Raw genomic sequence first — 57,671 nt, 5'->3', positions numbered from 1 at the left:
CGATCACCGACATGGCGCGCAACAACATCTTTCCCGGCGACATGCTGCCGAAGAACTTCGGCGTGTCGCGGCATGGGCGTGCCGTGTTCTACGACTACGATGAGCTGTGCCTGATCACCGAGTGTGCCTTCCGCGCCTGGCCGGCGCCGCGCAACGAAGAGGAAGCGCTGGCCGACGAGCCATGGTTCCAGATCGGCCCCCAGGACGTGTTTCCCGAGCGCTTCTGGATGTTCATGGGGCTGCCGGCGCCCGAGCTGGCCGCGGTGCGCGAGCACTTCGGGCATCTGTTTGATCCGGCCTGGTGGCAGCGGCTGCAGGCCGGTTTCGCGGCCGGTGATTTTCCGGATACCCCGCCGTACGCCGGGGCGCTGCGGCTGGCCTGATTGTCCACCCGATTCCCACTGCGCTACGCTGTCAGGCATCCACAAGGAGAGAGTGCGATGCGTTGTTCCCCTATTCTTGCCCTGGCATTGGCCTTCAGCGGCGTGGGCATGGTCGTGGTCCCTGATGCGGACGCACAGACCAAGCGCGAGGTGCGCGAGCAGGCCGAAGCCAGCATGGTGCTTACCGGCGAGATCGATATCGGCACCGAAGGGCAGGTCGAGGCGTTCCGTCTGGACAAGCGCGCGCAGGTCGACGAGACCATCGTCACCTTCGTCGAAAATGCAGTCAAGACGTGGCGTTTCGCCCCGGTGCTTGTGAATGGCCAGGCCGTCAAGGCACGTACCCCGGCCACCATCCGCCTGGGTGCGAAGAACAACCCCGATGGCACCGGCCTGATCACGCTGCTGGCAGCGAATTTCGAAACGTACGACGAAACCTCGACCGACAACGTCACCAAGGTGAAGATGACGCCGCCGGTGTATCCCGAGGATGTCTTCAATGCGCGCGGGCGTGGCGATGTATTGCTGCTGATACAGGTCGGGCGCGACGGGAAGGTGCTGGATGTGGCCACCGAGCAGGTCAATCTTCGTGTGATCGCCAACGAGGCGAACATGCGGAAAATGCGCGACAAGCTGGCCCGCGTGTCGATGGGCGCCGCACGTAAGTGGACCTTCAAGGCGCCCTCTACCGGAGATCAGAAGGACGAGGCGAGCTGGACCATCCGGGTGCCGGTGCGATTTTCGTTCAGCGATGAGGTGGAGCGCTACGGCCGCTGGGATGCCTACATTCCCGGCCCGCACCAGCAGGCCCCGTGGCGCAGCGACAAGGCACTGAGCGCCGATGCCAATGCCGACCTGCTGCCCGCCGGCGGCGTGTTCATGGCCGACGCCGCCAGCAAGGCGCCGAAGCTGCTGACGCCGCTCGGCGGCTGAGACTAACAGGAGCGCGGGCGTCGCGCCCGCGGTCCCTCATCCTACGCCCGGACTGCCGGGCTGCGGGTACACCACCGTGCGGTTGCGGCCCTGTTCCTTGGCCATGTACAGGGCCTTGTCGGCCAGCCGCAGCGCCTGCTGCGGATCATCGTGATAGGTCGGGTAGTGGGCCACGCCCAGCGACACGGTGACCGTGCCGACCTGCTCGAACACTTCGGCGGCCACCTGGATACGCAGGCGCTCGGCCACCTGCGCGGCATGGAGGGCATCGATGCCCGGCAACAGGATCAGGAACTCCTCGCCGCCGTTGCGGCAGAGCAGATCGGTGTCGCGTGAGCCATCGCGCATCAATTGCGCGATGCGCAGGATCACGGCGTCGCCGACCGCATGACCGAAGCGGTCGTTGATGCTTTTGAAGCGGTCGATGTCCAGCGCGATGATCCCGAACGGCTGGCCGCGTGCCTGCCAGTCTTCCAGCCCCTGCTGCAGGCCGCGCCGGTTCTGCAGGCCGGTAAGGGGATCGGTCATGCTGGCGCGGTTGAGCTTGCCGATGCGGTCCTGCAGCAGGTTGAAGCTGTACAGCAGGGCGGCTTTGAGCTGGGCGACTTCGTAGTACCAGGCCCGGATACCGGTGACGTGGCGGATCGCGATGCCGGTGTCGCGGTTCTGCACGTTGCGCGCCAGCTGCCATAGCGGCAGCGAGATGCGCCGCGCAAACCACCAGGTGATCAGCAGCGACAGGATGCCCAGCGGAATCGCATTCCAGATCACCGCCGACATCAGCTTGGACAGTGAGGCCAGCGTGGCGGTGGTCGGCCGCTGGGCCACCACCCCCCAGCCAACGCTCGGCACCGGCGCGTACCCGGCCAGCATCTGCACGCCATGGGTATTGCGCACCTGCTGGGCGCCCGAGTGGCCCTGGGTGACTGCCTGCACGGCCGGGTTCTGCAGCGCGAACTGGCCGACCCGGTCCTGCTCGATGTGGTACAGGATGCGGCCATTGCGGTCGACCACGTACAGGTAGGAACCATCGCGGTAGTAGTGCTTGCCCAGCAACGACTGCAGGATGCTGCGCTGGCGCAGGTAGATGGTGCCGCTGACGTAGCCCTGGTACTGGCCCTGCGCGGAGAAGATCGGGTGCGAGATCGCCACCAGCAGCCGGCCGGTGGCCGACTGGTACGGGTCGCTGATGAACGGCGCACGCCGGGCGAGGGCGTCGCGGTTGCCAGCACTGTTGAGCAGCACGCCCTGCAGGGCAAGACTCTGCGGTGAGGTGGCCAGCACGGTGCCCCCGGCATCGACGATCAACACCGAGTTGAAGCTGTTGGTCTGCAGTTGCAGGCGGGCGGCCTCGGCCTCCAGCGCCTGGCGATCATGCTGGCGCTGGCCGAGCACGGTGGCGCTGTAGGCCACCTGCTGCTGAGCGGAGAGCACGAAGTTCTGGGTCGATTCGGCGAGCTTGCTGGCGTACACGCGGTTGGCTTCCAGCGTGTTGCCGATCAACTGTTCGCGCTGCACGCGGTAGCTGGCATGCAGGGTGTTGGCCAGGGCGATGATCGCGCTGAGCAGGGCCAGGGCAAGGATCAACGTGCCGAGGTTGAGGCGGGCGGACAACGGGCGCATGCGGTTCACGGGCAGCAGGGTGCAGCACCAACCGGAACACGCGGATGGAACGGCAGCAGCGAAGCAGTCAGGAGCGCACGACACAGTGCCGAACCGGTGCGCGTGCCGCGCCCGCCTTTCGACGACCCCGCCCCCGGGCGGTCAACAACTCTTTGGGCGGCGATTATTGCGGATTACACCCCCACGTGGGTGAAGTGGGCACCGCGGTGGCGGCCTTCAGCGTTCCAGGCGCCTGCGCAGTACGCCGCGCAGGTGATCGGCGCCGGCCTGGTCCAGTGGTCCGAGCACACCGCGTACGGCCTCGGGGATGTGCGCGGTGGTGTGTTCATCGGCCTGGAAGACGTAATGCTGGAACATCGCCTGCCAATGCGCGCGCTGCGCCGGCGGCAGATCGCGGAGCGCCAGCAGCGAGAGCATCAATGCGTTCATCGGCGCATCCATCCACGCCGGCACCGGCCGCCACCAGTAATTGACCAGCACGTTGAACGCCTCCAGCCCTTCCATGTGGTGCCACCACAGCGATGGAATGAACACGGCATCGCCCGGCCCCAGCTCGGCCACCTGTGCGTGCGCCAGTGCCGCGCTGAAGCGTGGAAACCGCACCAGGTCCGGTGCGGCGAAATCGACCAGGCTGACCGCCTGCCCGGCCGGCGTGAAATCCAGTGGCCCGATATACAGATTGCCCACCTGCGATGGGGGGAACAGGGTGACGCGGCGGCGGCCGGCGGCTACGCAGGCCAGGTTGTCCGGCACGTCCTGGTGGGCGGCGATGCGCGAGCGGTTGCCGATCCAGATGCTGGCCAGCGGATCGTCCACCCCCAGTTCCAGCGCATTGGTCTGGCGGAAGCCAGGCAGGAAGCTGTCCAGCGTGGTCGATGCCACATAGATCGACGGCGGTGCCGGTGCCGGCGCGTACTTGAGCAGGGTATCGAGCACGACCTTCAACGGGATCTGCTCGCGGCGGAAATTGAAGCCGCTCATGTCCGCGTTGTAGAACACCCGTCCCCGGGCCTCCGGTGGCGCCGTGGTGGCAGTGACCGGCAGCGCGCCGTGATCGAACTGCTTGAGATGGTCAACCGCCGCCTGCGCGGACCGGGTCGCTGCGGCGACCAGCGGCCACCCGGCCACCAGCCCGCGGATCACCTTCGGCGTGGTCCAGCCGGGCAACTGCGCGTGCAGCTGCGCCGGATCCAGATCATGCAGTTCCTCGATCGGGCCGGGCATGGCGGACATCGGCATCCTGATGGCAGGGGCGGGTGGCGCCCACGGTAGCGCGCAGGTGAGGGAAGCGGAAGGCCGCGGGATGAGCGCGGCCTTCCGGTGCTGCAGCTCGGCAGTGCCGACTCAGAACTTGTAGCGGACGCCGAACATGTACCGCGGGCCGGTCTGGGTGGCGTAGCGCAGCATGTTGGTGTGGCGCGAGTAGGTGCGCATGGTCTCGTCGGTCAGGTTGATCGCTTCCAGGCTCAGGGTCAGCTGCTCGCTGACCGCGTAGCTGATGTTGAGATCAAGCTGGCCGTAGGCTTCGGTGTAGTTCGGGTTGGGGCCCTGGCCGCCGATGCCGTTGAGGAACTTGTCGCGCCAGTTGTAGGCCGCACGCACCTGCCAGGCGTTCTTGTCGTAGAACAGCACCGCGTTGGCGGAATCGCTGAGGCCGATCATCGGATACTGGTCGCCCAGGCTGAGGTTGTCGAAGGTCAGGCCGGACTTCACCTTGGTGTAGTTCGCCGCGACGCCAAAGCCGGACTGGCCGAACAGATGCTGCACGGCCACTTCCCAACCCTGGAGGTGGTCCGAACGCTGGTTGGCCGGCAGGGTGACGTCAAACCCGGCAATCGGATCACCCGGCTGGCCGACGATGCTGCCGGTCTGCTGCCCTGCGGAATTGACGCCGGTGGAGGTCACGCCCGGGTCGCCGGCATGGTTGGTGAAGATGTAGTTGCGGATGCACACCGTATCGGTGGCCACGCAGCCCGATGCCAGTGCCTCGTTCCAGTAGGCGCCGCCCACGGGGGTGTGCAGGCTGCCTGCATCCTCACGCGCGATCGTATTGCTGATGAAGTTCTTGATGTTCTTGCGGAAGAAGCCGACCGAGGCGTAGCTGGCCTCTCCGTAGTACCACTCCAGCGAGAGATCGAAGTTGTCCGAGAGCAACGGCTCCAGTGCCGGGTTGCCACGCGAGCCGGTGCCGCCCTGGGTGCGCACGATGTTGTCCAGACGCTGCCCGCTTTCGATCTGCGTCCAGCCTGGACGGCCGAGACTGCGGCTGTAGCTGCCGCGCAGCGCCAACGATTCGCTCAGGTCCAGCTTCAGGTCGAGATTGGGCAGGATGTAGTCGTACTTGCCCTTGCCACCCACGAAGGCGCCTTCGTCGGCGTAGGTGATGTTGAACTCGTTGAGCGAATTCCAGCTGATGGAGGTCGGGACGCGCACCAGCGCCTGCGATTCCACCTCGGTTTCTTCGTAGCGCACACCCGCGGCAATATGCAGCGGCATGTTCCAGTCAAAGGTAGTGCGGTATTGCAGGTAGGCGCTCTTGGACGTTTCCGTGGTGCGGATGTCCTCGGAGTATTCCGTCGGGGCGACATAGCAGGTGGGGCAGGCCGGTTCCACGCCATTGGCCACCTGGGCGGCACGATCGCGCAGGCGGTCGAAATCGAACACCAGGAACTGGCCCGTCAGGCGCGGATCGTTGTGGCCGGAGAACGCCTTGAAGTACTTGGCCATGTCATCGGCGTACCAGATGCTGTCATCGTAGTCCGCAGGCGTACCGACGCCGCCCCAGCTGTCTCGCTGCATGATGGCCGCCGCCGAGCGGTTGTCCACCTTGGTGTGGCCCACGCCGAAATCCAGCGCGGAGTAGTCGGCAAAGCGGAACACGCCCTTGGCCTGCAGCTGCTCCACTTCAGACTTGTTGTAGCTGTTCTGGAAGACCGAGCCGGTCACCAGGGCATCCGATGCCTGGATGCCGCCAGGAGGCAGTGCGATGTTGATGATGGGGAGGTCGCCGCTGTAATCGACCGTGGTCTTGCCACGCACGTAAGCGGCGACGCCAAGCACGCCCGCCGAGCCGTAGGGGCCATCGGGCTGCGATTCGGCACTGGCGCGGTTGTAGTCGAAGGTCATGTCCAGCGCGTCGTTGACCTCCCACTCGACGTTGAAGCCTACCGCTTCCATGTTGTTCTTGGTCGCCAGCTTCATGCCGCCCATGGCCACGTCGCCGTTGACCACGTCTTCGCTGTAGACGATCGGCGCGGCAACCGGGCCGTTGGTCCAGGTGCTGTCGCCGGGGCCGTAGTTGAACCACACCGACAGTTCGCTGCGCTGCTGCTGGACCTTGTTCTCGACATAGGTGTAGTCCAGCGTGGTGGTCACGTTGTCCAGCGGCTTCCACTGGAACGTGGCCTGCCCGTTGGTGCGCTGGCGCTGTACCGCATTGACGTTGTAGGCCGAGTTCTGCGGGCGGCCATAGATATCATCGGGGCCCGGGCGGTTGGTGATCCGGTCGGCATAGCCCGTGCCGGGTTGTGGCAATGCCCGCCAGTCGGTGGTGTCGCTGCCACGAAGCGTCGCCCAGCCTTCGGCAACGGTCGCCTGGTTGAAGCCGGAATCGCGTTCCTGGTGGCTGGCACTGAGTGCAACGCCGAAGCGTCCGTCGGCGTAGGTCTGGCTGAAGATGCCCGACAGCTCACCGGTGATGTTGGACCCTTGCAGCGTGCGCGGCACGTTGTCGTTGGAGGTGTCGTGCACCGCCTTCAGGCCCAGGCTGACGACCGGCGCCGCCTCCAGTGGACGCAGCGTCTTGATGTTGATGGTGGCACCGATGCCGCCGGTCGGATTGTCGGCGCGGGTGGTCTTGTAGACCTCCACGGCCGAAATCGATTCGGAGGCGATGTTCGCAAAGTCGAACGATCGCGAGCCGTTCAGGCCGGCACCGCCGTTGCCGAGGTTGGACGCCGGCATCTGCCGGCCGTTCAGGAGCACCAGGTTGTAGTCCGGGCCGATGCCGCGGACGGTCACCTTGGAGCCCTCGCCGCTGGAGGTACGGTCGATCGACACGCCGCTGATGCGCTGCAGCGATTCGGCCAGGTTGGTATCCGGGAACTTGCCGATGTCCTCGGCAACGATGCCGTCGACCACGCCCTGGCTGTCGCGCTTGAGGTTCATCGACGAGGTGAGGCTGCCACGGATGCCGGTGACCTGCACCGCATCCAGCGTGGTGGGGTCGACGCCATTCGGGGCTGTCGTGGAGGTTTCCCGGGCCGCGGGATCCTGCGCCCAGGCCGGGCCGGCCAGGACAGCGAGAAGTGCGGAGGTGAGCATCGCCTTGCGGGGTACGGCCTTGTACGTCTTCATGATGATCCCTCCCCAGGGAATTCGATCGTGGCGGTTCTGCGTTGTGTCGGCGCGGGTTCCAGTGCGCACGGCCCGGATTGGAGCCATGGTTGACAGCGTTGTCAACAAACGACGTCCCCGCTGCGCTTTGCCTGGCCATCGTCACGCGTTCCACGTTGCCTGCACATCCGGCACCTGCGCGGCGGAAGCACTGCAACGCAGGCGTTGTGGCCCGATTCCACCGGGACGTCGGCCGCCGGAAGGAGGATGCACACGCGTTGTGCAGTGCAGAACGAAACTGCGCGAAGTGAATCGCGTGCACGCATCGCAGCATCGCGGGCCACGGACAGCGGATGGCTGACAGCGCTGGACAATCGCGGTCCAAGCAGGTTCCATGTCTGGCCGCCGACTGGCCGGCTCTCCCAATCTGGAAGGACATGCAATGGACACTCCTGCTGCCGTCCGCGGACAACATGTGCAAAGCAATGGCGTTGCACTGGCCGTGGTCACCGCCATCTTTTTCATGTGGGGTTTCCTCACCTGCCTCAACGACATCCTGATTCCGCACCTGAAGGCGGCGTTCGCGCTCACCTGGGTGCAGGCGATGCTGGTCCAGTTCACCTTCTTCGGCGCGTACTTCCTGATGTCGCTGCCCGCCGGGCGCCTGGTCGCGGCGGTGGGCTACAAGCGCGGCATCGTTGCCGGCCTGGCCATCGCCGGTGTGGGCGCGCTGTTGTTCTGGCCGGCGGCACAGGCGCATGTGTATGGCCTGTTCCTCGGCGCGCTGTTCGTGCTGGCCACCGGCATCACCGTGCTGCAGGTCGCTGCCAACCCCTATGTTGCGCTGCTCGGTCCGGAGCAGACCAGTTCCAGCCGGCTGACCCTGGCGCAGTCGATGAACGCGCTGGGCACCACGATCGCGCCGTTGTTCGGCGGCCTGCTGATTCTCTCGGCCGCGCCGCGCACCGCCGATGAACTGGCCCTGCTGCCGCAGGCCGAGGCACTGGCTTACCGCGCCGCCGAAGCGCAATCGGTGCAGCTGCCGTACTTCGGCCTGGCCGTCGCGCTGTTCGTGCTGGCGGTGGCGATCTGGATGTTCCGCCTGCCGGCCATTCCCGGCGTGGAAGGCGCGGCCGCCACCGGCAGTGGCCGCCTGCGCGATGCGCTGCGCCATCGCCACCTGCGCTATGGCGTGCTGGCCATCTTCTTCTACGTGGGCGCGGAGGTCTCGATCGGCAGCGTGCTGGTCAATTTCCTTTCGATGCCCGGTATCGGTGAGGGGCTGACCGAGCAGGAAGCCACGCGCTACGTGTCGCTGTATTGGGGGGGGGCGCTGGTCGGCCGTCTGCTGGGTGCGGCATTGCTGACCCGGCTGGACCCGCGCCGCATGCTGGGGGTCTTCGCGTTGATCGTGATCGCCCTGCTGACGCTGACGATGCTCGGCAGCGGCAACCTGGCCAAGTGGAGCGTGGTCAGCATCGGCCTGTTCAACTCGATCATGTTCCCGACCATCTTCGCGCTGGCCATCGCCCGCCTGGGCACGTTGACCGGGCAGGCCTCCAGCCTGCTGGTGATGGCGATCGTGGGCGGCGCGGTGATCCCGCTGGCGATGGGATGGCTGGCCGACCATCACGGGCTGCAGGTGTCCTTCCTGCTGCCGATGCTGTGCTACCTGTTCATTGCCTTCTACGCCTGGCGCGGTTCACGCCACAGCCACTGAGGCAGGCGCTCAGCGGCGACGCGGGGGGTGCGTGGATTCACGCACCAGCACCGCATGGTCGACGGTGACCATGACCCCGGCCTCCGGGGAGCGGATGCGGTCGATCAACTGCTCGGTGGCCAGCCTGCCCATGGAGGCGGTCGGCTGGCGCACGGTGGTCAGCGCCGGGTAGATGTGCCCGGCGATCGGCGTGTCATCGAAGCCGCAGACCGACAGGTCGCGGGGAATGCGCAGGCCGCGCTGCCCGGCGACGCGGAACACCGCGGCGGCCATGTCATCGTTGGCGGCGAAGATCGCGCTCGGCGGCTCCGGCAGGTCCAGCAGTGCATTGGCCGCCTCGATGCCGGATTCGAACGAGAACTGCCCGTTGACCACCAGCGCCGGATCGTAGGCGATGCCGTACTGGCGCAACGCCTGGCGGTAGCCGGCCAGGCGCCACTGGCAGGCCCCGTGCGCGCGCGGGCCCTTGATATGGCCGATGCGGCGATGCCCCTGCGCGACCAGATGACCGATCAGTTCAACCACTGCGGTGGTCTCATCCATGCGCACGCCGATGCAGCCGTCCGGATGCCGCGGTGCGATGGACGCATACGGAATCTCATGCTCTTCCAGGTAGGCCAGCACCACCGCGTCATCGGTCAGCGGCGGGATCAGCACCACCCCGTCCGGGCGCGAATTCTCGAACAGCGCAGCCAGGTCGGGCAGGGTGCGGCGCGCCGTGCCGACCGGGCCCAGGATCAGGTTGTAGTGGTGGGCATGGCACGCCTCCAGCATCCCGTTCTGGATTTCCATGAGGTAGTTGCGCGAGGGATTGTTGTAGACCAGCGCCAGTGCATACGAGCGCTGCCCGGCCAGGCTGCGCGCGGAGAGGTTGGGCTTGTAGCCCAGCCGCGTCACGGCGGCCAGCACCCGCTCGCGGGTTTCCGCGCGCACGTTGGGCTCGTTGTTGAGCACGCGGGAGACCGTCTTGATCGATACACCCGCAACGGCGGCGACATCCTCGATACGACTACGCATGGTGCGGGGGTTCCTCTCGGAGGGGCGGGCGGCCAGGTGCCGATGGTAGTGCGCGTGTGTCACATCGATGTTGCCGATGCAGGCGGATGTTGCCATGCCGGCGACGTGCGTGGCGGGTTCGGGTTTTCCATGCCGCGATGCAGCAGTTCAAGCACGGCCTGGACATCATCTCCGGTGGTGATCCCCGCTGCAGCGGGACGCCGTTCGCAAGCGGGGCCGCGGGCGGTTGACAGCGTTGCCATGGGCTTATATGACAGCGCTGTCAGAGAGGGGCGCTGACCGCTGCCCGGCTGCGGTCCCGCCCGTTCCGTTCGCGCGTATTTCATCAGAGGAAGATGTCCAGTGACCAGCTCCAACAAGACGATTCTCGCTACCTGCCTGCTGGCTGCGCTGGCCTCGACGGCCGGTGCCGCACCGGCCACCGGTGAACGCCTCAAGGACTGGCCCCATGTGACCAGCGCGATCGGGCCGGATGCTGCGCTGGAGGCGCGGGTGCAGGAGATCGTGGCGCAGATGACGCTGGCGCAGAAGGTGGGCCAGATGACCCAGCCCGAGATCAAGATGATCACGCCCGACCAGGTCCGCCAGTACTACATCGGCTCGGTCCTCAATGGCGGCGGCTCCTGGCCGGGCATGGACAAGCACGCCACGGTCGCGCAGTGGCTGCAGTTGGCCGATGCGTATCGGGCGGCCTCGCTGGCCACCGATGCGCGCACACCGATCCCGGTGATCTGGGGTACCGATGCAGTGCACGGCCACAACAACGTCTACCGTGCCACGCTGTTCCCGCACAACATCGGGCTGGGCGCGGCCGGCGACGCCGCGCTGATCGAGCGGATCGGCCGGGCCACCGCACACGCGGTGCGTGCCACCGGCATCGACTGGGTGTTCGCGCCGACGCTGGCAGTAGCGCACGATCCACGTTGGGGGCGCACCTACGAAAGCTATTCCTCCGACCCGCACGTGGTACGGGAATTCGCCCAGGCCTACGTCAAGGGTGCGCAGGGGCGCTTCGGCGACGACGGCAATGTCGTTGCCACCGCCAAGCACTACATCGGCGATGGCGCGACCGACAGCGGCCGCGACCAGGGCGAAGCGCTGGTCGACAAGGCCACCATGATCAACGTGCACGGGCAGGGCTACTACGGTGCGCTTGGCGAAGGCGTGCAGACGGTGATGGCCTCGTTCAACAGCTGGAACGACCGCAGCGGTGGCGTCGACTACGGCAAGATGCACGGCAACAAAGCGCTGCTGACCGGCGCGCTGAAGGAGAAGATGGGCTTCGACGGTTTCGTCGTCTCCGACTGGAACGGCATCGCCCAGGTGCCGGGCTGCCGCAACGACAGCTGTGCGCAGGCGATCAACGCCGGCATCGACATGGTGATGGTGCCCGACGACTGGAAGGCCTTCATCGCCAACACCATCGCCCAGGTGGAGAGCGGGGAGATCCCGATGGCGCGCATCGATGATGCGGTCACCCGCATCCTGCGCGTGAAGCTGCGCGCGGGCCTGTTCGATCACAAGCCGTCCGACAGCCGCCATGCCGGTGACGTCGCCGCCGTGCAGCACCGTGAGCTGGCGCGCCAGGCCGTGCGTGAGTCGCTGGTGCTGCTCAAGAACGAGGCCAAGGTGTTGCCACTGCGCCGCGATGCGCGGGTGATGGTGGTCGGCAAGAGTGCCGACAACCTGTCCGATCAGTCCGGTGGCTGGTCGCTGACCTGGCAGGGCACCGAGAACCGCAATGCCGATTTCCCCACTGCCGATTCGGTGCTGGGTGCGCTGCGTGCCGAACTTGGCGCACAGAAGGTTGCCTACAGCGCCGATGCGACGGCGCTGGATCCCGCGCAGTTCGACGTCGTGGTGGCCGTGATCGGCGAGACGCCATATGCCGAAACCAACGGCGACATCCTCGCGTCCGATCCGGTCAGCCACAGCCGTGCCTATCCGCAGGATCTGGCCGTGCTGCGCGCGGCCCAGGCCAGTGGCAAACCGGTGGTGACCGTGTACTTCTCCGGGCGCCCGATGTACACCAACGATCTGCTCAACCACTCCCAGGCCTTCGTGGCGGCGTGGTTGCCGGGTACCGAAGGCAAGGGCATCACCGACGTGCTGGTGGCTGGCAAGGACGGCAAGCCCGCGCATGATTTCCGCGGGCGGCTGAGCTTCCCGTGGCCGGGCGTGCCGTGCCCGGCGCCGATCGACCGCCCGGATCCGAAGCAGCCGCCGCTGTTCGCGCTTGGCCACGGCCTGAGTTACCGCACCCCGGGCAAGGTCGACCGCCTGCCCGAAGCCAACCCGGACAACTGCGGCGAGGTCACCACGGTGCCGATCTTCAACCGGGCCGACACGCCGCCGTTCGCGCTGCATGTGGCGGCCGCTGGTGCCACCCAGCCGCTGGGCAACGACCTCAACGCCACGTTGCGCTGGCCGGCCGCCGCGCCGGTAGTGCAGGTACGCACCGTGCAGATCAATACCCAGCAGGATGCCAAGGAAGTGACCTGGCTGGCGCCGGCGCAGTTGATCGCACGCAGTTCCTCGCGGCGCAACCTGGGTGCGCTGGCCCGTAATCACGGCGCGCTGCAGTTTGACGTGCAGCTGGTGCAGCGCCCGGTGTCGCCGGTGAAGGTGACCATGCAGTGCGGTACCGGCTGCGAGGGCGGCGTGGATATCGCGCCGGTCCTGGCCACCCTTTCGCCGGGGCAGAAGCAGACCGTGACCGTACCGCTGGCGTGCTTTGCCAAGCAGGGCGTGGACCTGGGTGCGGTGGAAGCACCGTTCGTGGTGAGCGCCGACAAGCCGTTCGCGGCGGCGTTCACCCAGGTGCGCGTATCGGTGGATGCAGACAATGCGGCGGGCGGGGTGCGCTGCCCGTAGCGCCGGGCTCTGTCCGGCCGGCGTTCGGCGGAGGATGTGTGGAGCCGGCCAGCGGCCGGCACTACCTGCGTGGTGTGGGGATGCGTGGAGCCGGCCAACGGCCGGCACTACCCGGGCACCCCTCAACGAAAAAGGCCCCGCGATGCGGGGCCTTTCTCTGTCCGGAAGATGCGCCTATCAGCGCTTCATCGAACCGAAGAACTCGTCGTTGGACTTGGTGTTCTTCATCTTGTCGAGCAGGAATTCCATCGCGGCCATTTCATCCATCGGATGCAGCAGCTTGCGCAGGATCCAGATCTTCTGCAGCAGTTCCGGTTCGATCAGCAGGTCTTCGCGACGGGTGCCCGAGCGGTTGATGTCGATCGCCGGGAACACGCGCTTTTCAGAGATGCGGCGGCTCAGGTGCACTTCGCTGTTGCCGGTGCCCTTGAACTCTTCGTAGATCACCTCGTCCATCTTGCTGCCGGTATCGACCAGCGCGGTGGCGATGATGGTCAGGCTGCCGCCTTCCTCCACGTTGCGCGCGGCGCCGAAGAAGCGCTTCGGACGGTGCAGGGCGTTGGCGTCCACACCACCGGTGAGCACCTTGCCGGAGCTGGGCACCACGTTGTTGTAGGCACGCGCCAGGCGGGTGATCGAGTCGAGCAGGATCACCACGTCCTTCTTGTGCTCGACCAGGCGCTTGGCCCGCTCGATTACCATTTCGGCGACCTGCACGTGGCGCGCAGCCGGTTCGTCGAAGGTGGAGCTGATGACTTCGCCGCGCACGGTGCGCTGCATTTCCGTCACTTCTTCCGGGCGCTCATCGATCAGCAGCACGATCAGGTGCACGTCCGGATGATTGGTGGTGATCGCCGTGGCCACCTGCTGCATCATCATCGTCTTGCCGGCCTTGGGCTGGGAGACGATCAGCGAACGCTGACCCTTGCCCTGCGGTGCCATCAGATCGAGGATGCGGCCGGTGATGTCTTCGGACGAACCGTTGCCGCGTTCCAGGGTGAAGCGCTTGCGCGGGAACAGCGGGGTCAGGTTCTCGAACAGCACCTTGTTCTTGGATGCTTCCAGCGGCTCACCGTTGATGGTGTCCACGATCGACAGCGCGAAGTAGCGCTCGCCGTCCTTCGGGAAGCGGATGCGGCCGGACAGGTGGTCGCCGGTGCGCAGGTTGAAGCGGCGGATCTGGCTGGGCGAAATGTAGGTATCGTCCGGGCCGGCCAGGTAGCTGGCTTCGGCCGCGCGCAGGAAGCCGAAGCCGTCCGGCAGGATTTCCAGCACGCCGTCGGCGGCGACGCCGTCGCCATGACGGGTCAGCACCTTGAGCAGGGCGAAGATCACGTCCTGCTTGCGGGCACGGGCCACGCCTTCGGAGATCTGCAGCTGTTCGGCGATTTCCAGCAGCTTCTGTGCCGGCATGCGCTTGAGGTCACTCAGCGAATAGACCGGGAAGCCTTCGGGCACGTTGGCCTGCTGGCTGCGCACGAACGGCTGCTGTTCGCCGTTGTCCTGCGGCATGCCGTCGTCGTTGTAGCGATCGCCACCGCGGTTGCGGTCACGGCGATTGCGGAAACGGTCGCGGCGGTTGCCTTGGCCCTGACCCTGGCCTTGGCCCTGGTTCTGGCCCTGACCCTGACCCTGCTGGTACGGGTTCTGCCCGCCCTGCTGGTTCTGGTTTTGGTTTTGGTTTTGGTTCTGGTGCCGGCCATTCTGGTTGCGCTGGCCACCGTCGCCGGTGTCCTGCTGACCACCGCCCTGCGAGGGCGATGCGTCTCCACCGGCAGGAGCTGCCGGCGCCGATGCCTGCGGGGCTGCCGAAGGAGCAGCAGCCGGCGCCGGCGCGTCAGACGCGGCAGCCAGAGGCAGAGCGGGTTGTGAGGGGGGGGAACCTGCCTCGGCAGCGGTGTTGGCGGCGGCCTTGGCGACGCGCGGCTTGCGCACGCGCTTCTCGGCGGGCGCGTCGGCGCTCCCGGGTTCGGAAGTAGTGATATCGGACAAGTGCTGGATTCCTCGCTAGAAGGTGCGAGCGCCCGGCAGGGCGGCGAACGTTGGGAAAGGATCTGGAAGGAAACTGCGTCCAGAAGATGCGGCGCGCGAATGCGGCCGGATATGCCGACACTAACACCGGCTCGCGGCAGCGCGCAAGCCGGGTGGGGCAGGGTCATTCATGCGGGCGATGGGCCCGCGTGGCAGCCGGACGGGGCCGGCTGCCTGCAGCGATCAGGCCAGGGCCTTGTCGAGCATGCCGGCCAGCTGGGCCTTGCCGACGGCACCGATCTGCTGGGCCTGGACTTCGCCGTCCTTGAACACCAGCAGCATCGGGATCGAGCGCACGTGGTACTTGGCGGCCAGGGCACGGTTCTGGTCCACGTTGACCTTGGCGATCTTGGCGCGGCCGTTGTAGGCGTCGGCCAGTTCGTCCAGGGCCGGGGCGATCATCTTGCAGGGACCACACCATTCGGCCCAGAAATCGACCAGTACCGGTTCCTTGGAATTCAGCACTGCGCTATCAAAGTCGGCGTCGCCGACATGTACAACCTTGTCGCTCATCTTGGTTTCTCGTCTGGTAATGCACCCGGCAGGGCCGGAGGAAGTTGAATTTGGGCAACGCCAACCGGGCGTCACCCTCGTCTGGTGCCTCGTGGCCGCGGGCGGCCAGCGGTGCGTTCGGCGGATGCCTGGACGCTCACGGGGCGCAGTGTACCGCTATCGCCGTGACCGGACAGACGCTGGTTGGAAAGAAGCGTCCCGTGATCGCCCACCTGCGTTATCGCGACGATCCTGGTTGATATGCGGGGGCCGGGAGGCCGGTTCCAGCCCCGCCCGCCGCGCCGTTCAACCGGCGGCAGGGCGGGTGAATAGGAGGTGCAGAGCGCGCGCCAGCCCTGCCAACGCGCTGTAATGGCACGCCGGGCGGGCATTCTCATGGCGCTGCGCGACGGGTGATCCCGGTTTGACGCCGACATTGCGCTAAACTGGGGCATTGTGCGGCGCCCTGGACCTGGAGTCCGGCCCTGCCAATCCCGGCGCAGGGGCCGTTTGCGACGGTGCCCCCCAAGATTGCAAGCCACCCCGCACCTCTGCCGGGATGGCCTTACCAAGACGGACTCATGAGCGACAAACCGCTGACCGATTTGACCTTCTCCTCCTTCGAGCTGCATCCGGCCCTGCAGGCCGGCCTTGAAGGAGCCGGATTCACCCGTTGCACGCCCATCCAGGCGCTGACCCTGCCGGTCGCGCTGCCCGGCGGCGACGTCGCCGGCCAGGCCCAGACCGGCACCGGCAAGACCCTGGCCTTCCTGGTCGCCGTGGTGAACCGCCTGCTGACCCGCCCGGCGCTGGCCGACCGCAAGCCGGAAGACCCGCGCGCGCTGATCCTGGCGCCGACCCGCGAGCTGGCCATCCAGATCCACAAGGACGCCGTGAAGTTCGGCTCCGACCTCGGCCTGCGCTTCGCGCTGGTCTACGGTGGCGTGGATTACGACAAGCAGCGCGAGATCCTGCAGCAGGGCGTGGACGTGATCATCGCCACCCCGGGCCGCCTGATCGACTACGTCAAGCAGCACAAGGTGGTCTCGCTGCATGCCTGCGAGATCTGCGTGCTCGACGAAGCCGACCGCATGTTCGACCTGGGCTTCATCAAGGACATCCGCTTCCTGCTGCGCCGCATGCCCGAGCGCACCACGCGCCAGACGCTGCTGTTCAGCGCCACGCTCAGCCACCGCGTGCTGGAGCTGGCCTATGAGCACATGAACGAGCCGCAGAAGCTGGTGGTGGAGAGCGAATCGATCACCGCCGCCCGCGTGCGCCAGCGCATCTACTTCCCGGCCGACGAAGAGAAGATCCCGCTGCTGCTGGGCCTGCTCTCGCGCAGCGAAGGCGCCCGCACCATGGTGTTCGTCAATACCAAGGTGTTCGTCGAGCGCGTCGCGCGTTCGCTGGAGAAGGCCGGCTACCGCGTCGGCGTGCTGTCCGGCGATGTGCCGCAGAAGAAGCGCGAAAGCCTGCTCAACCGCTTCCAGAAGGGCCAGCTGGAAATCCTGGTGGCCACCGATGTGGCCGCCCGCGGCCTGCACATCGACGGCATCAAGTACGTCTACAACTACGACCTGCCGTTCGATGCGGAAGACTACGTGCACCGCATCGGCCGCACCGCGCGGCTGGGCGAAGAGGGTGATGCGATCAGCTTCGCCTGCGAGCGCTACGCGATGGGCCTGCCGGATATCGAGGCCTACATCGACCAGAAGATTCCGGTCGAGCCGGTCACCAGCGAAATCCTGACCCCGATCCCGCGCGCGCCGCGTGCACCGTCGCCCGAAGGCGAGGGTGATGCCGAGGGCGACGAGAACGAGAGCGTCGGCCAGATCTTCCGTGAAGCGCGCGAAGCGCGTGCGGCGGAAGAGCAGCGTCGTGGCGGTGGCAGCAGCCGCGGCGGCAAGCCGTCCGGTGGCCGCGGCGAGCGCCGCGCCCCGGGTGAGCGCAGTGCCGATGGCAAGCCGCGCCGTGAGCGCAAGCCGCGCGTGGAAGGCGAGCAGCCGGTGGCTGCCGCCGCCGATGCCGTGGCCAAGCCGCAGCTCACACCGACCGCCGCCCCGTCCGCCGAGGGCAGCCCCGCCGTGGAAGGCGAGCGCGCCCCGCGCAAGCGTCGTCGTCGCCGCCACGGCCGTCCGGTCGAAGGTGCCGAAGGCGCGGCAGCCACCGGCCCGGTGACCCCGGTGCAGGTGACCGCCAAGCCGATGCGCGGCACGCCGGCCGCCGATCCGGGCGCCTCGTTCCTGACCCGCCTGGGCCGCAAGATCCGCCGGATGCTCTCCGGTTCGTAAGACCTGACGGCTGAGGTAGTGCCGGCCGCTGGCCGGCGCTACCGATCAGCCCCCCCATCAGGTTGCCGTTACCTACGCGCCACGCTCGTCCTGCATAATCAGGGGATGAGCGTCCTGCGTTTTGACAATGTCAGCAAACAATATGCCGGCGGCCACCAGGCACTGGTGGACGTCAGCTTCGATGTCGCCCCCGGGGAGATGCTGTTCGTTACCGGTCATTCCGGTGCGGGCAAGAGCACCCTGCTCAAGTTGATCCATCTCGACGAGCGGCCCAGCCGCGGCGCGGTGATCTTCGATGAGCGCAACCTGCTGAAGGTGCGCGGCGGCAGTATTCCACGGCATCGGCGCGAGGTCGGTGCGGTCTACCAGGACCACCGCCTGCTGATGGACCGCAGCATCGCCGAGAATGTCGCCCTGCCGCTGATCCTGCGTGGCACCCGTCGCAACGAGATCGGCAAGCGCGTGCGCTCGGTGCTCGAACGGATGGGCCTGGGCCATCGCGAAAAAGCGCTGCCCTCGCAGTTGTCGGCCGGCGAGCAGCAGCGCGTCGGCATCGCCCGTGCGATTGTCGGCGAGCCCAAGCTGCTGGTCGCCGATGAACCAACCGGCAATCTCGATCCGACCCTGGCGGCAGAAATCATGGCGTTGTTCGCCGAACTGCCCGACCGCGGCACCAGCGTGCTGGTGGTCAGCCACGATCTGGCCCTGCTGCGGCGCATGCGCAAGCGCGTGCTGATCCTGGACCACGGCCGCCTGGTCGATGACATCTCGCCGCAGGACCTGGCCGAATGAATACTCCGGTGACCAAGGAAACCGCCGCGCCTTCGCGCCTGGGCGTGTGGCTGCACCATCATGGCCACAGCGTGGTCTTCAGCCTCGGCCGCGCCTGGCGCAAGCCGTGGGCGACCCTGCTCACGGTGATGGTCATGGCGCTGGCGCTGGCCCTGCCGCTGGGCCTGTCGATCGCGCTGGACAACCTCAAGCACTTCGCCGGCAGCGTGCAGCAGTCGCGCGACATCAATCTGTTCCTCAAGACCGATGCCGGGGCCGATGCGGCCGGCCAGGTCGCCGAGACTTTGCGCGCCCGCGCCGACGTGGCCAAGGTGACCGTGCAGACGCCGGAGCAGGGGCTGCAGGAGCTGCGCGAAAGTGCCGGGCTCGGCGAAGCGATCGATGCGCTGCACGACAACCCGCTGCCGACGCTGCTGATCGTGACCCCGGGCGAGGGCGCCGATGACGCGCGCCTGGCGCAGTCGCTGGAAGCCCTGCCGCAGGCCGACCTGGTGCAGCACGATGCACTGTGGCGCAAGCGGCTGGATGGCTGGCTGGGTTTCGGCACGCGCCTGGTGCAGGTGTTGTCGGTGCTGCTCGGGCTCGGTGCCGCGCTGGTGGTCGGCAACACGGTGCGCCTGGATATCCAGGCCCGCCGCGATGAGATCGGCGTGCTGCAGCTGCTCGGTGCCAGCGATGGCTTCATCCGTCGCCCGTTCCTGTACCTGGGCGCGTGGTACGGCCTGGGCGCCGGCGCGGTGGCGCTGGCCCTGATCGGTGCCGCCGGGCTGGCGCTGCGCCCGCCGCTGGCCGCGCTCTCGCAGAGTTATGGCAGCCCGTTCGTGCTGCATGGTCTGGACCTGCTGCATTCCTCGTTCGTGCTGCTCGGCACCGTGGTGCTGGGCTGGCTGGGCGCCTGGCTGGTGACGGGACATTTCCTGCGCCAGACCCGTCCCACCGAAACCTGAGCCCCGCATGCGTCCGCAAGCCCTCAAGCACCTCGTCGACGACGCACCGCGCGTGATGGTCGTCGATGGCTCCCGGCTGGTCCGCAAGTTGATCGCCGATGTGCTGCAACGCGAACTGCCGGCGGTGGAGGTGGTGGGCTGTGCGAGCATCGCCGAGGCGCGGGCGGCGCTGGATGCCGGCCCGGTCAGCCTGGTCACCACCTCGCTCACGCTGAGCGATGGCGACGGGCTCGACCTGGCGCGCATCGTGCGCGACGCCGCGGGGCAGGCCTACGTACCGGTGATCGTGGTCTCCGGCGATGCGCAGCAGCATCTGGAGCAGCGTCGCTTCACTGAGTACGTCACCGACTATTTCGACAAGGCGCTCGGTCACGAAGCGCTGGCCACCTTCATCCGCGGCTATGTGCAGCCGGAGACGATTCCCGGCGCGACGATCCTGTACGTTGAAGACAGCCGCGTCGTCGCCGAGGCGACCAAGCGCATGCTCGAACGGCAGGGCCTGAACGTGCTGCACGTGCTGACCGCCGAAGATGCGTTCGCGCTGCTCACCGCCGAGTCGCTTGGCCGCAGCAGCCATCGCATCGACCTGGTGCTGACCGATGTCACGCTCAAGGGCGAGCTCAGTGGTCGCGACGTGGTGCAGCGCGTGCGCGTGGATTTCGGCTACGGCAAACGCCGCCTGCCGGTGCTGGTGATGACCGGCGACGGCAACCCGCACAATCAATCCGGTCTGCTCCAGGCCGGTGCCAACGATCTGGTGCAGAAGCCGATCGAAGAGCGGCTGCTCATCACCAAGGTGCTGTTCCAGCTGCGTCTGTCCCGCCTCAACGACAAGCCTGCAGTGCGATGAATGACGATGTAGTACCCAGCATCCAGCTCGAACCGAGCTGGAAGACGCGTATCGGTGATTACCTGCTGCGGCCGGACATGCGGGAGTTGTCCGCTTTTCTGCGCCAGCGCAAAGCGGCCGGAGCCCAGGTGTTCCCACCGGGCCCGCAGATCTTTGCCGCCTTCGATGCCACGCCCTTCGACCAGGTCAAGGTGGTCATCCTCGGCCAGGATCCGTATCACGGGTACGGCCAGGCGCACGGCCTGAGCTTCTCGGTGATGCCGGGCGTGCCGGTACCGCCGTCGCTGCTCAACATCTACAAAGAGATCGAGGCCGATCTGGGCATTCCGCGCCCCGACCACGGGTGCCTGCTGCCGTGGGCGCATCGCGGCGTGCTGCTGCTCAACGCGGTGCTGACCGTGGAAGCGGGCAGCGCCGGTGCGCACCAGCGGCGCGGCTGGGAGGGCTTCACCGACCACGTGGTCGATACCCTCAACCGCGAGCGTGAGGGCGTGGTGTTCCTGCTGTGGGGCAGCTACGCCCAGCAGAAGGGCAAGGTCATCGATACCGGCCGGCACCGCGTGCTCAAGGCACCGCATCCGTCACCGTTGTCGGCGCATCGCGGCTTCCTGGGGTGCCGGCATTTCTCGATGACCAACGAGTACCTGCAGCGCCGCGGCCACGGCCGCATCGACTGGTCGCTGCCGCCGCGCGCTGCGCTGGAGCCGGCGGCGTAATCACTGGCGGTCGTCATCTGGACGGCCAGCATCTCGATGATGGATTGCCCCACCTGCCGCTTGCGGGTTGAACATGGCGGGGTATTGCCAGGCGTCGGTGAGTTCGGGCTGCCACGCATGGCGTGGATTACGGCTTCGGTGGGTTCGGGCTGCCACGCATGGCGTGGCACTACCGGGGATGGCGGTGTTGGCGGTCGGCTTCGTGGGGGGCATGGGGGTAGAGCCAAGCCATGCCTGGCTGAACTGCCGGCAACCTTTCCGGGATGAATGGGCGCTTCTGGCGGGCTGTTCAGCCAGAAAACACGTGATATCACCCAATTCATCACCCTATCCTATTGATTTCATGGGGGTTGATGCCTCGTTTCCAGGCTCTCGCCACTGTCATCATTTCGCGGTACGTTAGACGTGCAATCTGTACCAGCATCCCATCAACAGAACGCTGGAACTTCTTTCCCCTTTAGCAGTCCAATTCCGGGACTGCTAAGATGAGTGCTATGAGCCAGAACACCTCTACTGCCCTTGTGGCAAACAATCTCCCGATTCCCAGTGCGCTCGGTTCGCTGGACGCCTACATCGGTGCCGTGCACCAGATCCCGGTGCTGTCGGTCGATGACGAGCAGGATCTGGCCCGCCGCTTCCGCGACGAGCTGGATCTGGACGCCGCGCGCGAGCTGGTCCATTCCCACCTGCGCTTCGTGGTGCACGTCGCCCGTGGCTACAACGGCTACGGCCTGGCGCTGGGCGACCTGATCCAGGAAGGCAACATCGGCCTGATGAAGGCGGTGAAGCGCTTCGACCCGGACATGGGCGTTCGCCTGGTGTCGTTCGCGGTGCACTGGATCCGTGCGGAAATGCACGAGTTCATCCTCAAGAACTGGCGCATCGTCAAGGTCGCCACGACCAAGGCGCAGCGCAAGCTGTTCTTCAACCTGCGCAAGTCCAAGACCCGCCTGGGCTGGATGAACGCGGCCGAAGTCAGCGCGGTGGCCAAGGACCTGAACGTGTCCGAGCGTGAAGTGCTCGAGATGGAGTCGCGCCTGTCGGGTCGCGATATCGGTTTCGATCTCTCCAGCGATGACGATGACGATCATGCGCCGCCGTCGCCGGCTGCCTACCTGCGCGCCAACGAAGAAGATCCTTCGATGGCGTATGAGCGGATGGACAGCGAAGACAATCAGCTGCAGCTGCTGCGCGAAGGCATGGCCGAACTGGATGCGCGTTCGCGCGACATCATCCGCCGTCGCTGGTTGGACGCGGACAGCAAGGTGACGCTGCAGGAGCTGGCCGATGAGTACGGCGTGTCGGCCGAACGCATCCGCCAGGTCGAGGCGAATGCCCTGAAGAAGATGAAGGCGCTGTTTACTGCGTGATGCAGTGACTGGCGTGGTCACGCGAAAAGGCCCGGCGTGATGCCGGGCCTTTTCTGTTCTGGCAGCGCTGTACCTGTGTTTGCCCACTGATCTTTCCGACAGCCGGGCACGCCACGTGCTGATGTTCACGCCGTACCACTCAGTGGCACGGTATGATCATGCAACGTGTCTTCCGCACCCGGAGCTTCAACCGCAGCCTGCGCAGGTCTGCGCTCACCGCCGAGGCCCTGTGCCGCGCGGTCGATGAGATGCGTCGAGGCCTGGTGGATGCTGACCTGGGCGGTGGCATCTTCAAGAAGCGGGTGCGGTTGCCTGGTCGTGGTAAGCGCGGGAGTGTCCGGACCATCATCGCGGCCCCGGTGGGCACCAGTTGGTTCTTCCTGTTTGGCTATGAGAAGAACGAGCGCGCGACAATCAGTGCTACGGAACGGGATGCGCTCCAATTGTATGCCTCGGAATTTCTTGGAATGAGCTCGACACAGTTGGATCACGCCGTGAAATGCGGCGACCTGCAGGAGATCTGTCATGACAAAGACCTCTGAACGCGGGCGCGCGAAGAGCCGACTTCTGGAGGCCGTGCACGATGCTGCGGTCCACCTGCATGCGCATGGCGTCATCGATAAGCGTCGATTGATCTGCTACGACGCCCTGTGCCTGGAGCCGGTGCCCACGTACAGCAGCGCCCAGATCCGTGCACTTCGCACGTCGCTTGCGCTCAGCCAGCCGGTATTCGCAGGCGTTCTCAACACCAGCGTTTCAACGGTGCGCAGTTGGGAGCAGGGCGACAAGAAGCCCAGTGGGCCATCGCTGAAACTGTTGAACCTGATCGACCGGAAAGGCCTCGACGCCGTCCTCTAGAACAACGGCCCGGCAATGCCGGGCCGTTGCGCTGTACGGCAGCCGTCGCTGCCCTTGACCCGCCTCAGCCCTGCTCGCGCGCGATCGCCCGCCAGCCGATATCACCGCGGTGGAACTCATGCGCCCAGTGGATCGCACCGACGCCGGCGTAGGCGTTGCGCTGTGCTTCGCCCACCGTGCCGCCCAGTGCAGCCACGCACAGCACACGGCCGCCGGCGCTGAGCAGCTGGCCCTGCGCGTCCAGCGTGGTGCCGGCATGGAACACCTTGGCCGTCGCGGCGACAGCGTCCAGGCCGTGGATCACGTCACCGGTGATCGGGGTCTCCGGATACGGCGAGGCCGCCATCACCACGCCCAGCGACGGGCGCGGGTCCCACTGCGCCTCCACGGTATCCAGGCGCTCGTCGATCGCCGCTTCGACCAGATCCACCAGGTCCGACTGCAGGCGCAGCATCACCGGCTGGGTTTCCGGATCGCCAAAGCGCACGTTGAATTCGATCACCTTCGGCGCGCCGCTGGCATCGATCATCAGGCCGGCATAGAGGAAGCCGGTGAACGGAATGCCGTCGGCGATCATGCCCTGCACGGTCGGGTTGACCACCTCGCGCATCACGCGCGCATGCACTTCATCGGTCACCACCGGGGCCGGCGAGTACGCGCCCATGCCGCCGGTGTTCGGGCCGGTGTCGCCGTCGCCGACGCGCTTGTGGTCCTGCGAGGTCGCCATCGGCAGCGCGGTCCTGCCGTCCACCATCGAGATGAAGCTGGCTTCTTCGCCGTCCAGGAATTCTTCGATCACCACGCGTGCGCCAGCATCGCCGAAGGCATTGCCGGAGAGCATGTCGCGCACCGCGTCCTCGGCCTCGGCCAGGGTCATCGCCACGATCACGCCCTTGCCGGCGGCCAGACCATCGGCCTTGACCACGATCGGTGCGCCCTTCTCACGCAGGTAGGCCAGCGCCGGCTCGACCTCGGTGTGCACGGCGTAGAACGCGGTCGGGATCTTGTGGCGGGCCAGGAAGTCCTTCGCATACGCCTTGCTGCCTTCCAGCTGCGCGGCGGCGGCGGTGGGCCCGAAGATGCGGTGCCCGGCGGCGCGGAAGCGATCGACCACACCAGCCACCAGCGGCACTTCCGGGCCGACCACGGTCAGGCCGATGCCTTCGGTGCCGACCAGTGCCAGCAGGCCGTCCAGGTCGGTGACCTTGACGGCCACGTTGCGGCACTTGGGTTCGGTCGCGGTGCCTGCATTGCCGGGGGCGACGATGACCTCGCGGACCTTCGCGGACTGGGCCAGCTTCCAGGCCAGGGCGTGTTCACGGCCGCCAGCGCCGATGACCAGGATCTTCAATGCAGTTCTCGCGTAAGAGGGCAGGAACGTGATTTTACGCGGTGCGGGCGGCGGGCGCATTCGGGCGGTCGGCTGCCGTGGCAACCCACGGCCTCAGCTGTCGGCGCAGCCGTCGCGCTGCAGGTCGTCCGGTACCGGATACGCGCGCTGCCGCGCATCGAAGATGAGATGGTAGAACTCGGTCGCAGGTCCCGTGCAGTCGTGGCCGCTGGCACGCACCGTCAGCGGCCAGTAGCCCTCCACGGCGGTGCTGTCGCCCACGGTCGTGTTGAAGTCGACCGCGAACACGCCCTCGCCGCAGTCGGCCGGATTGCCGTCACAGCCGTGCAGGGCAAGGTTGTCGAGGTGATCGCGGTACCGGGCGACATCGCGCAGGCGATGGTTGTGTTCGGCGATGTAGCTGCGCCAGACGCGCCGATGGCCGCGCCGGTGTTCCTCGTGGGAGATCTGGAACGCGCGGCGCTGCGGGCCGAGCTGCGCGATCTGGACCGTGCCGGGTGAACCGTGGCGCCCGTACTGCCCCTGCAGGCGCTGGGCCATGACCAGCAGCGGATCATCGGCGGGCAGCTGCGCGAAGAAGCCGCCCCGGTTGGTTTTTTCCTCGTCCGTACCCACGCGCAGCACGTACAGATCGACCCGGCCCGGCTCGACCGTGGCGGCATCGTCCAGGGTCTGGCACACCGCCAGCAGGGTCTGTTCCTGACCGTCGGCCGTGGCCGTGTCACGCGCGCACACACGGCGGGTGACCGGGCGAAGTGCCTCCACCTCGGTGTCCTCCCACGCATCCTTCCACGGCGCATCCAGTGCGGCCTTGTCGCCATAGCGCAGGCGCAGGAAGGCCTGCAGGCGCTCGGTGTGATCGCCCCTGACGCGGATCGTGTCTTCTGGCTGCGCCGTGGTGTTGAGCACACGGTGCGGTTTGGCGGGCTCGGAAGACGCCCCCGGTTCACTGGCAGGCGTGCAGCCCAGCAGCCCCGCAGCAACGGCCATGACCACCGCTGCGAGGCGATTGCGGAGCGAGGACGACATCCGTGTCGATGCCAGCATCAGTGACGGAAGTGACGGACGCCGGTGAACACCATCGCCAGGCCATGCTCATCGGCGGCGGCGATCACTTCGTTGTCGCGCATCGAGCCACCCGGCTGGATCACCGCCTTGATGCCGGCGGCAGCGGCGGCATCGATGCCATCGCGGAACGGGAAGAACGCATCGGAGGCCATCACCGAGCCTTCCACCACCAGGTTCGCATCGGCGGCCTTGATGCCGGCGATGCGCGCCGAGTACACGCGGCTCATCTGGCCGGCGCCGACACCGATGGTGCGGTTGTCCTTGGCGTAGACGATCGCGTTGGACTTGACGAACTTGGCGACCTTCCAGGCGAACAGCAGATCGGCGAACTGCTTCTCGGTCGGCGCCAGCTTGCTCACCACGGTCAGTTCGTCGCGGCTCATGCCGCGGTTGTCGGCACTCTGCATCAGCAGGCCGGAACCAATCCGCTTGGTGTCGTAGTTGTTGAGGCCTTCGCCATGCGGAATGCGCAGCACGCGCACGTTGGCCTTTTTGGTCGCGTATTCCAGCGCGGCCGGCTCGTAATCCGGAGCGATCAGCACTTCAACGAACTGGCGGTCCAGGATCACCTTGGCGGTGGCCGCGTCCAGCGGCTGGTTGAAGGCGATGATGCCGCCGAAGGCACTGGTCGGGTCGGTCGCATAGGCCAGCTCGTAGGCATCGCCGTTGCCGGCGCCCACGGCCACGCCGCACGGGTTGGCGTGCTTGACGATCACGCAGGCCGGCACGTCGAACTGACGCACGCATTCCCACGCGGCATCGGCGTCGGCGAGGTTGTTGTAGCTCAGTTCCTTGCCCTGCAGCTGCTGGAAGGTGGCCAGCGTGCCCGGCACCGGGTACAGGTCGCGATAGAACGCGCCGCTCTGGTGCGGGTTCTCGCCGTAGCGCAGATCCATCACCTTCACGAAGTTCGAATTCATCTGGGCCGGAAACTCCGCGCGCACCGGCACGGCGGTGTCGGTGGTGGTCACGGCCGAGAGGTAATTGCTGATCGCCGCGTCGTACTGGGCCACGCGGTTGAACGCGGCGACCGAAAAGGCGAAGCGCTTGGCCGCCGACAGCTTGCCGTCATTGGCGTCCAGTTCGGCCAGCAGTTCGTCGTACTGCGACGGATCGGTCGCCACCGCCACGCGGGCGAAATTCTTTGCGGCCGAACGCAGCATCGCCGGGCCACCGATGTCGATGTTCTCCACGGCGTCTTCGAGGGTGCAGTCCGCCTTGGCGGTGACCGATTCGAACGGATACAGGTTCAGCACCAGCAGATCGATCGCGCCGATGCCGTGTTCGGCCATGACGGCGTCATCCAGCCCGGCGCGGCCGAGCAGGCCGCCGTGCACCATCGGGTGCAGGGTCTTGACCCGGCCATCCATCATTTCCGGGAAGCCGGTGACGTCGGCGACATCTTTCACTGCCAGGCCAGCCTCGCGGATCGCCTTGGCGGTCCCGCCGGTGGAGAGCAGCTCCACGTTGCGCGCAGCGAGGGCGCGGGCCAGGTCGATCAGACCGGTTTTGTCGGAAACGGACAGCAGGGCCCGGCGCACGGGCAGCAGATCGGAACTCATGGGGGCAGGAGATCGAAGCGGAGCGGGGCCATATTGTAGGCCAGTGGCGCTGGCATGGCCGCGTTGGTGGTCACCACGACGGCCGGCGGGCCCCTGAAACGACGAAGGCCGGTACCGAGGCGTGCTCGATCCGGCCTTCTTTCCCTCGGGCACGATGCGCGCGCCCAGCCCGGCATCAGGTGGTGATGCCGTATTCCTTCAGCTTCTTGCGCAGGGTGGCGCGGTGGATGCCGAGCATCGAAGCGGCGCGGCTCTGGTTGCCTTCGCAATGGTTGAGCACTTCCACGAACAGCGGGATTTCCATCTCGCGCAGCACGATCTCGTAGACATCGTCCGCATCGCAGCCATCCAGGTCCCGCAGGTAGCGCCTGACCGACTGGGCCACGTGTTCGCGCAGGGGTGGCTTGGGCGCGCCACGACTGTTGTCAGGACGAGAAAGGACAGCGTTCAAGGAGTTTCCCGGTGCAAGAGCCGGGGCGGACAACAGCCCACGGCGGAATGATGATGGGGTCAGTCTAGCGCGTGCGTGGGCCGCCTGCCACGCTCTGGCAGCCCGGCGGTGCCTCAGAGGAACTCAAAGGTGAATGCGACCGTAGACGCCGCAGGCTCCCGCACGCGGAAGGCGATCTGTGCGCTCTGGCCCGGTTCCAGCGTGGCGGCCGGGTCCGTCGCGCGATCCAGATAGTCGGCCGGCGCGAACACATTGGTGCCGATCACGCGGCCATCGGCATCGGACAGGGACAGCCGCAGCGACGGCCAGGACTGGGCCCAGCGTGCGTCGTTGCGGATGCTCGCCTGCACCTGCAGCGCGCCGGCCACGCCGGCAACGGGGCGTACATCGCGGCTGAGCATGCTGAAAGCGGTCGGCTCGCGCCAGGCCGGCAAGGCGCAGCGCAGCACGCTGCACAGCCCGGCAATCCAGGGCCGCGTGCCGGCATCGGCAGCCAGCCGGGCGCGGTCGGCCACCGCGATCTGCACCAGCAGCAGCGCGGCCAGCCCGGCAACCATGCCCCACTGCCAGCGCGGCGTGCGCAGGCGCGCACCGGGCAGGCGCAGGAAGCTCGGCGTGGTGATCGCGTCGGCTGGCGGCAGGGCAGCCGTGGCCGGGGTGGGTGCGTCCCCGCCCGGGGCGCGCCCGGCATCCGGCAGCGCTGTCGAGGGCGAAGGCGATGGCGCCTGCCCGACCGCCGCGGCTGCGGGCGCCGCGTCGGCGATGAACCGGCGTGCGGCATCAGCGTCGGAGTCGACCCCGATGCCAGGTGCCGGCGCGGACGGCTGCGGCGCATGCAGCGGCTGTGCATCGATCACCTGTTCCACCGCCAGCGGCGCGATGCGATCGCCCACGGACGTCATCGACGGCGCAGGCGGCGTGTCATCGGGTGCGGCCGGACGATCCGCCGGTTCGGCCGGGGCCGGCGCAGACGGACGCAGGAACGTGGCGAGCGGGCGTCGCGGCGGCATCGGAGGCTCGGACATGGGCACGGGACCGGGCAGGGGACGGGCTATTCAAGCACGGCGGACGCCGGTGATGCGCATCCAGTCGCCATCCTGCGCCACGGCCAGCTGCTCGAAGGCCGGGGCATAGCGCTCCAGCAGTTCACCTTCCTGCCCGTGCAGGATGCCCGACAGCGCGATGCGACCGCCCGGCGCGACGCGCGCGGCCAGCACATCGGCCAGTGCATCCAGCGCCGAGGCGAGGATGTTCGCCACCACCACCGGGTACGTGGCCTGCGGTTCGTCCTCCGGCAGATAGACCTGCACCCGGTCCTGAAGACCATTGCGCTCGGCGTTGTCACGGGTGGCGATCACCGCCTGCGGGTCGTTGTCCACGCCCACCGCGCGGGCAGCCCCCAGCTTCAGCGCCGCCAGGGCGAGGATGCCCGAGCCGCAGCCGAAATCGAGCACGGTGTTGCCGGCCAGCGCACCTTCGGTGGCCAGCCCGTCCAGCCAACGCAGGCACAGCGCGGTGGTGGGGTGGGTGCCCGAACCGAACGCCAGGCCCGGGTCCAGGCGGACCACGGCGGCATCCTCGGCCTGCGCGGCCTCCGGCAGGTCGTGGTTCCACGGCACGATCCAGGTGCGGTCGCCGAAGGCCATCGGCTGGAACTGGTCGATCCAGGCGCGTTCCCAGTCTTCGTCGGCCACGGCGCGGAAGCTGGCATTTGCCCAGTCCAGGCCCGGATCGAAGGCGTCCAGCGCGGCCAGCAGGGCCAGCGCATTGGTGTCGCCCGGGAACAGCGCGGTCAGCACCAGGTCGTTCCACAGTGGCGTCTCGCCCACGCCCGGCTCCAGGATCGCGCGCTCGTTGCTGGTGTCGGCATCGGCATCGAGCAGGGTCACCGCCAGCGCGCCCACGTCGTCCAGCGCATTCTCATAGCGCGGCTGGGTGGCTTCGGTGCAGTGCAGGTTGAGTTCCAGGAAGGGCATGGGGGCAGGGGACCGGCGGAAAACCGTGCATGTTAGACCAGTGCGGGCCGCGGGTCCCGGCGTACCGTGGGGAGGTCGTCTCGCCGGCCGGTAAGATCGGCCGGACGACCGGTTCAGACAGCGTTGCGGCTGCTTGCTAAACTTACATTTCTGCTGTCTATCGCTGACAGCCTCTGACGTCCTGCCCATGGCGCTCGTGCCGACCCTGAAAACCTGGTTGCTGGTCGTACCGGCCCTGGCGTTGCTGGGGGTGGTGGGCTATCGCGCGGGCGATCGGGTGCTGCACGCCGAACCGGCCACCTCGCAGGTGGATGGGCCCCAGGCCGGCGAGGCCACCAGCGCGGTTCCGGCCGAAGCGCGGCAGCTGGCCCGGCGTCTGCTCGGCAGCGAGCGCGGCACCGCGGTGGCCTCGGGCCTTCCGCTGGACCTGCGCGCGGATATCGAAGGCGACACCGACTTGTTCGCCTACGCGCAGCGGCTGCAGTTCCAGGCCGCCAATGGCAACGCCGAGGCCGGGTGGATGGTGAGCCGGGTGTACGACTACTGCGCCATGTACGCGATGGACCCGGGCGGTTACCAGCTCGACAACACCCTGCTCACCGGCATGGGCATGAGCGCGTCGGCACCGATGGTCGCCGCGCGCGAGCGCGTGTCGCGCCGCTGCGCGGGTTTCGTCAGCAGCGATAATCTCGGCCGCCCGTTGATCCTGACCCAGCGTCTGGAGGCGGCCAAGGCCGGCAACCTGGCTGCGGAGGCGTCGCTGTTCGCCGAAGGTCATCCGCTGGAAACCGCCCCGGCCTATCGTCGCGGCCTGGTCGAGCGCGTGATGGATTCGCGCGATCCGGAAGCCTTCATGGCGCTCGCGCCAGGCATGGGTCAGCGCGCCAGCGGGGACAGCGCGATGAGCGGCCTGGTGGCCGGCGATCAGTTCAGCGAACTGGCCTGGCGGCTGGCGGCCTGCGAACTGGGTATGGCGTGCGGCCCGGACAGTGTGCTGATGAACAATTTCTGCGCGAACGGAGGGATCTGTTCGCAGAACGGTGGGCAGGACTTTGCCACTTTTGTGTATGACGCCGCGGTATCGCGGCAAGGTGCGGGGAAAATGAACGTGTTGGTCGAAGAGCTGGTCAAGCAGAGGAATGGGCGATGAATTACCGTCGAATCCTGCACGGTGCGAAATTCTGGTTCTGGGTCGCGTTGTTCGTCGCGTACTCGGCCGGAGCAGTGGGCCTGGTGATGATCGATACCTACGATGATCGTTACCGAAGCCTGTCCAAGGTGCAGTTGACCTCGGTCAAGGCCGATGCCGAAGTGCGTCGTGCCGGTGCCAGTCAGGTCGCTGCGGTGTATCGCGCGCAGAGTGGCATGCCGTTCGCTTCGTTGCCGACCGGTAGCACCTTCCAGGTGGTGTGGCCGGATGGTTCCACCGAGACGATGGTGATCGTCGATCCGACCTCGTCGCTGGGCGTGGAGCCGGTGAAGAATTCGCAGGTCACCGCGGCCGATACCGCCAAGCGGTAAGCACGCGCGGCATGCCCCGCCCTGCGGGGCCGCGGCGTGCCTTCGCCATGGCTCGGGTCAACCAACCCCGGGTTGGCGCCACCGGCATCGCGGGCCATGGCAGCTCGGTTCGCGCAAACAAAAAGGCGGGGAAATCCCCGCCTTTCTGCTGTCCAGCGTCCCGCGCAAGCGATCAGGTCAACGCGATCGACTTGTTCTTGCGTTCGGCCAGGCGCTTTTCCAGGTAGTGGATGTTCTGTCCACCGGCCTGGAAGCCCTTGTCGCGCATGATGCGCTGCTGCAGCGCGACGTTGGTCTTGATGCCGTCCACGACCAGTTCGCTCAGCGCCACGCGCATGCGCGCGATCGCGGTCTCGCGATCCGGGCCGTGCACGATCAGCTTGCCGATCATCGAGTCGTAGTTCGGCGGCACGCGGTAACCACTGTAGATGTGGGTATCCACGCGCACACCGGGGCCACCCGGCGGATGGAACGCGGTGATCTGGCCCGGGCTCGGCACGAAGGTTTCGGCATCTTCGGCGTTGATGCGGCATTCGATCGCGTGGCCGGTCAGCACCACGTCGCTCTGCTTGATGCTCAGCTTCTGGCCGGCGGCGATGCGCAGCTGCTCGCAGACCAGGTCGATGCCGGTCACCATCTCCGTCACCGGATGTTCCACCTGCACGCGGGTGTTCATTTCGATGAAGTAGAAGCGACCGTCTTCGAACAGGAACTCGAAGGTACCCGCGCCGCGGTAGCCGATGCGGATGCAGGCTTCCACGCAGACCTTGCCGATCTCGTCGCGCAGCTCGGCGGTGATGCCCGGTGCCGGCGCTTCTTCCACCACTTTCTGGTGGCGGCGCTGCATGGAGCAGTCGCGTTCACCGAGGTGGATGGCGTTGCCCTGGCCGTCGGCAAGCACCTGGATCTCCACGTGGCGCGGATTCTCCAGGAACTTCTCCATGTAGACCTGATCGTTGCTGAAAGCGGCCTTGGCTTCGGACTTGGTGGTCTCGATCGCCGCCTTCAGCGAGGCCTCGGCATGCACCACGCGCATGCCACGACCGCCACCGCCACCGGAGGCCTTGATGATGACCGGGTAGCCGATCTCACGGGCGATCTTGGTGTTGGCCACGATGTCGTCGGTCAGCGGGCCGCCCGAGCCGGGCACGCACGGCACGCCGGCCGCCTTCATCGCGCGGATCGCTTCCACCTTGTCGCCCATCAGGCGGATGGTGTCGGCCTTGGGGCCGATGAAGATGAAACCGGATTCTTCCACGCGCTCGGCGAAGTCGGCGTTCTCCGAGAGGAAGCCGTACCCCGGGTGGATGGCCTGCGCGTCGGTGACTTCCGCCGCAGCGATCAGGGCCGGGATGTTGAGGTAGCTCTCCGAGGACGGTGCCGGACCGATGCAGACCGACTCGTCGGCCATGGCCACGTGCTTGAGGTTGCGGTCGACCGTGGAATGCACAGCCACCGTGCGGATGCCCAGGGTATGGCACGCGCGCAGGATGCGCAGCGCGATCTCCCCTCGGTTGGCAATAACGACTTTGTCGAGCATGGACTAATCCTTAGCCGATCACGAACAGCGGCTGGTCGAATTCGACCGGCTGGCCGTTTTCGCCCAGGATGGCGACGATGGTGCCGGAAACATCGGCTTCGATCGGGTTGAACATTTTCATCGCTTCGATGATCGCCAGCGTTTCACCGGCCTTGACGGCCTGGCCGACCGACACGAAGGCCGGCTTGTCCGGCGAGGACGAGGCATAGAAGGTGCCGACCATCGGCGCGCGCAGCACGTGGCCATCGGGCAGGGCGTTGCCGGCCTTGGCGGTGCCACCGGTGGAGGCTTCGGTCGGCGACTGCATCGGCATCGCCGGGGCAGCGGCCTGGGCCGGTGCCGGGGCCATCATCATCTGCGGCTGGGCCTGGACCATGCCGTAGCCGGAGACGGGCGCGCGCGACAGGCGCACGGACTCTTCGCCTTCCTTGATTTCGATTTCGGCGAGGTTCGACTCTTCCAGCAGGTCGATCAGCTTCTTGATTTTGCGGAGATCCATAGGGGCCTCTGTGGTCTTGATGTCAGTGGAGAGGGGAAAGCGCGGTGCGCTCGGGTCAAAGCAGTTCGTAGAAATCGCGCAGCTGCCGCGTACGGTCGCGCGCGAGGGTGGTCAGGCAATGCATCTGCGCGCCATTGCGCGAGGTGCCATCGGCGTTGAAGGCGTAGACCGCGTCGCAGTCGTGGTCGCGCAGCTGCATCCACGCGCGCTGGGCCAGGACCAGCTGCTTCTCGGCATCGGCGCAGTGCGTGCAGGCGCCTTCGGCAGCCTGGCTGCGCAACTGCTGGCGCGCCTGGGCATACACCGTGTTCAATTCGGTATCGGCCTCGCTGGCCACATCCGAGGCGCACAGGTCTGATTCCATGGTGCCGCTCGGCTGCGCGCAGTCGATGCCTTCCGCGCTGCGATCAGCGGCGATGGCGGCGCCGCACAGGCAGCCCCACAGCGCGACGCTGGCCAGGACCCGCGGCAGCGTCATCACGCCGAAGCGGCCGCCAGCCGGGTCAGCGCTGCATCCATCGCGTAGCGATAGCTGTCCGCACCGAACCCACAGATCACCCCGACCGCCTTGTCGCTGAAATAACTGTGCTGGCGGAAGGGCTCGCGTGCATGCGGGTTGGACAGATGGATCTCGATGAAGGGCAGGTCCACCGCGGCCAGCGCATCGCGCAGGGCCACCGAGGTGTGGGTGAACGCCGCCGGGTTGATCAGGATGAAGGCGGTGCCGTCGTCCCGGGCGGCCTGCACGCGGTCCACCAGCACGTGCTCGGCGTTGGACTGCAGGCTCTCCAGAGCATTGCCGGCGGCCTGCGCCTGGGCCAGCAGGGCCTGGTCGATCTGCGCCAGCGTGGTGTGCCCATAGACCCCCGGCTCGCGCGTGCCGAGCAGGTTGAGGTTGGGGCCATGCAGGACCAGCAGTTTCGCCATGGGTGCCGAACAACAGGAAAGGGCGGAGTCTGGCGGAACTGGTGGATCGTGTCCAGTTCGGCGAAGTTACGCGTGTTTCAAGCGGTTGTTTGAAATTCGCGTGCGATCCCTGTCCCAGCACGGCATGCCGGCGTCGGGATCACCGCACCTCCGCCAGCACCGCACGCACCCGAAGCGCCAGATCTTCCAGCGTGAACGGCTTGCCGATCACGTGGACTGCGGGGTCCAGCACCCCATCGTGTTCCAGCGCATTGCGGCTGTAGCCGGTGGTGAACAGCACTTTCAGGTCGGGCCGCCGTTTGAGGGCTTCGTCGGCCAGTTGCCGGCCGTTGACCTCCGGCATCACCACATCGGTGAACAGCAGCGCGATGTCCGGATGCTGCTCGAGCAGCGCCAGCGCGCCGGCCGCACCGTCGGCGGCAAGGACCGGGTAGCCCAGTTCGCTCAGCGCCTCGATGGAAAACTGTCGCACGCCCGGTTCGTCTTCCACGACCAGGACCAGCTCGCGGCCACCGCTCAGCGGGCGACTGTCCGCGGGTGCTGTCGAAGGACCCGCGTCGATCTCCCCCTCCCGGCGCGGGAGATACAGCGCCACCGTCGTTCCCTTGCCGAGCGAGGAATGGATCTTCACGTGCCCGGCCGATTGGCGGACGAAGCCGTACACCTGTGACAGGCCCAGCCCGGTGCCCTGGCCGACCTTCTTGGTGGTGAAGAACGGATCGAAGGCCTTGGCGATCACCTCCGGTGGCATGCCGCCCCCGTTGTCGGCCACCGTGATCAGCACGTACTCACCGGTGGGCACGTCGGCACGCATGGCGTCTGCGGCAGAGGCGATCCGGCAGTTGGCCGTTTCCACCACCAGCCGCCCGCCGCCCGGCAGCGCGTCGCGCGCGTTGACGGCCAGGTTGAGGATCACGTTCTCCAGCTGATTGGCATCGGCGAAGGTGCACCACACCTGCGCGGCCAACACGGTCTCCAGGCGGATGCTGCTGCCCAGCGAATGCACCAGCAGGTCGGACATGCCCGCCACCAGGTGGTTCACGTCCAAGGGCACCGGCTGCAGGGGCTGTTGCCGGGAAAACGCCAGCAGGCGCTGGGTCAGCTGCGCGGCCCGGGTCGCGCCGTCGATGGCCATGTCGATATAGCGCTTGGCGCGCGGATCGCTGTCGCCCATGCGCATCGCAAGCAGGTCCAGCGGGCCGATCACGGTGGCGAGCATGTTGTTGAAGTCGTGCGCGATGCCGCCGGTCAACTGGCCCACCGCCTCCATCTTCTGGCTTTGGCGCAGGGCATCTTCCACGCGCGTGCGCTCGGCGACCTCTTCGAGCACGCGGCTCTCGAGGTGTTCGTTCAATTCCTGCAGGCGTGCGTCGGCGAGCTTGCGCGCCGTGATCTCGATCGCCACGCCGACCACCCGCACGCAGCGGTCGCCTTCGAAATGGCCACGCCCCTTTGCCGCCACCCAGCGCACGACACCGTCTTCCTTGCCGACGGTGCGGTACTCCACGTCGTAGAGCGCGCGCCGGGCCGGGTCGGCCGCGGCGGCGAAGGCCGCGAACGTTGCCTCGCTGTCATCGGGATGGATGCCGTCGTAGAAGTCGCGCAACGTCACTGCCACCCCGGGCGAGATGCCGAACATCGCCTTGGTCCGTGCCGGCCAGATCAGTTCATCGCGGACCAGGTCGACATCCCAGAAGCCCATGTCACCGGCCTCAGTGGCAAAGCGCAGGCGTTCCTCGCTCTTGGCCAGCGCGGCTTCGGCTGTATTGCGGACGGTCAGGTCGAGCATCGCGCCGATCATCCGCAGCGGCTCACCCACGCCGCCACGCAATACGGTGCCGCGGTCGAGCACCGGCGCAAAGCTGCCATCGGCGCGCCGGAACCGGTATTCGCTGTTCCAGCTCGTCCCGCCGCCTTCGATCACCGCATGGATGTCGGCATCGACGCGCGCACGGTCATCGGGATGGATGTGGTCCAGCCACCACTGCGCCGTGGTCTCGGCCAGGGGATGGCCGAACAGGGTGGTGAGCGCCTCGTTCCAGATCACATGGCCATCGGAGATCCGCCAGTCCCAGATCGCATCGTTGGTGGCCTGGGCGGCCAGCCGATAGCGCTCCTCCACTTCCAGGTGGCGCGCCTCGGCGGCCTTGCGGTCGGTGATGTCCAGCGAGGTGCCGACCAGGCCGACCACGGTGCCGTCGGCGTCACGCAACGGTGACTTGGTCGACAGCCAGTAGGCGCGCCGGCCATCGGGGAAGCTCACTTCCTCTTCGAGCTGCTCGGTCTGCCCGCTGGCCATGACCCGCTCGTCGGTGGCCATGACCGTGGCGGCCTGGGCTGGGTCGTTCAGCAGTTCGGCATCGGTGCGGCCCACGTACACCTCCGGCGGCAGGCCGATGAGGTCGGTGGTGCCGCGGTTGCCGATCAGGATCCGGCCCTGGCGGTCCTTGGCATACACCACGCCGGGGGCTGCCTCGACGAAGGAGCGCAGCAGGGTCTGTGCCTGGTCCCGCTCGGCTTCGATTCGGCGGCGTTCGTCGATATCGATGAGCACGCCGGGGAAGCCGATGGCCTCTCCCTGCGCATCGAGATCCACCCGGCCGATCGCTTCGATCCAGCGGTACGCGCCGTCCGGGCCGCGGGTACGGTACTGGTGCGCATAGCGACCGCCCCGGCGGACCGCCTCGGCGATCGCATCGGCCAGGCCGGCGCGGTCGTCGGGATGAACGGCGGCGACCACCTGTTCCAGCCGCAGTTCCGTGCGCGCCAGGGCAGGGTCCAGGCCATGGGCCAGGGCGAGGGCATCATCCACCGTGAGGTTGTCCCGGGCCACGTCCCAGAACCAGGTGCCGATGATCGCGCCGGCGGCCAGCGCCATCTTGACGCGCTCGGAATCCCGCTCGCGGTGGGAGCCGGGGGAAGGTGAAGAACTCAAGCGGTACCTGCGATCGGCGGGGGGCGGCTCCGGAACCCGGTGGCCCGTACTGCAGGCGACACGGGGCGGCAACGATAGGGTATCGCTGCCGGGCGCCGCTTTGGAACACCCCCCGTTCGCCCCCGCTGCCCGGGCTGGATCCCGTCGGTCGCCCGTGGCTCCGGCTCGATCAGGGGATCAGGCGCGCCGCCCGCAGGCGGGCGAACAGGTCGAAGAACGCATCGTCGCTGGGCTGGTAGTCCAGGAAGCCCATCCGGCGGCTTTTGGACATGTCCGTGATCACCTCCAGCGGGCGCCCGAGATCGGCATCGGTGTGCCAGGGCGAGATCAGCCGATGGATATCCGGCTCTGCCAGACCGTGCGTGGCGGCCAGTGCGGACCAGGGCGCGGCATCGTCGGCCATCTGCGCCGCCAGCGGCCGCACGTGGCCACTGAAGGGTACGGCCTCGATATCGAACCACGCCGCGATCCGGCCCCACATCCAGCGCCACCGGAACACGTCGCCGTTGACCACGTTGAAGGCCTGGTTGGCGGCGGCCGGTGTCTGCGTGGCCCACAGCAGATGACGCGCCAGCAGCCCGGCATCGGTCATGTCGGTCAGCCCCTCCCATTGGGCGAGCGAACCGGGGAACTGGAACGGGCGCCCGGTGTGCCTGCACAGGCTCGCGTGCACGGCCAGGGTCGTGCCCATGTTCATGGCATTGCCCACCGCCGCGCCGATCACCGTGTGCGGACGGTGCACGCTCCAGTGGAAGCCATCGCGGGCGGCGGCGGCAAACACCTCGTCTTCCTGTGCGTAGTAGAAGTTGTCCACGGGCAGGCGCGGTTGTTCTTCACGGAAGGGCGTCTGCGGCAGGTTGCCCTGCGCATAGGCCTCGAACGGGCCGAGGTAGTGTTTCAGGCCCGTCACCAGCGCTACGTGCTGCACCGTGCCTGCGGGCTGAAGCGCGCCAAGCAGGTGACGCACCATCGCGCCGTTCACCCGGATGTTCTCGGCCTCGTTGGCCTGCCGGGACCAGGTGGTGATGAACACGTGCGTGGGTGCCAGTCCGGACAGCGCGGCGCGCGTGGCCTGCGCATCGTGCAGGTCGGCGCAGACGCCGTGGGCGCCGGCGGGCAGCGAATCGGGCCGACGGGCCAGGCCGTGAACTTCCCAGCCCTCCTGCAGCAGCCGTTGTATCAGTGCACTGCCCACGATGCCCGTTGCACCGACCACCAACGCTTTCTGCCTCACGATGTCGCCTCTTTCATTGCTTTACAGGCGCACACCTTAGGATATCCAGATACGCCTCGAAAGAAGGCACCAAACGGTAACCACACATGAAAACGGGTACTCCCGAAGAGCACTGGCGAGAGGATTGCGCCCCCCGGCGGGTGCTGGAGCTGTTCAGCACCAAGTGGACCTCGATGGTGCTGCACACCCTGGCCGTGCGGCATGACGGTACCGCCCGCAGCAACGCGCTGCACCGCAGCCTGCCGGCCGTCTCCAAGAAGATGCTGATCCAGACGCTGCGTGACATGGAGCATGCGGGGATCGTGCTGCGCAACGAGTACCCCACCGTGCCGCCCTCGGTGGAGTACACATTGACCCCGCTGGGGCGGCAACTGGTCGAACCGATCGAACTGATCTACGACTGGGCGCGCCGCAATGCTGGCGCCCTGGACGCGTTGCAGCCGCGCGCGACCTCACGTCGGCGCTGAGCGGGACGTGCCTGCCGGATCGGGTAGGGTACGGCTCCCCTCCAGCGGATCGATGCCGTGGCGGCCTGACAGGATCAGCGGTCAGTGCGGTGTGGTACCGGCAATCCCTCAGGCGCACGGTGACAGTGCGGACCGACCCTGCCAGGCCTCACTTTTGTCCTGTCGTCTCCAGCGCCGCCTTTTCAGCCACGGTCAACGCGCGATGGCCGTAGCTCAGCACCCGGGTCATCTGCCATTGCCCGTCCTTGTGCTGCCAGACCATCACGAACTTCGCGCTGCCTTCGCACTTGCCGGTGGCCACCTCGCAGAAGCGGTGCTCGCCTTCCTCGATCGCGCCGAAGTTCTTGATCGGGTAGACCTTGAGCGTCCCGGGAACCCGTTCGCGGCGGACCTTGTGGCAAATGTACTTGCGCGTGTTGGAGACCACCGTGTCGCGATCGAACGTGGCCCCGCCGCTGTCGTGATAGAACTCGACGGTAGGCGAAAAGTAGCGGGTAAAGGTCTCCAGGTCGCAGCGGTTGTAAGCGTCGAAGACCTGGTCATCCAATCCGGTGATGGTGCGCGTGAGGGCAGCGGCATCTTCGGCCTCCTCGCCAGCGGATGCCGCCAGGGGCGCGAGCATGCCGGCGGCTAGGAGCACGGCGGCGACAACAGCGGGGAAGCGTTTCATCGGCAGTGCCTGCTTCAATCGGACCAGAGCGGGCATCACTTTTCGCACGGGCCGGAACGCCCTTCAAGTGTCATTCGGACGGATGACCTCCGGCGCACGGAATGACGGGCGAGGGCAGTGGCCCCCTACAGCGTGCTGGAGTCCACCCGCTGGCGACCGGCCTGGGTGAGGTCGATGTCACCATCTTCGGCCTGCGCGGCGTAGCCGGCCTTGACGGCCCAGTTGGCCGCCTCATCGCTGACCGGACGCGTAGCGTTGATATCGCGAAGGATCTGCCGCTGTTCTTCAGTGAGGGGCGCCCGGGTGCTTTCGCTTCCGCTCATGGCGCGCGGACCTCGACGCTGATCGCGCCCTGGGCCAGCCGTGCGCGCTTGGCCCGCCGATGGTTCACCCACCACACCAGCCCCGGCAGGCCGTACAGCAGTGCACCGGCGAGCAGAAAGATCTTGAAGGCGGCATTCATGGCGGTCTCTCTCCGTGCGGTATGGCGTTGGTGCGTCGTGATCGGCCCGAGGTGTGGTGGCGCGCACCGGCGCCTGCAGCGGCCCCGGCCGCGACCCCAGCGCTAGTTCAGCGCAATCGCCGTGAAGGCGCTGTCCCTGCGAGGGATACCCCGAGCCGCAGGGCGCTCGTCGCCGGACCGTCATCACTTCGTCGTCTGGCTCGCTTACAACGGGAGCCGCTGGCGACGCCATGGCCGCTGGTTGAGATGGGCCCTAAAGTTCATCCAAAACCCGCCGATATCGATGCGTCCTTCCGCCTGGAGTACGTGATGTCGGCCGTCCCCCGCCGCCTGTCGTTGTTCGTCGCCCGCCTGGGCGACCGGTTCCGCTTCCGTCTGGCCCCGCCGTCCCGGCTGGCCGGGCTCGGTCGTCTCAGCGTGGCACAAAAACTCAGGGCCAGCCTGCTGATCTGCGGCCTGGGCCTGTTCGCGGTGGCCGTCGTGTACGGCTGGACGCGCCATGATAACGAGCGCGCCGCCGAGGCGTTCGCGGCGCATCAGCAGGAGGCGGCACGGGCCGCCACGCTGGCGACCGAGATCGCCGATGCACGGCGGCTGCAGACGCGGTATGCCAGCACCTTCGAAGATGCTGACCGGGAGGCCCTGCAGGCCGCGCAGCAGCGCCTGCAGACAACGTTGGCGCACCTGCAGCGCGATCCGCACGATGCCGGCAGTGCCGGGGCGCTGCGCGAGCTGGCGGTGCGTGCGGGTGACTTCGCCGAGGGCATCACCGCATTGAATGCCCGGGTGGATGAGATGGGGCGCGGTGATGCCGGCCTGCGTGCGCAGCTGGAGGCCGCGGCCGCCACGCTGGAAGCCAGCGTCGAGAGCAGCGCGAGCCCGGTGCTGATGGCCCTGCTGCAGAAGATGCGGCGCGAGGAAAGCCTGCTGCTGCTCACCGGTGATTCGGCGCACACCGATCGTGCCAGCGAACAGAAGCTGCCGTTTGATCTGGCGCTGGCGCAGGCGCGGCTGGGCGCAGACACGCAGGACGCGCTGCGCACGCAGATGGACGACTACCAGGGCGCGCTGTTGGCCTATACCGCTGCCCGCATCGGGCTGGATGTGGAAGCGCAGTCACTGGCTGAGACCGCCGCCCAGATCGGCCCCGGTCTGCAGGCGCTGCAACAGGCACAGACGCGGGCATTGGCGGCGGCACGTGAGCGACAGGCCGCGCGGGCCAGCACCATGGGGGTCGTGTTCGCGCTGACCCTGCTGCTGGTGGCGGTGGTGCTGATCGCCACGCTGCTGCTGGTGCTGCGCGCGGTCCGCCAGCCGATCACCGATACGCTGCGCTTTGCCGAGGACATCGCCGAGGATCGACTCGACACCGTCCTGCCCCTGCATAATCCGCACGATGAAATCGGCCAGCTGGCCGCGCGCCTGCGCCACATGCAGCACCGCCTGCGTGAGCGGATCGACGCCGAGCGCGCGGCCGCGCGCGACAACACCCGTGCCCGCCAGGCGCTGGACTGCGCACAGACCGGGGTGATGGTGCTCGACGGTGAGGGGCAGATCGGTTTCCTCAACCAGGCGCTGCTGGCCGAACTGCAGCTCACGCACGCGGACTGGAGCGGCCAACCGGCTGCCGCCCTGCATCTGGCCTTCGCCACCCTGGTGCCGACGCTGCAGGCCGGCCAGCGCGCCAGCCGCGAGATCGAGCACGCGGGCATCCGCTACCAGCTGGTGATCACCCCGATCGTGGACCACGGCCAGCTGCTGGGCGCAGCGGTGGAGTGGCGCAGCCGCGCGCTGGAAACCACGGTGGAAAACGAAGTCGCCGCACTGGTGGACGCCGCCGCACGGGGGGAACTGCACGGGCGCATCTCGGTGGACGACAAGCAGGGCTTCGTCAAAACCCTGGCCCTGAGCATCAACCACCTGCTCGATACCTTCCAGAGCAATCTGTCCGGGCTGCAGGGGCTGCTCTCGGCGCTGTCGCAGGGCGATCTGCGCGTCCGCATGCACGGTGACTTCCACGGCGTGTTCGCTCGCCTGCGCGACGATGCCAATGCCACGGTGATGCAGCTGACCGACATCGTCGCGCGCATCCAGCAGGCGTCGCTGGCGATCAACCATGCCGCCGGGGAGATCGTCGCCGGCAACCACGACCTCTCCGATCGCACCGAGCGCCAGGCGGCGCACCTGGAAGAGACGGCCTCGTCGATGGAGGCGCTCTCGGCCACCGTCCGGCAGAACGCGGATTCAGCGCAGCAGGCCAACCAACTGGCGATCCGCGCGGCCGAAGTTGCGGCCCGCGGTGGCGAATCGGTGGCGCAGGTGGTCACCACCATGGCCGATATCGCCCTGTCCTCGCGGCGGATCGGGGAGATCACCGGGGTGATCGACGGGATCGCGTTCCAGACCAACATCCTGGCCCTGAACGCCGCCGTGGAAGCGGCGCGGGCCGGCGAGCAGGGGCGCAGCTTCGCGGTGGTGGCCAGCGAAGTACGCCTGTTGGCACAGCGCAGTGCCGACGCTGCGCGCCAGATCAAGCAGCTGATCGACGCCTCGGTAGAGAAGGTCGATGCCGGCACGCGCCAGGTCGATGACGCGGGTGCGACCATGGGTGAGATCGTCGGCAGCGTGCAGCGGGTGACATCGATCATGGCCAGCATTTCAGCCGCGTCGCAGCAGCAGACGGCGGGCATCGAGCAGGTGAGCCAGACGTTGCTGCAGATGGATGGCAGCACGCAGCAGAATGCGGCGCTGGTGGAAGAGGCTTCGGCCTCGGCGCGCGCCCTGGACCGCCAGGCCTCGCTGCTGGGCGAAGCGGTGGATGCCTTCGTCGTGACGCCACCGCCGCCGGCGCGTGTGCGGGCGACGGCCTGAGGCTGCGTCAAGGCCGCGCTCACCGTTCTTCACCGGCGGTGAGCCGGCGCTGTGGTTCGCTATTGTCCACGTATGAAGAAATCCACGCGCCGGCCGTCGCCTCCCACTGCCCCGGATGCCTTCGTGCGCGTCCGGGGTGCACGCGAACACAACCTGAAGAATGTGGATGTCGAGATCCCGCGCGATGCGCTGGTGGTGTTCTCCGGCATCTCCGGCTCGGGCAAGTCGTCGCTGGCGTTCGGCACGCTCTACGCCGAGGCACAGCGCCGCTACCTGGAATCACTGTCGCCGTATGCGCGCCGGCTGATCGACCAGGTCGGCGTGCCGGATGTGGATGCGATCGAAGGGCTGCCACCGGCCGTGGCCCTGCAGCAGCAGCGCGGCACCGCCAGCGTGCGCTCCAGCGTCGGCAGCGTGACCACGTTGTCGAGTCTGCTGCGGATGCTGTACTCGCGCGCCGGTACCTATCCGGCCAGGCAACCCATGCTGTACGCCGAAGACTTCTCGCCGAACACGCCGCAGGGCGCCTGCCCGAACTGCCACGGCCTGGGCTACGTGTATGAGGTGACCGAGCAATCGATGGTGCCCGATCCGTCGCTGAGCATCCGCGAGCGCGCCATCGCCGCGTGGCCGCCGGCGTGGCACGGGCAGAACCAGCGCGACATCCTGGTCACGCTGGGCTACGACGTGGATGTTCCCTGGCGCGATCTGCCCAAGAAACAGCGTGACTGGATCCTGTTCACCGAGGAACAACCGGTGGTGCCGGTCTACGCCGGCTTCACCCCGGCCGAAACCCGCGCCGCGCTGCGGCGCAAGGAAGAACCCAGCTACATGGGCACCTTCAGCGGTGCGCGCCGCTATGTGCTGCACACCTTTGCGACCACGCAGAGCGCGATGATGAAAAAGCGCGTGGCCCGCTACATGATCGGCGCCCAGTGCCCGGTCTGTGATGGCCGCCGGTTGAAGCGCGAGGCGCTGTCGGTGACATTCGCCGGCATGGACATCGGCACGCTGTCGCAGCTGCCGCTCAGTGCGATGGCGCAGGCGCTGCGTCCTGCGGCCGAAGGTCACTTCGATGCACCGGCCGCCACGGCCACACGCAGCCGCAGCGCAGGCCGGCAGGCCACCGCCAAGCGCGTCGCCGCCGGTGGCAATGCGCATGCCGGCGGCAGTGATGTACGCCGCACGCCGGATCTGTCCGAAGAGAAACGCATCGCGGCACAGCGCATCGCGCACGATCTGGTCGAGCGGATCGGCACGCTGCAGTCGCTGGGCCTGGGTTATCTGTCGATGGACCGCGCGACCCCGACGCTGTCGCCGGGCGAGCTGCAGCGCCTGCGCCTGGCGACGCAGATCCGATCCAGCCTGTTCGGCGTGGTGTACGTGCTGGATGAACCTACCGCCGGCCTGCATCCGGCTGATGGCGAGGCCCTGTACGACGCGCTGGCCCAGCTCAAGGCCGGCGGCAACACCTTGTTCGTGGTCGAGCATGATCTGGAGATGCTGCGCCGCGCGGACTGGCTGGTGGATGTCGGCCCCGGCGCAGGGCAGCATGGCGGCCAGGTGCTCTACAGCGGGCCGCCGGACGGCCTGCGCACGGTCAAAGCCTCGGTCACTGCGCCGTATCTGTTCCAGGACACCACCGGCACGCGCCGCACGCCGCGCGCGCCGTCCGGCTGGCTGGGCCTGCAGGGCGTCCACCGCAACAATCTGCATGGCGTGGAGGCGCGCTTTCCGCTTGGTGCGTTCACCGCAGTCACCGGCGTCTCCGGCTCGGGCAAGTCCAGTCTGGTCAGCCAGGCACTGGTGGAGCTGGTGGGCGAACACCTGGGCCAGGAGCCGCTGACCGAGGAAACCGACAGCGAGTTGCCGCAGCCCAGCCGCATCGAACGCACCCGTGGCCGCTTGAACGGGGCCAAGGCGATCAAACGCCTGGTCAATGTGGATCAGAAGCCGATCGGGCGCACGCCGCGCTCGAATCTGGCGACCTATACCGGCCTGTTCGATCATGTGCGCCGGCTGTTCGCCGGCACACGCTCGGCCAAGGCGCGGCGCTACAGCGTCGGCCGCTTCTCCTTCAACGTCGCCGCCGGCCGCTGCGAGACCTGCGAAGGCGAGGGCTTCGTTCACGTCGAACTGCTGTTCATGCCCAGCGTCTACGCGCCGTGCCCCACCTGTCATGGCCAGCGCTACAACGCCAAGACGCTGGAGGTGCAGTGGAACGGGCGCAACATCGCGCAGGTGCTGGCGATGACGGTGGAGGAGGCGTTGGCGTTCTTCGCCGACGAGCCACCGGTGCAGCGGCCGCTGCAGCTGCTGCGGGATATCGGGCTGGGCTATCTGCGCCTGGGCCGGCCCGCCACGGAGCTGTCCGGCGGCGAAGCGCAGCGGATCAAGCTGGCCACCGAGCTGCAGCGCAGCCAGCACGGCAGCAGCCTGTACGTGCTGGACGAGCCGACCACCGGCCTGCATCCGGCCGACGTGGACAAGCTGATGGCGCAGCTGCACGGTCTGGTGGATGCCGGCAACACGGTGGTGGTCGTCGAGCACGACCTGCGCGTGGTGGCCGATGCGGACTGGGTGATCGATGTGGGGCCGGGGGCTGGCGAAGAGGGCGGGCGGATCGTGGCCGAGGGCACGCCGGCACAGGTCAGCCGGGCCACGCAGGGGGCGACGGCGCGCTATCTGCGCCGCTGGTTCCCCTGAGCGGCCGGGCGTTGCTCAGTACACATCGCGACGGTAGCGTCCGTCGTTGAGCAGGGCATCGACCGGATCGTTGCCCAGTACCTCGCGCAGCACCGCATCGACGCCTTCGGCCATGCCGTGCAGCGAGCCGCACACATAGATGCTGCCACCCAGATCCACCCATGCGCGCAGTGCCTCCGGTGCGGCGCGCAGACGATCCTGCACATAGCCGCCACCCTCGGCATCGCGCGAGAATGCCAGGTCCACGCGGCTCAGGTGGCCCTTCGCCTGCCAGGCCTCGATCTCCTCGCGATAGAGGAAATCGTGCGCGCGGGTGCGCTCGCCGAACACCAGCCAGTGCCCGCGGTCGCCCTGTGCGTCCGCTTCGCGCAGCAGGCTGCGCAGGCCGGCGATACCGGTGCCGTTGCCGATCAGCAGCATCGGGGCATGCTCGGGATGGCGATGGAAGCCGGTGTTGCGACGTACCCGGGCCGCGATGCTCTCCGCCTCGGTGGCATGCACGCACAGCCAGCCAGAGCCCAGCCCATGGCGGCCGTCGGGCAGCGCGGTCAGGCGGATCACCAGCTGCACGGCCCCATCGGCCGGTACCGAGGCGATCGAGTACTCGCGATGGGGCAGCGCCGGCAGCCGCGCCAGCCAGCGCGCGGCATCGGCTGCGGCGGCGGGATCACGTGGCTCCACAGCCTCCGGCAGCACGCGCGCGGCAGCCGCTTCGAGCAGCGTCGTGATCCGTCCATCGACCGTCACCGGTGCCTGCGGATCCAGGCCGTTGCGGGCCAGTGCCGCCAGCACGTGGGCACGCGCGTGGCGGGGCGCCATCTCCAGGATGTCACCGGCCTGCCAGTGCGCGTGGGCCGGCGGGTGCAGTGCCACCTGCCAGATCGCCCCGGCGGCGCTGCCCGGATTGAGCACGGTTCGCGCACCGAGTGCCCACGGCTGCAGCGCGACCGGCGCCGGCAGCGGCGTGTGGTCCTCAACGCCGGTCAGCAGGGCCAGCTGCTGCTGCCACTGCGCCAGTGGCACCGCATCGGTGCGATCCACCTCGATGCTGGCGAACAGCCGCTGCGCGCCCTGCGCCGCCAGCCAGCCGTCCACCTGGCGCGAGAAACCACAGAAGCGGGCGTACTCGCGATCACCGAGCCCAAGCACGGCATACCTCATTCCCTGCAGCGCAGCGGCGTGCGCCAGCACCCGACGCTCGAAGGCACGCGCGGCGTCCGGTGCTTCGCCATCGCCGAAGGTGCTGATGACGAACAACGCGGTGTCCGTGTCTGCCAGGACTGCGGCATCCACCTGCGCCAGCGGGCGGACGTGCACCGGCAGGCCGGCCGCCTGCAGCTGTGCAGCCGTGCGCCAGGCCAGCTGTTCGGCAAAGCCACTCTGGCTGGCGAATGCCACCAGCCACGGCTTCCCGGTGCCGATGGCGGTCGCCAGTGGCAGGCGCGAGGCGCGCACGTCGCGTTTCTTGCGGCGGCGGTCCAGGTAGAGCATCCAGCCGGTGATGAAGAACACCAGCATGCCCAGGCTGGAGAGCATCACGATGATCCGCCCCGGCAGCCCGAAGAAGCTGCCCGAGTGCAGCGCGAACACACTGACGATGATCTTGCCGCCAACGGTCTTGCTGCGGTAAGGCTCGTAGGAGAGCAGGGCACCCGTGGACGGATCGAGCTGGAGGATGTCCTGCGCGCGGTCGTGCGCGGTGTTGCTTCCCTGCACGCGGCTGGTGAGCGCACGGCCTGGCTTGGCCGGGAAACGAAGATCGATGTACCCGCGCCGCACGCCTTCCAAGGCGTACAGCGTGGTCTGCACCTTGTGCAGGTCCAGTGGGCCGCCACGGGTGCGCGGCGCGGTCTGCTCGGCCGCGGGGCCGCCCAGCAATGCGGTTGCGCCCTTGCGGTACCAGTCGAACGACCACCACAGCCCGGTCAGCGCGATCATCAGGTAGACCAGCAGCACCCAGGTGCCGACCACCGAGTGCAGGCTCCACAGGAAACTGCGCCCGCTGCGCGCCCACTCCACCGCCAGCCAGGTGCGCCAGTGCCACCAGCGCCGCGGCCAGCGCAGGTACAGGCCGGACAGGCAGAAGAACACCAGCGCGATCGCGCAGCTGCCGGTGATCAGGCTGCCGCGCTCACCGCTGACCAGGTGGCGATGCAGATCCTCGACGAAGGCGAAGAAGTCCAGCCCCTTCAGCCCGGTGAGCACGGTGCCGGTGTACGGATCGAAATAGCGCCAATTCGCCTGGCCGCCTTCGAAACGCGCCACCGACAGGCGCTGCCCGGTGGCGTCCACGCGCAGCCGCTGCAGCGGCTGTGGCATGCCCTGCTGCAGCCGTGGCAGCAGCTCTGTCAGGGCCAATGGCTGCTCGCCCGCCGCGTGCCGCTGCACCACCTGCGCCAGGGCCGGGTTGGCCGCGCGCATGATCTCGTCTTCAAAGGCCAGCGTGGCCCCGCTCAGGCCCATCACCGCCAACACGGTGCCGGCGGTAATGCCCAGCAGCCAGTGCAGCTGGAAAATGATGGTCTTCAACATGGGGGCGGTCCGGCGGCAAGGCGAAGCGCGCCCGGCGGTGGATGAGAATGGATCTCGTCATTGTTGGGCGCAGGCCGGAGGCGGTCAATAGCCCAGGTCGGGCCCGTAGGGCCCCCGATCAAACAGCCACTTCGCCCAAGCGCGTCAGGGCGTTGCCCAGGCCTCGATTTCGCCGGCCGCAAACGGCCCCAGCTTCTGTTTCACGATGCGCCCCTGCGCGTCGATCAGCACGGAATACGGCAGCAGCCCCTGCGCATTGCCCAGCCGCACGCTGGCATCGGCCGGCCCGGGGGTATCGAGCACGATCGGATAGGCGACCGGTACGCGGGTCAGGAAATCGCGCACGCCCTCGGGCGTATCCAGCGCCAGCCCGAGCACCTGCACGCCGGTAGCGCCCTGGGCATCGGCAAAGGCGGTCAGCGCGGGCATTTCCTCCACGCAGGGGCCGCACCAGCTGGCCCAGACATTGATCAGCAGCGGACGCCCGTGGAAGCTGGCCAGGTCCTGCGGTTTCCCTTGGAGGTCCGGCAGGGTGATCGCCGGCATCGGATCCCCCGGTTGGGCCGCGACCACCGCCGGCCGTGGCGGTGGCGGGGCAGTGGCCGGGCGCTCGTCATGCCCGGCGAACCAGACGCCGGCGCCGATGCCCAGCACGGCCGCGATCACGACCACCACGACCGTCCGCCGTGGTGGCCGCAGGCTCATCGCGCGGTCCGCAGCAGCGCTTCTTCCACCAGCGCCTGGGTCAGCACGGTCGGCAGCACGGTGGGCGGGGCGCCCGGGCCGTAGACCACGTACAGCGGCACGCCGACGGCCTTGTGCTCATCCAGGAAGGCGGTGATCTGCGGGTCGACATTGGTGTAGTCGCCGCGCATGTAGACCGCGTTGGTCCGCCGCAACGTATCGCGGAAGGCGTCGGTGCCCAGCACCGCGCGCTCGTTGGCCTTGCAGGTCACGCACCAGTCGGCGGTCATGTTGACGAACACCACGCGGTTGTCCTGGCGCAGGCGGTCCAGCATCTGCGGCGAGTACTCCACCACGTTGTCGCTGGCCGACTGTGCGGCCTTGGCCGGCGGATCCAGGCGGGTCACGCCCCAGATCGGGTACAGCGCGCCGAGCACCAACAGCAGGGCCAGCAGGCCGCCCACGCGCTGGCTGCGCCAGCGGCTGCGTTCGAACCACCACAGGGCCAGCGACAGGATCACCAGGCCGCCCAGCACCAGCGCCATGGCGTCCACGCCGCGCTGCTTGCCCAGCACCCACAGCAGCCAGATCGCGGTGCCGTACATCGGGAAGGCCAGCACCAGCTTGAGGGTTTCCATCCACGCACCGGGGCGCGGCAGGCGGCGCGCCAGCGAGGGCACGAAGCCGATCAGCAGGAATGGCAGCGCCAGGCCCAGGCCGAGCGCCAGGAACACCAGCATCGCCTGCAGGCCGGGTGCCGCGAAGGCGTAGGCCAGGGCCGGCCCCATGAACGGAGCCACGCACGGGCTGGCCACCACGCAGGCGAGCACGCCGGTGAAGAAATCGCCGACCGGACCGCTGCGCGAGGCCAGCGACTGGCCCATGCCACCCAGGCTGCCGCCGAGGGTGAACACGCCCGACAGGCTCAGGCCCACGGCGAACATCAGGTACACCAGCGCGGCGATGAACCACGGGTGCTGCAACTGGAAGCCCCATCCCGCGGCCTGGCCGGCCGCCCGCAGCGCGATCACCAGGGCGCCGATGGCAGCGAACGCCACCAGCACGCCGGCGGTGTACCAGAGCGCATGGCTGCGCGCGCGCTGGCGGCTCTCGCCACTCTGCGCCACGCCCAGCACCTTCAGCGACAGGATCGGCAGCACGCACGGCATCAGGTTGAGGATCAGGCCACCGGCGACGGCGAACAGCAGCAGCACCAGCAGGTTGCCGGGTGCGGCGGCCGGTGCCACCGGCGGCGGGGTGCGCTGCGCGTTGTCGGCACTGGCATCGGGCGGGGTGGCGGTATCGCCGGGCACGGCCAGCGCCGGTTCGTTCGGGCGGATCAGCATCGGCTGGCTGCCGGCGTCGCTGCGGGCCTGGTCGCGCTTGTCGCGATTGGGCAGGGGGGCGATGACCTCGGTCTTCTGCGCGACCTCATCGGCCTTGGCGTTGATCGTGCCGGCCGGCAGCGCCAGCTTCACCCGGCGCGTCATCGGCGGGTAGCAGATGCCATCGGTCTGGCAGCCCTGGAAGGTGATCACCAGCGTGGCGTCGGTCGCACCGGCGGTGCTGCGGCGCAGGGGCAGCGGCACATCGATCTGGTCGAAATACACGGCGACATCGCCGAAGTGTTCATCGCGGTGCGATTTGGCAGCCGGCCACGTGGGCTTGTCCGCGCGGATGCCCGGGGCACCTTCGAGCGCCAGCGAGGTGCGGTCGCGATATAGGTAGTAGCCCGGCGCCGGGGTGAAACGCAGCAGCACGGTATTGCCATCGCCGACGATCGCATCGAAGCCGAACGCGCGCTCGGAGGGCAGCGGCAGCGCCTGGGTGGTGCTGGTGCCGGGCAGGCGCAGGCCGGTGCCGCTGTTGCCGGCCAGCGGGTTGTTGAACGGGGAGGCAGCAGCGCTGGCGGCAGCCGGGGCGGTGCTGGCCGCGCCGCTGCCACCGCCCGGCAGTTTCACCTGCAGCGTGCGCTTCTGCGGCGGGTAGCACACGCCAGCATCGGCGCAGCCCTGGTAGCGCACTTCCAGCGTGACGGTGTCGGCGCCGTCGGCGGCCTTGCCGGGCAGGACACCGGTCAGGCGCTCGCGGTAGGTTTCCACCTCGCCGAAGAAGTCATCGTGGTGCTTCTTGCCGGCCGGCAGCTGCAGCGCCTCGGCATCGAAGCCGGCCTCGGCCTTGACCGTGGTGCGGTGGCGGTACAGGTAATAGCCCGGGGCGATCTTCCAGCTGATCTCCACGCGATCGCGGTCACGCGCCTGCGCAGTAAGCCCGAAGGCCTCATCGACCGGGAGCAGGTCTTTTTCACTGACGGCCCAGGCCGGCAGGGAGACCACGAGCAACGCGCACAGCGCGGCAACACGACGAAACAGCGTCATCAATCACTTTCCTCACGGGTCTGCGCCCGAATCCAATCCAGGTACGCCGGCAGGCCGGCGCGGGTTTCGACCGCGATGCACTCGGGGAGTTCATATGGATGCAGGGCCTGCACGCGCGCGATCGCGGCATCCAGGCGGCTGCCGGTGGTCTTGATCAACAGTTGGACCTCGTGGTCCTCGGTGACCTCGCCCTGCCAACGGTAGGTCGAGTGCGCCCCGTCCAGGCGCGTCACGCACGCGGCCAGGCGTTCGTCCACCAGCGCATGTGCCAGCCGCGTGGCGCAGGCCACGTCGGGGCAGGTGGTGAACAGCAGGAAGACGGGATCGGCAATCGACATGACCGCCGAGTATAGGACCGCTGGAGGCCAATGGTCCGACCGGCGCCACGAGGGGGCGCCGGTCGGCCGGGCTCAGTTGGCCAGCTGGCAGGTGGCCGGCCTGGCCGAGGTGAACAGCGCCGGGGTGGCCCATTCGGGGTGGTCGATGAACGGATTGCGGTTGCCCTGGAAACTGAAGATCACCTCGTTGCGAGCGCGTTCTGCCGCGTCCGGCGGGTCGGCAAGGTGCCAGTCGATCAGGGTTGAGAGCAGGCCCATGTAGGCCGGCGAGGCCGACGTTTTGACGATCTTGCTGCGGTCGTCGGTCAGCTCCAGATCGGGCTCGGACTGGCCGGTTTTCGCATCTTTACCGCCTTCATAACGGATCGCCATGTACATCACCGCACGCGCCATATCGCCCTTGCGGTGGCCCCACACTTCGAACGAGCCGCCATTGCCATCGGGCGTGCGCACCCAGTTGGAGGTGCCCGGGTAGCCGCCGCTGCCGCCGCCGGACCCGTTGTTGGATTCGGTCTCACGCTCACCGCAGTTGCTGTCGCATTTGGCATAGGGCTTGTTGCCGCGGTCCGCATTCCACTGCGCATCGGTCAGGTACAGCATGTGGGTGTCGGTATACGGCGCGTAGGGCAGGCCCTTGTCGCCGGTGGTGCTGGCAAAGCCCAGCGAGTTGGGCCAGGTGTGCTCGCGGTTGTAGGTCAGCCCACTGCCGGTGCCGGCCCGCCCGCTGACCTTGGCGTAGCTGCGGTTGCGGTAGGCATCGAGGATGTTGCCGCTGTTGTTGGGATCTTCGTCGGCGATCTCCAGGATCGTCCAGGTGCTGGTGCCCGAGCCGCTGTACGGGTAGGCGGTGTGGCCCTTGATGGTCTCGTGCAGCGAGCAGCGCAGCTGGCTGGGGCTGGAGGTGTTCACCTTCGCGTAGTACTCGCCGGGGTTGCCCGGATTGCCCGGGTCGGGCGTGGTGGCGGTGGCCACGGTGAACGCAATGCGGGTATCGGCGGCCGGGCGCGCGCCCTGGGCATCCTTCACGCGGGTGGCGCGGATATCGAAGCGGCAGGCTTCCCCCGCCACCAGCGCGGTGTTGGTGGCCAGCGTGAAGCGGGTACCGGTGGTCGGATGGCTCAGCGCGACCGTGCCGGACTGGCCGCAGCTCAGCGCGAACGCGCCGCTGGAGAGGGTGACCGGCTCACTGAAGGTGACGCTCAGGTCGGCCGCGGCCGGGAAAGTGCTGGCGCCCTGTTCGGGGGTGGTGGCCGTGACCGAGGGCGCGGTATTCGGGCCGGTCGGGCCGCCGCCGCTGAAGGTCTGACCGTGGTTGCAGGCGCCGAAGGTCTGCCCGGCCGATTCGGCCCAGGTGAAATGCGCGTACTGGCTGCCGGTGCCGGTCAGCTGCAGGGAGGTGCCCGGGGCGGTGCTGTTGGTCTCGCTGACCGGGATGTTCTGGCTGGTCAGGCCCGCGGCGGGTCCCCCGGCCGCGGTGATGGTGCCCTCGTAGCTGAGGAACTGGACCACCTTGCCGCTGGCATCGACCAGGGCGATGCCATCGTTGGGACCGTTCTGGAGGCCGTTGGTCGGGTAGCTGACCGTGGCCAGCCGCGCGCTGCCGCAGCTGGCGGTGCCGGCCGGGACCGCGTTGTCGGCGTAGACCGCGGCGGCCGAGGGATTGCTGCCGTTGTAGAGGTAGAGCCGGTAGCCGGACAGGTCCTCACCGGCGGTGGCGACCACCTCGATCGCCTCGCCCACATCCCCGGCCGGGGTGCTGTCGTCGTAATGCAGTTCATTGATGAATACATCGGCCCGGGCCGGGCTGGTGGCCAGTACCAGCAGGCAGGCCAGGGACAGCGGCGTCAGCAACCTCATCTACGGCTCCTTGTGATTGGTCAGTGCCGCTCGAATCTACGCAATCCAGATGACACATCCGCCGCCCTGTCGGATTCGACCTTTCGCACTGAGAACTGCGTCAAACATTCACGTTCGGCCACCGGCCGGCAAAAAAATCCGATCGGCTGCCCTTGAAAGGACAGGGGCCAGCACCATCTCTGCTCTGTCCCGCACCGTCGGGTTTTTTCGTGAGCGTGGCTGGCAGTCGCCCTGTGCGAGTGCTAACATCGCCAGACTTTCCTAGACCAATCAACAACTTAAAAGGGTCTCACATGAGCATCAAGCCGCTTCATGACCGCGTCGTAGTCAAGCCGATCGAAGCCGACGAAATCTCGTCCGGCGGCATCGTGATTCCGGATTCCGCCAAGGAAAAGTCGACCAAGGGTGAAGTCGTGGCCGTCGGCCCGGGCAAGCCCCTGGACAACGGCAGCGTGCGCGCGCCGTCGCTGAAGGTCGGTGACAAGGTCATCTACGGCCAGTACGCCGGCAGCAGCTACAAGTCCGAAGGCGTCGAGTTCAAGGTTCTGCGCGAAGACGACATCCTCGCCATCGTCGGCTGAGTGATGCGGCCGGCCCCGTGCCGGCGCTTCCGCACTTCCTCCCGTTCAAGCAGCCGGGCATGGCCCGGCTCTACATAAAAAGGTAATCGCAATGGCTGCCAAAGATATTCGTTTCGGTGAAGACGCCCGCGCCCGCATGGTTCGCGGCGTCAACGTTCTCGCCAATGCCGTCAAGGCCACCCTGGGCCCGAAGGGCCGCAACGTCGTGCTCGAAAAGAGCTTCGGCGCGCCGACCATCACCAAGGACGGCGTCTCCGTCGCCAAGGAAATCGAACTGGCTGACAAGTTCGAGAACATGGGCGCGCAGATGGTGAAGGAAGTCGCGTCGCGCACCAACGATGACGCCGGCGACGGCACCACCACCGCCACCGTGCTGGCCCAGGCCCTGATCCGCGAAGGCGCCAAGGCCGTCGCTGCCGGCATGAACCCGATGGACCTCAAGCGCGGTATCGACAAGGCCGTGATCGCCGCCGTCGCCGAGCTGAAGAACATCTCCAAGCCGACCGCTGACGACAAGGCCATTGCCCAGGTCGGCACGATCTCGGCCAACTCGGACGAGTCGATCGGCAACATCATCGCCGAAGCGATGCGCCGCGTGACCAAGGAAGGCGTCATCACCGTTGAAGAAGGCTCGGGCCTGGACAACGAGCTGGACGTCGTCGAAGGCATGCAGTTCGACCGTGGCTACCTGTCCCCGTACTTCATCAACAACCAGCAGTCGCAGACCGCTGACCTGGACGATCCGTACGTGCTGCTGCACGACAAGAAGATCTCCAACGTGCGCGACCTGCTGCCCGTGCTGGAAGGCGTCGCCAAGGCCGGCAAGCCGCTGCTGATCATCGCCGAAGACATCGAAGGCGAAGCGCTGGCCACCTTGGTGGTCAACACCATCCGTGGCATCGTGAAGGTCGTGGCCGTCAAGGCACCGGGCTTCGGTGATCGTCGCAAGGCGATGCTGGAAGACATGGCCGTGCTGACCGGCGGCACCGTGATCTCCGAGGAAATCGGTCTGTCGCTGGAAAAGGCGACGATCAAGGACCTGGGCCGCGCCAAGAAGGTGCAGGTCTCCAAGGAAAACACCACGATCATCGATGGCGCCGGCGAGAAGGCCAACATCGAAGCGCGTGTCACCCAGATCAAGACCCAGATCGAAGACACCTCGTCGGATTACGATCGCGAGAAGCTGCAGGAACGCGTGGCCAAGCTGGCCGGCGGCGTTGCCGTGATCAAGGTCGGTGCCTCGACCGAAATCGAAATGAAGGAAAAGAAGGATCGCGTCGACGACGCCCTGCACGCGACCCGCGCAGCCGTTGAAGAAGGCGTGGTCCCGGGCGGCGGCGTTGCCCTGGTCCGTGCGGTCACCGCGCTGAGCGGCCTGAAGGGTGCCAACGAAGACCAGAACCACGGCATCCAGATCGCCCTGCGCGCGATGGAAGCCCCGCTGCGCGAAATCGTGGCCAACGCTGGCGAAGAGCCGTCCGTGATCGTCAACAAGGTCAAGGAAGGCACCGGCAGCTTCGGCTACAACGCCGCCACCGGCGAGTTCGGCGACATGCTGGAATTCGGCATCCTGGACCCGACCAAGGTGACCCGTTCGGCGCTGCAGAACGCGGCCTCGATCGCTGGCCTGATGATCACCACCGAAGCCATGGTTGCCGAAGCCCCGAAGAAGGATGACGGCGCTGGCGCAGCTGGCGGCGGCATGGGCGGTATGGGTGGCATGGGCGGCATGGACTTCTAATGTAGATGCCGGCCATCGGTCGGCACGCATCGGAGCGGTAGGTACCCACCGTTGGTCGGTACCCGCCATGCGCCAACGCAGTACGAAAAACCCCGCCGGAAGGCGGGGTTTTTTTGTGCGCGCATCACGGGCTCACAGCGCGCTGGTCGGCGCCTGGATCTCATCCTCCAGCCAGCGCAGGAATGCCGCGATGGCCGGGGTCTCCTCGGCGCCGGGCAGGGTGACGGCGTAGTACGCAAACCGCGTCGGCCACGGCTGATCCAGTACGACGGCCAGCCGTCCGCTGGCGACTTCGGATTCCACATACAGGTCACGCACCAGCGCGATGCCCTGGCCCGCTTCTGCGGCGCGGATCAGCAACACGTCATCATCGAACGCCGGGCCACGTTCGATGCGCGGATCGGATGGCAGGCCGAGCGCGCGGAGCCACAGCGACCAGTCACTGCGGTCTGAATCCTGCAGCAGCGGGTACTGCAGGCAGTCCACCGCCGAGTGGATGGGTGGACCGTCGGCGAGCAGTGCCGGGCAGGCCACCGGCAACAGCACCGGCGCCGCCAGCGGGCGTGAGACCAGGCCGGGATACTCGCCGAGACCGTGGCGGATGGCGATGTCGATGCGATCGCGACGCAGATTCGCCAGCGCCGATGAGGCCTCCACACGCACTTCGATCGCCGGGTGGCGTTCGGTGAACCGGCCCAGCCGTGGCACCAGCCAGGAGGCGGCGAAGCTGGGCACGGTGCTGAGGGTGAGGGTCTGCCGCGCGTGGATGGCGTCCAGCGTGGCCATGCTGTCCTGGATCTGATCGAACGCGCGCAGCAGGGCAGGGTGCACCTGTGTGCCGGCCGGGGTCAGTGCGACCCCGTGAGGGGTGCGGGTGAACAGCACAACGCCGGTGCGTGCCTGCAGCAGTTTGAGCTGCTGGCTGATCGCCCCCGGCGTGACCCCCATGACCGCAGCAGCGGCCTTGAGGCTGCCATGACGACCGGTTTCGACGAAGGCGCGCAGTGCGAGCAGGGGAAGGACGGCGCTCATGACCTTAGATTTTCTCTCTTGGCAGTGCAGGAAGAATCGTTCTACAGAGCGCGTTGGCCTGCGTAGCATCGTGATCATGTTGAATCGATGTCGTTTAGTCCAGCTGCATTGATCCAGCCCTGCTACGCGACCCCCGCCCGCTGTTCCGCCTGCCAAGGAGACCGCTGTGTCCCCCGTTTCGCTGCACCTGTACACCGACAGCTCGCCCAACGGCTTCAAGATCACCATCGCGCTGGAAGAACTCGGCCTCCCTTACGTACTGCATCACGTGCGCATCGACGAAGGTGAGCACCGCCATCCCGATTTCCTGCAACTGCATCCGCATGGCCGCATTCCGGTGCTGGTCGACGAGGCGACGGGTATCACCGTGTTCGAATCCGCCGCCATCCTGCTGTATCTGGCCGAGCAGAGCGGACGGCTGTTGCCCGACGCGCCACGCTCGCGCTCGGAGGCCATCACCTGGTTGATGTTCCACTCGGCCAGCGTCGGGCCGATCCTTGGGCAGCGCGTGCACTTCGAGATGTTCGCCGACGCGCCCTACGCACCCGCCATCGAACGCTACCGGCGCCTGAGCGCCGAGTTCTTCGCCACCCTGGACCAGCGCCTCACAGGCCGCTCATGGCTGGCAGGCGAGGCGTACTCCATCGCCGATATCGCCGGCTATGGCTGGACCCATATCGCCCGGCTCATCGGCTTCGATTTCAGCGCCTACCCGCACCTGAGTGCGTGGCACCCGCGCATGTCGCAGCGGCCCGCCGTACAGCGTGGGGTGCTGCTCCCCGAACCGGCCACCGGCCCCTGACCCAGGAACGACCACGATGACCCTGTTGACTGATATCACCCCGATGCAGGCGCCACTGACCGGCGCATCCGCACCGACGTTCGCCCGCCATGCCGGTTACCAGCGCATGTTCCGCGAGGGGGCGCTGACGCTGGGTGTGTTCCTGCCCCTGCGCTTCTATCAAGGCGACATGCAGGTGCTGGCCGGGCAGGCGGATCTGGTGAGCCAGCTCGACCGTGACGGCTTCGCTGCGGCCTGGGTGCGCGATGTG

General features: G+C 67.6%; 48 protein-coding genes (2 of these 48 cut by a window edge). 21 read left to right on the top strand and 27 right to left on the bottom strand.

Going from position 1 to position 57,671, the window contains the following annotated elements:
* Nucleotides 1-383 carry the final stretch of a bifunctional isocitrate dehydrogenase kinase/phosphatase gene (gene aceK, locus NJD74_RS12920; RefSeq protein ID WP_319624377.1) on the top strand. 1,330 nt of this gene lie to the left of the window's left edge, so 383 of the gene's 1,713 nt are visible here — the last part of the coding sequence; its start codon lies beyond the left edge, outside the window; the stop codon is at nucleotides 381-383.
* 57 nt (nucleotides 384-440) lie between these two features.
* Entirely contained in the window at nucleotides 441-1,316 is an 876-nt protein-coding gene (locus NJD74_RS12915) for an energy transducer TonB (RefSeq protein ID WP_139146346.1), read from the top strand.
* 36 nt (nucleotides 1,317-1,352) lie between these two features.
* Here the strand turns inward: NJD74_RS12915 and NJD74_RS12910 are convergent, their stop codons facing one another.
* From NJD74_RS12910 to NJD74_RS12900, 3 genes are all read right to left on the bottom strand, one after another.
* Nucleotides 1,353-2,939, bottom strand: a complete 1,587-nt coding sequence (locus tag NJD74_RS12910; protein ID WP_070472249.1) for a sensor domain-containing diguanylate cyclase — start codon at nucleotides 2,937-2,939, stop codon at nucleotides 1,353-1,355.
* A 216-nt stretch (nucleotides 2,940-3,155) separates the two neighbouring features.
* On the bottom strand, nucleotides 3,156-4,172 hold the full coding sequence (locus tag NJD74_RS12905; RefSeq protein WP_319624307.1) for a cupin-like domain-containing protein: 1,017 nt from the start codon (nucleotides 4,170-4,172) through the stop codon (nucleotides 3,156-3,158).
* Between the two features lie 111 nt (nucleotides 4,173-4,283).
* Complete coding sequence (locus tag NJD74_RS12900) at nucleotides 4,284-7,295, bottom strand: TonB-dependent receptor (protein ID WP_019183504.1); 3,012 nt, start codon at nucleotides 7,293-7,295, stop codon at nucleotides 4,284-4,286.
* Nucleotides 7,296-7,716: 421 nt separating this feature from the next.
* Between NJD74_RS12900 and NJD74_RS12895 the strand changes: the two genes are divergently transcribed.
* A complete protein-coding gene (locus tag NJD74_RS12895; RefSeq protein ID WP_319624306.1) occupies nucleotides 7,717-8,994 on the top strand; it encodes a sugar MFS transporter in 1,278 nt (425 codons plus the stop codon).
* 9 nt (nucleotides 8,995-9,003) lie between these two features.
* Here the strand turns inward: NJD74_RS12895 and NJD74_RS12890 are convergent, their stop codons facing one another.
* Entirely contained in the window at nucleotides 9,004-10,011 is a 1,008-nt protein-coding gene (locus NJD74_RS12890) for a LacI family DNA-binding transcriptional regulator (RefSeq protein WP_046273075.1), read from the bottom strand.
* A 342-nt stretch (nucleotides 10,012-10,353) separates the two neighbouring features.
* Between NJD74_RS12890 and NJD74_RS12885 the strand changes: the two genes are divergently transcribed.
* Nucleotides 10,354-12,885: a glycoside hydrolase family 3 protein gene (locus NJD74_RS12885; RefSeq protein WP_102788612.1), complete on the top strand. Its 2,532-nt coding sequence runs from the start codon at nucleotides 10,354-10,356 to the stop codon at nucleotides 12,883-12,885.
* Nucleotides 12,886-13,062: 177 nt separating this feature from the next.
* On the opposite strand, the gene rho is transcribed toward NJD74_RS12885, so the two are convergent.
* Together rho and trxA are read right to left on the bottom strand one after the other, a co-directional pair.
* On the bottom strand, nucleotides 13,063-14,877 hold the full coding sequence (rho, locus tag NJD74_RS12880; protein ID WP_284128703.1) for a transcription termination factor Rho: 1,815 nt from the start codon (nucleotides 14,875-14,877) through the stop codon (nucleotides 13,063-13,065).
* Between the two features lie 222 nt (nucleotides 14,878-15,099).
* On the bottom strand, nucleotides 15,100-15,429 hold the full coding sequence (trxA, locus tag NJD74_RS12875) for a thioredoxin TrxA (protein WP_019183509.1): 330 nt from the start codon (nucleotides 15,427-15,429) through the stop codon (nucleotides 15,100-15,102).
* A gap of 560 nt (nucleotides 15,430-15,989) precedes the next feature.
* On the opposite strand from trxA, the gene rhlB reads away from it, so the two are divergent.
* The 8 genes from rhlB (at nucleotide 15,990) to NJD74_RS12835 (ending at nucleotide 23,235) form a co-directional block, all read left to right on the top strand.
* A complete protein-coding gene (gene rhlB, locus NJD74_RS12870) occupies nucleotides 15,990-17,702 on the top strand; it encodes an ATP-dependent RNA helicase RhlB (protein WP_070472235.1) in 1,713 nt (570 codons plus the stop codon).
* A gap of 105 nt (nucleotides 17,703-17,807) precedes the next feature.
* Complete coding sequence (ftsE, locus tag NJD74_RS12865; protein ID WP_019183511.1) at nucleotides 17,808-18,494, top strand: cell division ATP-binding protein FtsE; 687 nt, start codon at nucleotides 17,808-17,810, stop codon at nucleotides 18,492-18,494.
* Nucleotides 18,491-19,441: a permease-like cell division protein FtsX gene (gene ftsX / locus NJD74_RS12860; protein ID WP_319624305.1), complete on the top strand. Its 951-nt coding sequence runs from the start codon at nucleotides 18,491-18,493 to the stop codon at nucleotides 19,439-19,441. Before ftsE ends, ftsX begins: the two co-directional genes overlap by 4 nt.
* A gap of 7 nt (nucleotides 19,442-19,448) precedes the next feature.
* The gene (locus NJD74_RS12855) at nucleotides 19,449-20,291 is read left to right on the top strand and encodes a response regulator (protein WP_019183513.1); all 843 of its coding nucleotides are present in this window, start codon (nucleotides 19,449-19,451) and stop codon (nucleotides 20,289-20,291) included.
* A complete protein-coding gene (gene ung, locus NJD74_RS12850; RefSeq protein WP_070472228.1) occupies nucleotides 20,288-21,007 on the top strand; it encodes a uracil-DNA glycosylase in 720 nt (239 codons plus the stop codon). Before NJD74_RS12855 ends, ung begins: the two co-directional genes overlap by 4 nt.
* A 494-nt stretch (nucleotides 21,008-21,501) precedes the next feature.
* On the top strand, nucleotides 21,502-22,377 hold the full coding sequence (rpoH, locus tag NJD74_RS12845; protein WP_019183519.1) for an RNA polymerase sigma factor RpoH: 876 nt from the start codon (nucleotides 21,502-21,504) through the stop codon (nucleotides 22,375-22,377).
* Between the two features lie 158 nt (nucleotides 22,378-22,535).
* Nucleotides 22,536-22,919 carry a type II toxin-antitoxin system RelE/ParE family toxin gene (locus NJD74_RS12840; protein ID WP_070472598.1) on the top strand — a complete coding sequence of 128 codons (384 nt, stop codon included), beginning with the start codon at nucleotides 22,536-22,538 and terminating at the stop codon, nucleotides 22,917-22,919.
* The gene (locus NJD74_RS12835; protein WP_070472225.1) at nucleotides 22,903-23,235 is read left to right on the top strand and encodes a DNA-binding transcriptional regulator; all 333 of its coding nucleotides are present in this window, start codon (nucleotides 22,903-22,905) and stop codon (nucleotides 23,233-23,235) included. Before NJD74_RS12840 ends, NJD74_RS12835 begins: the two co-directional genes overlap by 17 nt.
* A gap of 64 nt (nucleotides 23,236-23,299) precedes the next feature.
* On the opposite strand, the gene purD is transcribed toward NJD74_RS12835, so the two are convergent.
* The 6 genes from purD to prmA all read right to left on the bottom strand — a co-directional run bounded on the left by purD (nucleotide 23,300) and on the right by prmA (nucleotide 29,643).
* On the bottom strand, nucleotides 23,300-24,586 hold the full coding sequence (gene purD / locus NJD74_RS12830; protein ID WP_319624304.1) for a phosphoribosylamine--glycine ligase: 1,287 nt from the start codon (nucleotides 24,584-24,586) through the stop codon (nucleotides 23,300-23,302).
* Between the two features lie 93 nt (nucleotides 24,587-24,679).
* Nucleotides 24,680-25,615 carry a hypothetical protein gene (locus tag NJD74_RS12825; RefSeq protein ID WP_319624303.1) on the bottom strand — a complete coding sequence of 312 codons (936 nt, stop codon included), beginning with the start codon at nucleotides 25,613-25,615 and terminating at the stop codon, nucleotides 24,680-24,682.
* A gap of 17 nt (nucleotides 25,616-25,632) precedes the next feature.
* Nucleotides 25,633-27,216 (bottom strand): bifunctional phosphoribosylaminoimidazolecarboxamide formyltransferase/IMP cyclohydrolase, encoded by a 1,584-nt coding sequence (purH, locus tag NJD74_RS12820; RefSeq protein WP_102788607.1) that lies wholly within the window; start codon nucleotides 27,214-27,216, stop codon nucleotides 25,633-25,635.
* A 175-nt stretch (nucleotides 27,217-27,391) separates the two neighbouring features.
* Nucleotides 27,392-27,667 (bottom strand): DNA-binding transcriptional regulator Fis, encoded by a 276-nt coding sequence (gene fis, locus NJD74_RS12815; protein ID WP_026069829.1) that lies wholly within the window; start codon nucleotides 27,665-27,667, stop codon nucleotides 27,392-27,394.
* A gap of 113 nt (nucleotides 27,668-27,780) precedes the next feature.
* Nucleotides 27,781-28,692 carry a DUF3426 domain-containing protein gene (locus NJD74_RS12810; protein ID WP_102788605.1) on the bottom strand — a complete coding sequence of 304 codons (912 nt, stop codon included), beginning with the start codon at nucleotides 28,690-28,692 and terminating at the stop codon, nucleotides 27,781-27,783.
* Nucleotides 28,693-28,722: 30 nt separating this feature from the next.
* Nucleotides 28,723-29,643, bottom strand: coding sequence for a 50S ribosomal protein L11 methyltransferase (prmA, locus tag NJD74_RS12805; protein ID WP_319624302.1), 921 nt, complete (start codon nucleotides 29,641-29,643; stop codon nucleotides 28,723-28,725).
* 187 nt (nucleotides 29,644-29,830) lie between these two features.
* On the opposite strand from prmA, the gene NJD74_RS12800 reads away from it, so the two are divergent.
* Nucleotides 29,831-30,793: a hypothetical protein gene (locus NJD74_RS12800; RefSeq protein ID WP_019183528.1), complete on the top strand. Its 963-nt coding sequence runs from the start codon at nucleotides 29,831-29,833 to the stop codon at nucleotides 30,791-30,793.
* Entirely contained in the window at nucleotides 30,790-31,164 is a 375-nt protein-coding gene (locus NJD74_RS12795) for a hypothetical protein (protein WP_019183529.1), read from the top strand. The genes NJD74_RS12800 and NJD74_RS12795 overlap by 4 nt, the downstream gene beginning before the upstream one ends.
* Nucleotides 31,165-31,336: 172 nt before the next feature.
* Here the strand turns inward: NJD74_RS12795 and accC are convergent, their stop codons facing one another.
* The 6 genes from accC to NJD74_RS12765 form a co-directional block, all read right to left on the bottom strand.
* On the bottom strand, nucleotides 31,337-32,704 hold the full coding sequence (accC, locus tag NJD74_RS12790; protein ID WP_019183530.1) for an acetyl-CoA carboxylase biotin carboxylase subunit: 1,368 nt from the start codon (nucleotides 32,702-32,704) through the stop codon (nucleotides 31,337-31,339).
* Between the two features lie 10 nt (nucleotides 32,705-32,714).
* Nucleotides 32,715-33,203, bottom strand: coding sequence for an acetyl-CoA carboxylase biotin carboxyl carrier protein (gene accB / locus NJD74_RS12785; protein ID WP_019183531.1), 489 nt, complete (start codon nucleotides 33,201-33,203; stop codon nucleotides 32,715-32,717).
* A 55-nt stretch (nucleotides 33,204-33,258) separates the two neighbouring features.
* Nucleotides 33,259-33,681: a lysozyme inhibitor LprI family protein gene (locus tag NJD74_RS12780; protein ID WP_102788738.1), complete on the bottom strand. Its 423-nt coding sequence runs from the start codon at nucleotides 33,679-33,681 to the stop codon at nucleotides 33,259-33,261.
* Nucleotides 33,681-34,130: a type II 3-dehydroquinate dehydratase gene (aroQ, locus tag NJD74_RS12775; RefSeq protein WP_102788604.1), complete on the bottom strand. Its 450-nt coding sequence runs from the start codon at nucleotides 34,128-34,130 to the stop codon at nucleotides 33,681-33,683. Before aroQ ends, NJD74_RS12780 begins: the two co-directional genes overlap by 1 nt.
* A 139-nt stretch (nucleotides 34,131-34,269) precedes the next feature.
* Nucleotides 34,270-37,065: a PAS domain-containing protein gene (locus tag NJD74_RS12770; protein ID WP_254427807.1), complete on the bottom strand. Its 2,796-nt coding sequence runs from the start codon at nucleotides 37,063-37,065 to the stop codon at nucleotides 34,270-34,272.
* 169 nt (nucleotides 37,066-37,234) lie between these two features.
* Nucleotides 37,235-38,302, bottom strand: a complete 1,068-nt coding sequence (locus NJD74_RS12765; protein WP_217350019.1) for an SDR family oxidoreductase — start codon at nucleotides 38,300-38,302, stop codon at nucleotides 37,235-37,237.
* An 83-nt stretch (nucleotides 38,303-38,385) separates the two neighbouring features.
* Between NJD74_RS12765 and NJD74_RS12760 the strand changes: the two genes are divergently transcribed.
* Nucleotides 38,386-38,766, top strand: a complete 381-nt coding sequence (locus NJD74_RS12760; RefSeq protein ID WP_102788601.1) for a helix-turn-helix domain-containing protein — start codon at nucleotides 38,386-38,388, stop codon at nucleotides 38,764-38,766.
* 148 nt (nucleotides 38,767-38,914) lie between these two features.
* Here the strand turns inward: NJD74_RS12760 and NJD74_RS12755 are convergent, their stop codons facing one another.
* The 3 genes from NJD74_RS12755 to NJD74_RS12745 all read right to left on the bottom strand — a co-directional run bounded on the left by NJD74_RS12755 (nucleotide 38,915) and on the right by NJD74_RS12745 (nucleotide 39,899).
* Nucleotides 38,915-39,454, bottom strand: a complete 540-nt coding sequence (locus tag NJD74_RS12755) for a nuclear transport factor 2 family protein (protein ID WP_319624301.1) — start codon at nucleotides 39,452-39,454, stop codon at nucleotides 38,915-38,917.
* Between the two features lie 107 nt (nucleotides 39,455-39,561).
* Nucleotides 39,562-39,759 carry a hypothetical protein gene (locus NJD74_RS12750; RefSeq protein WP_070426068.1) on the bottom strand — a complete coding sequence of 66 codons (198 nt, stop codon included), beginning with the start codon at nucleotides 39,757-39,759 and terminating at the stop codon, nucleotides 39,562-39,564.
* Nucleotides 39,756-39,899: a hypothetical protein gene (locus NJD74_RS12745; RefSeq protein WP_019183543.1), complete on the bottom strand. Its 144-nt coding sequence runs from the start codon at nucleotides 39,897-39,899 to the stop codon at nucleotides 39,756-39,758. Before NJD74_RS12745 ends, NJD74_RS12750 begins: the two co-directional genes overlap by 4 nt.
* Nucleotides 39,900-40,208: 309 nt before the next feature.
* Between NJD74_RS12745 and NJD74_RS12740 the strand changes: the two genes are divergently transcribed.
* Both NJD74_RS12740 and NJD74_RS12735 read left to right on the top strand, forming a co-directional pair.
* Entirely contained in the window at nucleotides 40,209-42,770 is a 2,562-nt protein-coding gene (locus NJD74_RS12740; RefSeq protein ID WP_319624300.1) for a methyl-accepting chemotaxis protein, read from the top strand.
* Nucleotides 42,771-42,893: 123 nt separating this feature from the next.
* The gene (locus NJD74_RS12735) at nucleotides 42,894-45,476 is read left to right on the top strand and encodes an excinuclease ABC subunit UvrA (protein ID WP_319624299.1); all 2,583 of its coding nucleotides are present in this window, start codon (nucleotides 42,894-42,896) and stop codon (nucleotides 45,474-45,476) included.
* Nucleotides 45,477-45,491: 15 nt separating this feature from the next.
* Here NJD74_RS12735 and NJD74_RS12730 read toward each other — a convergent pair whose 3' ends face one another.
* From NJD74_RS12730 to NJD74_RS12710, 5 genes are all read right to left on the bottom strand, one after another.
* Entirely contained in the window at nucleotides 45,492-48,008 is a 2,517-nt protein-coding gene (locus NJD74_RS12730; protein ID WP_319624298.1) for a sulfite reductase flavoprotein subunit alpha, read from the bottom strand.
* Between the two features lie 144 nt (nucleotides 48,009-48,152).
* Nucleotides 48,153-48,713, bottom strand: coding sequence for a TlpA disulfide reductase family protein (locus tag NJD74_RS12725; RefSeq protein ID WP_070426064.1), 561 nt, complete (start codon nucleotides 48,711-48,713; stop codon nucleotides 48,153-48,155).
* Nucleotides 48,710-51,070, bottom strand: coding sequence for a protein-disulfide reductase DsbD domain-containing protein (locus tag NJD74_RS12720; protein ID WP_019183548.1), 2,361 nt, complete (start codon nucleotides 51,068-51,070; stop codon nucleotides 48,710-48,712). Before NJD74_RS12720 ends, NJD74_RS12725 begins: the two co-directional genes overlap by 4 nt.
* Complete coding sequence (gene cutA, locus NJD74_RS12715) at nucleotides 51,070-51,408, bottom strand: divalent-cation tolerance protein CutA (RefSeq protein WP_019183549.1); 339 nt, start codon at nucleotides 51,406-51,408, stop codon at nucleotides 51,070-51,072. The genes NJD74_RS12720 and cutA overlap by 1 nt, the downstream gene beginning before the upstream one ends.
* Nucleotides 51,409-51,480: 72 nt before the next feature.
* Nucleotides 51,481-53,265 (bottom strand): endonuclease, encoded by a 1,785-nt coding sequence (locus NJD74_RS12710; protein ID WP_070472170.1) that lies wholly within the window; start codon nucleotides 53,263-53,265, stop codon nucleotides 51,481-51,483.
* Nucleotides 53,266-53,558: 293 nt separating this feature from the next.
* On the opposite strand from NJD74_RS12710, the gene NJD74_RS12705 reads away from it, so the two are divergent.
* Nucleotides 53,559-53,846, top strand: a complete 288-nt coding sequence (locus NJD74_RS12705) for a co-chaperone GroES (protein WP_019183551.1) — start codon at nucleotides 53,559-53,561, stop codon at nucleotides 53,844-53,846.
* Nucleotides 53,847-53,937: 91 nt separating this feature from the next.
* Nucleotides 53,938-55,587 (top strand): chaperonin GroEL, encoded by a 1,650-nt coding sequence (gene groL / locus NJD74_RS12700; RefSeq protein WP_019183552.1) that lies wholly within the window; start codon nucleotides 53,938-53,940, stop codon nucleotides 55,585-55,587.
* Between the two features lie 132 nt (nucleotides 55,588-55,719).
* On the opposite strand, the gene NJD74_RS12695 is transcribed toward groL, so the two are convergent.
* Complete coding sequence (locus NJD74_RS12695) at nucleotides 55,720-56,619, bottom strand: LysR substrate-binding domain-containing protein (RefSeq protein ID WP_070472167.1); 900 nt, start codon at nucleotides 56,617-56,619, stop codon at nucleotides 55,720-55,722.
* A 166-nt stretch (nucleotides 56,620-56,785) separates the two neighbouring features.
* Here NJD74_RS12695 and NJD74_RS12690 point away from each other — a divergent pair, with 166 nt between their 5' ends.
* The gene (locus NJD74_RS12690; RefSeq protein WP_319624297.1) at nucleotides 56,786-57,421 is read left to right on the top strand and encodes a glutathione S-transferase family protein; all 636 of its coding nucleotides are present in this window, start codon (nucleotides 56,786-56,788) and stop codon (nucleotides 57,419-57,421) included.
* A gap of 16 nt (nucleotides 57,422-57,437) precedes the next feature.
* A protein-coding gene (locus NJD74_RS12685) for an LLM class oxidoreductase (protein WP_319624296.1) crosses the window boundary here: on the top strand, nucleotides 57,438-57,671 show its 5' portion. Its footprint extends 816 nt past the window's final position; only the first 234 of its 1,050 coding nucleotides appear in the window; the start codon lies at nucleotides 57,438-57,440; the stop codon falls past the right edge of the window.

It is taken from the genome of Stenotrophomonas sp. RG-453 (assembly GCF_033843685.1).
Lineage (GTDB): Bacteria > Pseudomonadota > Gammaproteobacteria > Xanthomonadales > Xanthomonadaceae > Stenotrophomonas > Stenotrophomonas bentonitica_A.
This window is presented reverse-complemented; position numbering and strand designations above follow the sequence as displayed.

Coding starts and splice junctions, on each gene's coding strand:
- NJD74_RS12915 (WP_139146346.1), top strand. CDS start 441: ATGCGTTGTTCCCCTATTCTTGCCCTGGCATTGGCCTTCAGCGGCGTG.
- NJD74_RS12910 (WP_070472249.1), bottom strand. CDS start 2,939: ATGCGCCCGTTGTCCGCCCGCCTCAACCTCGGCACGTTGATCCTTGCC.
- NJD74_RS12905 (WP_319624307.1), bottom strand. CDS start 4,172: ATGTCCGCCATGCCCGGCCCGATCGAGGAACTGCATGATCTGGATCCG.
- NJD74_RS12900 (WP_019183504.1), bottom strand. CDS start 7,295: ATGAAGACGTACAAGGCCGTACCCCGCAAGGCGATGCTCACCTCCGCA.
- NJD74_RS12895 (WP_319624306.1), top strand. CDS start 7,717: ATGGACACTCCTGCTGCCGTCCGCGGACAACATGTGCAAAGCAATGGC.
- NJD74_RS12890 (WP_046273075.1), bottom strand. CDS start 10,011: ATGCGTAGTCGTATCGAGGATGTCGCCGCCGTTGCGGGTGTATCGATC.
- trxA (WP_019183509.1), bottom strand. CDS start 15,429: ATGAGCGACAAGGTTGTACATGTCGGCGACGCCGACTTTGATAGCGCA.
- rhlB (WP_070472235.1), top strand. CDS start 15,990: ATGAGCGACAAACCGCTGACCGATTTGACCTTCTCCTCCTTCGAGCTG.
- ftsE (WP_019183511.1), top strand. CDS start 17,808: ATGAGCGTCCTGCGTTTTGACAATGTCAGCAAACAATATGCCGGCGGC.
- ftsX (WP_319624305.1), top strand. CDS start 18,491: ATGAATACTCCGGTGACCAAGGAAACCGCCGCGCCTTCGCGCCTGGGC.
- NJD74_RS12855 (WP_019183513.1), top strand. CDS start 19,449: ATGCGTCCGCAAGCCCTCAAGCACCTCGTCGACGACGCACCGCGCGTG.
- ung (WP_070472228.1), top strand. CDS start 20,288: ATGAATGACGATGTAGTACCCAGCATCCAGCTCGAACCGAGCTGGAAG.
- rpoH (WP_019183519.1), top strand. CDS start 21,502: ATGAGCCAGAACACCTCTACTGCCCTTGTGGCAAACAATCTCCCGATT.
- NJD74_RS12840 (WP_070472598.1), top strand. CDS start 22,536: ATGCAACGTGTCTTCCGCACCCGGAGCTTCAACCGCAGCCTGCGCAGG.
- NJD74_RS12835 (WP_070472225.1), top strand. CDS start 22,903: ATGACAAAGACCTCTGAACGCGGGCGCGCGAAGAGCCGACTTCTGGAG.
- NJD74_RS12825 (WP_319624303.1), bottom strand. CDS start 25,615: ATGTCGTCCTCGCTCCGCAATCGCCTCGCAGCGGTGGTCATGGCCGTT.
- purH (WP_102788607.1), bottom strand. CDS start 27,216: ATGAGTTCCGATCTGCTGCCCGTGCGCCGGGCCCTGCTGTCCGTTTCC.
- NJD74_RS12810 (WP_102788605.1), bottom strand. CDS start 28,692: ATGTCCGAGCCTCCGATGCCGCCGCGACGCCCGCTCGCCACGTTCCTG.
- prmA (WP_319624302.1), bottom strand. CDS start 29,643: ATGCCCTTCCTGGAACTCAACCTGCACTGCACCGAAGCCACCCAGCCG.
- NJD74_RS12800 (WP_019183528.1), top strand. CDS start 29,831: ATGGCGCTCGTGCCGACCCTGAAAACCTGGTTGCTGGTCGTACCGGCC.
- NJD74_RS12795 (WP_019183529.1), top strand. CDS start 30,790: ATGAATTACCGTCGAATCCTGCACGGTGCGAAATTCTGGTTCTGGGTC.
- accC (WP_019183530.1), bottom strand. CDS start 32,704: ATGCTCGACAAAGTCGTTATTGCCAACCGAGGGGAGATCGCGCTGCGC.
- accB (WP_019183531.1), bottom strand. CDS start 33,203: ATGGATCTCCGCAAAATCAAGAAGCTGATCGACCTGCTGGAAGAGTCG.
- NJD74_RS12780 (WP_102788738.1), bottom strand. CDS start 33,681: ATGACGCTGCCGCGGGTCCTGGCCAGCGTCGCGCTGTGGGGCTGCCTG.
- aroQ (WP_102788604.1), bottom strand. CDS start 34,130: ATGGCGAAACTGCTGGTCCTGCATGGCCCCAACCTCAACCTGCTCGGC.
- NJD74_RS12760 (WP_102788601.1), top strand. CDS start 38,386: ATGAAAACGGGTACTCCCGAAGAGCACTGGCGAGAGGATTGCGCCCCC.
- NJD74_RS12750 (WP_070426068.1), bottom strand. CDS start 39,759: ATGAGCGGAAGCGAAAGCACCCGGGCGCCCCTCACTGAAGAACAGCGG.
- NJD74_RS12745 (WP_019183543.1), bottom strand. CDS start 39,899: ATGAATGCCGCCTTCAAGATCTTTCTGCTCGCCGGTGCACTGCTGTAC.
- NJD74_RS12740 (WP_319624300.1), top strand. CDS start 40,209: ATGTCGGCCGTCCCCCGCCGCCTGTCGTTGTTCGTCGCCCGCCTGGGC.
- NJD74_RS12730 (WP_319624298.1), bottom strand. CDS start 48,008: ATGTTGAAGACCATCATTTTCCAGCTGCACTGGCTGCTGGGCATTACC.
- NJD74_RS12725 (WP_070426064.1), bottom strand. CDS start 48,713: ATGAGCCTGCGGCCACCACGGCGGACGGTCGTGGTGGTCGTGATCGCG.
- NJD74_RS12720 (WP_019183548.1), bottom strand. CDS start 51,070: ATGACGCTGTTTCGTCGTGTTGCCGCGCTGTGCGCGTTGCTCGTGGTC.
- cutA (WP_019183549.1), bottom strand. CDS start 51,408: ATGTCGATTGCCGATCCCGTCTTCCTGCTGTTCACCACCTGCCCCGAC.
- NJD74_RS12710 (WP_070472170.1), bottom strand. CDS start 53,265: ATGAGGTTGCTGACGCCGCTGTCCCTGGCCTGCCTGCTGGTACTGGCC.
- NJD74_RS12705 (WP_019183551.1), top strand. CDS start 53,559: ATGAGCATCAAGCCGCTTCATGACCGCGTCGTAGTCAAGCCGATCGAA.
- groL (WP_019183552.1), top strand. CDS start 53,938: ATGGCTGCCAAAGATATTCGTTTCGGTGAAGACGCCCGCGCCCGCATG.
- NJD74_RS12695 (WP_070472167.1), bottom strand. CDS start 56,619: ATGAGCGCCGTCCTTCCCCTGCTCGCACTGCGCGCCTTCGTCGAAACC.